We start from the raw sequence: 57,135 nt of genomic DNA on the forward strand, positions 1-57,135 counted from the left end.
GGCATCCCGGAATTGGGCAATGGAAACCATGTCATGACCAGAGCCGGTGCTGAGATGATCCCAGCTCAGCACGCGTAGTCGTCCGTCGGAGGACCAAGTGTCGCCGATGAAGGCAGTGCTGTCGAGGACACACCCGAATGTCGAGGTGTCTTCAAGGAGCTTCAAAAAGTCAGAGTAGAACGGATCGCCCTGCTCGTACACCTCTTGCCCGAAACGGCCATCCCAGATCTTCTCGAGGGCCCTCGACGCTGAATCGAGCCGCTCGCATTGAGCGACGGTCAACGGCCCAATGGCCAAGAGAACGACGCAGAGAATGGTCCGCATGGCTCAAAAAGTCGGACTAACTCACGCCCGCGTCTTTTCCAGATGCCGGTCACTTCACCACCAAACGTTCAACGGCCCGGAAGTCCGCACCGCTCACTTCCACGAAGTAGAGACCGCTCGGCAACGCCTCCGTTGAAAGCACGGTGCGTTGCTGCGCCAACGGCTGCAACAGCACTTCCTGCCCGAGCGCATTGAGCAACCGCACTTGCATGCCACTGCGCCAGCGCGCCCCCACGGCCACAAGCACTTGGTCGTTCGCGGGGTTCGGCATCAACTGGAAAGCCGTTTTACTCGCCTCCGTGGTTACATCACTACTGAAGTCGTTGATGTAGAAGTTGAGACCGCCACGGTAGTTGCCCACCACCGCATCCAGGCTGTCATCGCCGTTGAAGTCGTACAGGGCTATGCCACTGCGTTTGCCGGTGCGGATGTCCTGGAACATGCTGTCGAGCAATGTGAACGTACCGTTGAGGTTTCCGTCGATGTTGCCGTAGTGATGGATCCAGCCGCTCTCGCTGCCGATCACCATCTCGCGTTCACCTTGGTCGTTAAGGAAGACATGGGGCACTGAATAGCCCGTGACGTTCCACCACTCGGCCACCACAACCCCGCCGAGCGAATCGTTCGACAACGACCATACCGGTGAGGCGGCCGTGCCCGTGTTCTGGTAGTAGTTGATGTTGCCGTTGCGTTCACCGGCCAGCAGGTCATTCAGGCCATCGCCGTTCATGTCGTAGAGCACGGGCGTGGCGAACTGGCCCACATCGATGGTGACATTGCCGGCATCGGTGATGTTGGGTGCTAGCAATTGGAAGTCCGCCATCGGCCCGGTGCTGATGTTCTGGTAGCGGTGCATGCGTCCCTGCAGATCGCCGATGATCAGATCCTTGTCGCCATCGCCGTCCAGATCGCCGAAGGCAGGGTGCATGGCCACGCCGATGCCGCTGTTGCTGAGGCCCTCGTAGTCACGCGTCACTAGCGCGAACTCGGGCTGTGTGGCCGTGCCGATGTTCTCCAGCACGGCGAACATGCTGGGATAGTTGCCGCCTTGGGCGAAGTACCCGTAGTCGGCAACAACGATGTCCATCAGCCCATCGCCGTTGTGGTCGAACAGGACAGGGTAGGCGCCCTCACCGAAGTCCAGCATCTCATCCTGGAAGAGGTTGTTCTGCTGGTGGTCGAACACCGGTGCGGCATCGGTGCCCACGTTCTTGTAGTACCAAAGGCTGTTGAAGTTCTCGCAGAGGGAACCGGCATTGGGGCTCGCCAGCAGGTCACGCTTGCCGTCGTTGTTCACGTCCACGTAGTGCGCGCTGGGATAGATGTCCGAGTTGTACGTCACGTCATAGCTCGGGAAGAAATCATCCTGCGACCCCATGTGCCCTGCGAGGGGTGTGCCGTCGTTCCACAAAGCCACCAGATAGGGGAAGCTGATATCGCCAAGGATCAGGTCCTGTGCACCATTGTCGTCGAGGTCCAACAGAAGAAGCGTGCTGCCCGCGTGCGCCCGTGAGGCTTCAGCCCTTTCCAGCAGCGACATGTTGTAAAGGTCGAGCTTGAGCTGCTCAACATCGTTGCCGAATTGCGGGTTCGGGACGTTGTTGGTACAGGTATCGTCCAGGTTGATCGCGTTGGTGTTGAAGTTCTCACTGAAGTAGCCCCAGCACCGGTTGGCCACTTCGAACACAAGACTGTCGCACGATCCGTACAGCTCCTGGCTGAGGTTCTTGTGGTACTCCACGAACGCCCCGAAGATGGAGAAGGTCACCACGTCGAGGTCGCCGTCGCCGTCGATGTCGGCCATGTCGGGCAGGTCAACGGAAGTGATGTAAAGGTTCGCGTCCGTGGGAACGTAGTTGCTGCGCACAAGCGTGTCCACCAACTGGAATTCCGGGTTGCCTGGGGTGCTCACGTTCTTGAAGACGCGCATGCCGCCGAGCGAGTAGCTGATGATGTCGCCCTTGCCATCGCAGTTGTAGTCGCGGATCCGCGCCCAGTCGTGCAGTTCGTTGAAAGGGTAAACGTTGTCGTAGTCGGGGGTGTGAAGCAGATCAACGGTGTTCGGTGTTCCACCGTTCTCCAGGATCATCACCTTGTCGCCGCTCTTGTCGAAGATGAAGAGGTCGTCATCGCCGTCCAGGTCGATGTCCAGCTCACTGATCTGGCACCAGTTCAGGCCACCGGCCCATGGCATGTTGAAGCCGTTGCCGTTCTCGGTCACCACGGCCGAACCGTCGGGAACGAGTTGGAACTGTGCGCTGGCCGTGGTTGCTGTGAAAACGGCGAGCAGAGCAGGGAGTGGAAGTTGCTTCATGGTCATGCGGACGGGCGTAGGAGGATGATCGTTGCCCGGGAGCGTGGCCAAAGCTAGACCGGTCGCAGCTGGCAGGTCCTGCCGTTGATCAGCTGTTTTCCACTGGATGCCAAGGTCTTCAGCCGCACGGGTGCGTTTCTATATTTGCCGCCCATTTTCAGAAACCCCTATCGGTCATGCAGAACAGAGGAGCGCTTTGGATCTTCACCATCCTATTGGCGCTGGCGTGCCTGTGGCAGTTGAGTTTTTCGTGGTTCACCGGAGGCATTGAGAAGGCAGCGGTGGCTGAGTCATCGCCGTTCAACGGATCGTATTGGGATTCCGCGATGAAGGCCATGGTGGTGCGTCCGGCGGTGCTCGATACGGACTCGGTCGAGCTGGTCCTCCAAAACCGCTACATCGCCGACCACAGCAACGACAAGGTGCACCCGCTGGGCTTCACCTATGCCGATTGCAAGAAGTACGAGATGAGCCTCGGCCTCGACCTCCAAGGTGGTATGGCCGTGACGTTGGAAGTGAGCATCCCCGAGCTGGTGGTGGCCCTCAGCGACAACAGTGAGGACCCAGCGTTCCAAACGGCCATCGCCGAGGCCCGCAAGGCCATGGTGAACAGCGATGATGATTTCATCACCCTCTTCGATCGCGAATACCGCAAGGTGGCGCCCAATGGCCGACTCAGCGCCATCTTCAGCAACGGTGAGAACGCCAGCATTTTCGATCCCGATGCCGACAACGCGGGCATCATCGAGGCGCTGCGCAACCAGGCCAAGGCCGCGGTGGACAACACCGAGCGCATCATGCGCACCCGCATCGATAAGTTCGGTGTGAGCCAGCCCATTATCCAGAAGCAACAGCTCAGCGGTCGCATCCAGATCGAGCTGCCGGGTGTGAAGGACAAGAACCGTGTGCGCAGAGTGCTGCAGAGCACGGCCAACCTCGAGTTCTGGGAGACCTACGACAACATCGACGTGTTCCCCGCCCTGAAGGCCGCCAACGAACAACTGGCTGCCATGCTGAACCCGGATCTGGTGGCTGACAGCGCCAAAACGGACATCAGCGCGACGTTTGAAAAGACGCTCTCCACGGGCGCTTCGATCAGCGGTGCTGGTACTGGTGTGGAAAGCGGCCTGATCGGCTTTATCGAGAAGAACGGACCGGTGGACAAGACGACGTGGTTCGATTTCGACCGTGTGACCTTCCAAAGCGGCAGTAACAAGCTGGACATGGCCAACAGCGATGCGCAGTTGACCAACCTGAACGAGGTGCTGAAGGCCTACCCCGATGTCAAGTTGAAGATCGGTGGGTACACGGACAGCACCGGGAACGCAGAGGCCAACCTGAAGTTGAGCCAGGAACGCGCCGAAGCGGTGGTGGCAGAACTCGTGAAAAAAGGCGTGGCAGCTGACAGGTTGGAAGCCGAGGGTTATGGCTCCCAGCATCCTGTCGCCTCGAATGCCACCGAAGAGGGCCGTGCGAAGAACCGCCGCATGGCGTTGCGGGTGACGAGCTTGGGCGATAACGCTGAGGTGGCTGATGGCCTCGCGGACGATACGGCGAATGCTGAGGAAGACACACTGGACGCGGATGGCGAGCTGACCGACGAGGAAAAGCTGGAAGCACGCCAGGCCAACCCGTTGTTCTCCGTGATGCGTCCGAGCGTTGATGCTGCAGGCACGCAATTGATCCGGGGTTGCGGTGTGGGCACGGCCCGCATGGCGGATACGGCACAGGTGATGCGTTACCTGCGCACGGAAGCCGTGAAGAACAACCTGCCGAAGGACCTGATGCTCGCATGGAGCGCCAAGCCGTTCGAGGGCACGGACATCTTCCAACTGAACGCCCTGAAGAACACAGTGGACGGAAAGGCCCGCGTGGACGGCAGCGTGATCACCAACGCATGGCAGGATTACGACAATACCGGTGAGGTGATCGTTACCCTGCGCATGAACAGCGAGGGTGCCGAGGATTGGCGCCGGATGACCGGTGAGAACGTGAACAAGCAGGTTGCCATTGTACTGGATGGATTGGTTTACAGCGCTCCGAACGTGATCACGGAGATCGCAGGCGGCAGCAGTCAGATCACCATGGGTGGTGGGCGCGACCTGCAAGCCAGCATCAACGAGGCCAACGACCTGGCCACCATCCTGAAGGCCGGCGCACTGCCAGCCCCTGCGCGCATCATCGACGAAACGGTGGTGGGTGCCTCAATGGGCGAGGAGAACGTGACGATGGGCCTCTACAGCTTCATCATCGCCCTGGCCTTGGTGTTGGTGGTGATGATCCTCTACTACGCCCGCGGTGGTTGGGTCGCTGACATAGCACTGCTCTGCAACGTGTTCTTCTTGATCGGTGCCATGGCCAGTGTTCAAGCGGTCCTCACGCTGCCCGGTATCGCCGGTATCGTGCTCACCATCGGTATGGCGGTGGATGCGAACGTGCTGGTCTTCGAACGTGTACGTGAAGAGTTGAAGGCGGGCAAGATGCTGAAGAGCGCCGTGGACCTCGGTTACAAGGGAGCCCTCAGCGCGATCATCGACTCCAACGTCACCACGTTCGTCACAGGTGTCATCCTGTACATCTTCGGTAGCGGCCCCATCCGCGGTTTCGCCACCTCGCTGATGATCGGTATCCTGACCTCCTTGTTCTGCGCCATCTTCATCAGCCGCATGATCATCAGCTGGCGTTTGGACAAGAACAAGTCGATCAGCTTCTGGACCAACTGGAGCAAGAACGCCTTCTCCAACACCAGCATCGACTTCATGGGCAAGCGGAAGATGTTCTATGCCGTGAGCGCCGTGCTCGTGGGCATCAGCATCTTCAGTATGACCACACGCGGCTTCAACTGGGGCGTCGACTTCACCGGTGGGCGGGCTTACGTGGTGAAGTTCGATCAAGCTGTGGACGTTGACAGAGTGCGCGAGACCTTGGAGCCTGCCGTGAAAACGGAGGCCGGCCGCCAGTACAGTATGGCCGTGAAGACCTACGGTAGCGACAGCCGATTGAAGATCACCACGAACTACCTCATCGAAGATGCTGTCCTCGGTACGGATTCGTTGGTGGAGGCACAGCTCAAGGGTGGCTTGGACAAGGTGGGCACCGGGTTCGCCTGGCCACCGGAGGAATCGCGCAAGGTGGACGCCACCATCAGCGACGACATCGTGAAAGGCGCGATCACCGCCGTGCTCATTTCGCTCGTCTTCATGTTCGCGTACATCAGCATCCGGTTCCGCAACTGGCAGTACGGTGTGGGTGCGCTGCTGTCGCTGGCCCACGACACCGTGATCGTGCTCGGGCTCTACTCGTTGTTGTGGGGCGTCGTCGGTTTCTCATTGGAGATCGACGAAGCGTTCGTAGCCGTGGTGCTCACCGTTATCGGTTACTCCATCAACGATACCGTGGTCGTGTTCGACCGTATCCGCGAATACCTCACCGATCACAAGCGCGAGGACGTGGAGACCGTCTTCAACAAGGCCATGAACCTGACGCTGAGCCGTACCATCATGACGGGTCTGAACGTGATGTTCGTTCTCATCATCATCTTCGTGATGGGCAGTGTGTCCATCAAAGGCTTCGTGTTCGGCCTCTTCGCCGGTATCGTCTTCGGTACCTACTCGTCCATCTTCGTGGCCTCGGCCGTGGCTGTGGACTTCCTGAAGCGCCGCGAACAACGCCAATTGGCCGCAGCAGCGTAAGGCTGAACGATCGTTGTGGAGAGCCCCGGCGGAAGTCGGGGCTCTTTCGTTCCGGGCAAGGCCCAGGTGTTCGCACCTTTGTGCACCTCCGATGAACGCGCACCTTCCCCTTCTTTTCCTTGACATCAGTGGCGGGGAGCTGATCGTCATCCTGCTGCTCATCCTTTTGTTCTTCGGCAGCAAAGGCATCCCGGACATTGCACGTACCCTGGGCCGTACCATGCGCCAGCTGCGCGATGCCAGCAACCAGGTGCAGCGCGAGATCCAGAAGGAAGCCAACGTGGTGAAGCGTGGCTTTGATGAGCAGCGCGCCCAGTTCCGCATCGAGGAGCCGGAGCACCGGCGACCGGTTCCGGGGCAGCCAACGGAGGCGCCCACGGTTCCTCCGGAGGCGGAGCAGCCTTCCAAGTGACAAGGCTCAAGGACCAAGTTACAAGCTCCAAGCTGGTTGGTTCCCGTTGAGCGTGTGGGTTCTTGTGCCTTGTCGCTTGGTACTTGAACCTTGACACTTTCACCAACACCCCCTCTTTCCAACAGGATGTTCAGAAAGAAACAGGTCGGTTTTCCGGACATACCCCCCTTGTTCGGATACCTTCGCGGCCCAAATCCACTCCTTTTCTGATGAGTACCCCCCATTTACGCGCCAAGGCGATGTCCGAGGTCCTGAGCCGTACCCCCCAGCACATCGAACCGCCTGCTATGAAGATCAGCGAGTACTTCGGCACGAACGTGTTCAATGAGGACGCCATGCGCATGTTCCTCACCGAGGACGCCTATTACGCTGTGCGCCAAGCCATTCACCAAGGGCAGCGGATCGAGCGCAAACTGGCCGACCAGGTAGCCAGCGGCATGAAGGAGTGGGCCGCCAGCAAGGGCGCCACGCACTATACGCACTGGTTCCAGCCGCTCACAGGCCTCAGCGCGGAGAAACACGACGCCTTCTTCGAGCCGATCGGTGGCGGACGCAGCATCGAGCGCTTCGACGGCAGCATGCTCGTGCAGCAGGAGCCCGATGCCAGCAGCTTCCCCAACGGTGGGATCCGCAACACGTTCGAGGCTCGGGGCTACACCGCTTGGGACCCCAGCAGCCCGGCCTTCATCATGGGCCGTACCCTCTGCATTCCCACCATCTTCATCAGCTACACCGGTGAGGCGCTCGATTACAAGATGCCGCTGCTGCGCGCCATCCACGCCATCGACAAGGCGGCCACCACCGTGTGCCAGTACTTCGACAAGGACGTGACCAAGGTGGTAAGCACGCTCGGCTGGGAGCAGGAGTACTTCCTCATCGATGAGGCCCTGTACCACGCCCGTCCTGACATCATGATGACCGGCCGCGCGCTCTTCGGCCACACCCCGGCCAAGGGCCAGCAGTTGGAGGACCATTACTTCGGTGCCATCCCTGAGCGCGTGCAGGCCTTCATGCGCGACTTCGAAACGGAAAGCCTCAAACTGGGCATCCCGGTGAAGACCCGCCACAACGAGGTGGCCCCCAACCAGTTCGAGTGCGCTCCGGTCTTTGAGGAAATGAACCTGGCCGTGGACCACAACGTGCTGCTCATGGACGTGATGGAGCGCACCGCCCGCCGCCACCACTTCCGCGTGCTGCTGCACGAGAAGCCCTACGCCGGCGTGAACGGCAGCGGCAAGCACAACAATTGGAGCCTGGCCACCAACACCGGCCGGAACCTCCTGAAGCCGATGAAGACCCCGAAAGAGAACCTCCAGTTCCTCACCTTCTTCATCAACACCATCAAGGCCATCCACAGCAACGCCGATGTGCTGCGGGCCAGCATTGCCAGCGCGAACAACGACCACCGGTTGGGCGCCAACGAGGCACCGCCCGCCATCATCAGTGTGTTCATCGGCGACCACTTGGGCAAGCTGCTCGATGAACTGGAGAGCAACATCAAAGGGAAGATGACCGCCGAGGCCAAAACGGACCTCAAGCTCAATATCGGCCGCATCCCGCAGATCATGCTGGATAACACCGACCGCAACCGCACCAGCCCCTTCGCATTCACCGGCAACAAGTTCGAGTTCCGGGCCGTGGGCAGCAGCGCCAACTGCGCCGGGCCAATGACCGTTCTCAACACCATCGTGGCCAAACAGCTCCGGGAATTCGCCAAGGAAGTGGACGCGCTTATCGCAAAGGGTGCCAAAAAGGATGATGCGATCCTACAGGTCCTCCGCGAACTCATCGTCAGCAGCAAGAGCATCCGTTTCGAAGGCAACGGCTACGGTGACGAGTGGAAGAAGGAGGCTGCCAAGCGCGGGCTGAGCAACATCGCCGATACCCCCCGCGCGCTGGACGTATGGGCCCGCAAGGAGACCGTGAAGCTCTTCAACGACATGGAGGTGCTTAGCCCAGTGGAACTGGAAGCCCGCCACGAGATCGAGCTGCACAGCTACATGCTGAAGATCCAGATCGAGAGCCGTGTGGCCGGCGACCTGGCCCAGAACCATATCGTGCCCACGGCCATCGCCTACCAGAACCGCCTGATCGAGAACGTCCGGGGCCTGCGGGAGGTATTGGGTGCCGAAAAGGCCAAGAAGGCCAGCGCCACCCAGGTGAAGCTCATCGAAGAAATGAGCGAGCACATCACCGGCATCATCACCCTTACGGACGAGATGATCGAGGAGCGGAAGAAGGCCAACGTCATCGAGGAAAGCCGCGCCAAGGCCATTGCCTACTGCGACAAGGTGAAGCCCTATCTGGAGCAGATCCGCCACCACAGCGACAAGCTTGAGCTCATGGTGGACGACGAGCTCTGGCCGCTCCCGAAGCTCCGGGAGGTACTTTTCACCCGCTGACCTTCTTCGGTCCCCAACTCGCAAGAGTGGTCACCTTTCGATGCGCTGCCCATGAACGGGCAGCGCATCGGCTTCTGGGGACATCATGCCCCGGTGATGGACCGCTCCCAAGCACGAAAGCCGTTTATGCTACATTCGCCACCACCGGAAAAGACCCTTAAGCACCACACATGAGCACGAGGAAGATCCTGGCCAGCTTGTCCTTTGTCCTGCTTTGCGCAGGAAGCGCCTTCGGACAGGGCAAACTGGCGGAAGAAGCGGACGAGGCCTTCAGGAACGGTTACTACTTCAACGCCACCGAACTGTACAAGAAGGCGTTCGTTACCGAGAACAAGATGGCCGTGAAGAGCGAACTCATCTTCAAGGTGGGCGAGTGCTACCGGATGCTGGGGGACGCCCAGCAGGCCGAGGTTTGGTACGAAAAAGCCAACAAGGCCCAGTACCCGGATCCGATCACCTACTTCTACATCGGCGAGGCGCTGAAGGAGCAAGGCAAATACGCCGAAGCCATCACCAGCTACAACAAGTTCAAGGACAAGAAGCCTGGCGACATGCGCGCTGATGCAGGCATTGCCGCTTGCACCCAGGCACAGAAGTGGAAGGACGACCCCAGCCGCTACAGCGTGGACCCCGAGGTGTTGCTGAACACCCCGCAGATGGACTGGGCCACCAGCTACGCTGATAAGAAGAACGAGGACGTGGTGTTCTCCAGCAGCCGTCCGGCCGCCACGGGCACCGAAACGGAACAGATCCTGGGCGAGAGCTTCACGGACCTGTTCTTCAGCAGCCGTGACAAGCTGGGCAAGTGGAGCGAGCCGGTGAAACTGCCTATTGAGATCAACACCCCGGCTCACGAAGCCGCCCCGATCTTCAATGCTAAGCGCACGGCTATGTACTTCACCCGTTGCGAGTTCGACAAGAAGAAACAGTTCGGTTGCGACATCTGGATGGCCAAGAAGGTGGGCAGCAACTACGCAGCTCCTGTGAAGCTGCCATTGGCCCCTGAGCGCGCTAAGGACGATTCTGTGAGCGTAACGGTCGGCCACCCGGCCCTGAGCCCGGACGAGACCTTCATGGTGTTCGCGAGCAACATGGCGGGCACCCGCCGCCAGAAAGACCTCTACAAAGTGGCCTTGGACAAAGACGGCATGCCCACTGGCAAGCCCGCTCCCCTCGGTGGTGGCATCAACACCCCTAAGGATGAGGTATTCCCCTTCATCCGCCACGACGGCACGCTCTACTTCAGCAGCGACGGCCGCCAGGGCATGGGCGCCATGGACATCTACAAGGCTGCCAAAAGCGGCGACGGTTGGGCAGAGCCCGAGAACATGCGTTACCCGCTGAACAGCAGCATGGACGACGTGGCCATCCACTTCGACGGCACAGAGGAGCGCGGCTTCTTCACCAGTAACCGTCCGGGCGGCAAGGGTCAGATGGACATCTGGCGCTTCTACATGCCGAACCTGGAGTTCGCATTGCAGGGCACTGTTTACAATAAGAAGACACAAGCCCCAATGCCGGGTGTGACCATCGCAGTTGTTGGCACGGACGGTAGCAATTACACGGCGCTCACCGATGAGAACGGTGGTTTCAAGTTCATCGAGAACGGAAAGGACCGCTACATCAAGGAGAACACCACCTACAGCATCCAGGCCAGCATGGACAAGTTCCTGGTGGTGAAGGACCAGATCACAACGGTTGGCATCAATGAGAGCACAACGTTCGTGAAAGAGTACTTCCTGCAACCGACCGACGAGGTTATCCGACTCCCGGAAGTCCAATACGCAGTCGACAAATTTGAGATCCTACAGGCAGGCAAAGACTCGTTGGAGTTCCTGTACAACGTACTTACCGACAACCCGCAGATCGTGATCGAGCTTCAGGCGCACACCGACTCGCGCAATACTCGCACCTACAAAGGTGGCAACATGGAACTGAGCCAGCTTCGTGCGCAGGCTTGCGTGAACTATTTGGTGACCAAGGGTATTGATCCTGCGCGCATGGTTCCCAAAGGTTATGGGGCCACCATCCCCCGTGTAACGGACGCGGAGATCAAAGCGATGAAAACGACAGAGGAGAAGGAAGCTGCGCACCAGAAGAACCGCCGCACGGAGATGAAAGTGCTGCGCAACGACTTCGTGCCGAAGGAGAGCCAAGTGCCTCCGACCCCAACGCCACAGAACTAGCGTGAACCCTTCGAAAGAGCTTCCCGAACCCTCGGGAAGCTCTTTCTTTTTCCACCAACCATGAGCCAGAGCCGCTACGAGCAACGCGGGGTAAGCGCCACCAAGGACGATGTGCACAAGGCCATTGCCGCCTTGGACAAAGGGCTCTTCCCGAAGGCGTTCTGCAAAGTGGTCCCCGACGACCTCACGGGCAGTGCTGACCACTGCGTCGTGATGCACGCTGATGGCGCTGGCACCAAGAGCTCGCTGGCTTACGCCTACTGGAAAGAGACCGGCGACCTGAGCGTGTGGCACGGCATCGCGCAGGATGCCATCGTCATGAACTTGGACGACCTGCTCTGCGTTGGCGCAGTGGACAACATCCTTTTGAGCAGCACCATCGGCCGTAACAAGCGCCTGGTCCCGGGCGAGGTGATCAGTGCGATCATCGAAGGCACCGAGCTTTTCCTGGAAAAGATGCGCGCCCATGGCATCGGCATCCGCAGCACCGGCGGCGAAACCGCTGACGTTGGCGATCTGGTGCGCACCATCATTGTGGACAGCACGGTGACCTGTCGCATGCGCCGCGATGAGGCCATCGACAATGCCCGCATCCAGGCTGGCGACGTGATCGTTGGCTTGGCCAGCTCCGGTCAGGCCAGCTACGAGGACGCGTACAACGCGGGCATGGGCAGTAACGGGCTCACCAGCGCGCGCCACGATGTATTTGCAAAGGCTGTCGGCAGCACCTATCCGGAGACCTACGATCCCGGCACGCCCGAGAACCTGGTTTACAGCGGCCAAGCGCGTCTCACCGACCCGCTCCCAGGAACAACATTGGATTTCGGCAAAGCTGTCCTCTCGCCCACGCGCACCTATGCACCGGTTATCCGCGAGGCCTTGCAGCGCATGCGCAGCGATGTCCATGGCATGGTGCATTGCAGCGGCGGCGCCCAGACCAAGGTCCTCCACTTCATTGGCGACCTGCGCGTGGTGAAGGACAACCTCTTCGCCACACCACCGCTTTTTGCTGCCATCCAGCGCATGAGCGGCACGGATTGGAGCGAGATGTACCGCGTCTTCAACATGGGCCACCGCATGGAACTCTACGTGCCCGCCCAACGCGCCGAGGAGATCATCGGCATCAGCAGAGGCTTCGGCATCGATGCACAAGTCGTAGGCCGGGTTGAAGCCGCTCCGGCCAAAGAGGTCGTCATCAAGTCCGGCCATGGTGAATTCCGTTACCAATAACCGCGTCAGCGTTCATCATCCTCATCCGTATTCATCCGTGGACGTATTCCGATGAGCGAACTGTTGGAGAAACTGCGCGCCGTGTACGATCGGCGCATCGAGGTGGAGAAGAGCCTCAGCGATCCGTCGGTCATTGCGGACCAGAAGCGCTTTGCCGAGCTGAGCCGCACCTACAAGGAACTGGAGCCCATCACGCAAGCCTTCCACCGCTTCCAGAAACTGCACACGGACCTGAAGGGCGCGGAGGACATGCTGCGTACCGAGAGGGATGCCGACATGGTGGCCATGGCGCGCGCCGAACGCGACGAACTACGCACTCAGGTGGAAGGCATGGAGGAGGAAGTGCGCATGCTTTTGGTACCGAAGGACCCGAACGACGCGCGCAACTGTACGATGGAGATCCGCGGTGGCACCGGAGGCGACGAGGCCAGCATCTTCGCTGGTGACCTCTACCGGATGTACTCACGCTACTGCGAAGGCCGCGGCTGGACGGTGGAAGTCGCCGACTTCAGCGAAGGCACCGTGGGCGGCTACAAGGAGGTCGTCTTCAACGTGGTGGGCGAGGGTGCCTACGGTACGTTGAAGTTCGAGGCCGGGGTGCATCGTGTGCAGCGGGTGCCCGAGACCGAGGCCAGCGGCCGTGTGCATACGAGCGCTGCGACGGTTGCCGTGCTGCCCGAAGCCGACGAGTTCGACTTCGACATCAAGGAAAGCGATGTGAAGATGGAGACCGCACGGAGCGGCGGCGCCGGCGGCCAGAACGTGAACAAAGTGGAGACCAAGGTGCGCCTCACCCACATCCCCACTGGTACCGTGGTGATGTGCCAGACGGAGCGCAGCCAGCTCGGCAACCGCATGAAGGCCATGCAGATGCTGCGCACCAAGCTCTACGACGAAGCCTTGCAGAAGAAGCAACAGGCGGAGGCCAGTCACCGCAAGAGCCAGGTGAGCAGCGGCGACCGCAGCGCGAAGATCCGCACGTACAACTACCCGCAGAGCCGTGTCACCGATCACCGCATCGAATTCACGAGTCATGCGCTGCCCGCGATCATGAACGGTGCCATCGAAGAACTCATCGATGCTCTGCAACTGGCTGACCGCACCGAACGCCTCAAGGAAACCAGCAACGCATGACACGCGCAGAGCTCGTTGCGGTTATCAAGCGAAAGCGCAGCCTGCTTTGCGTGGGCTTGGATACCGAAGCACACTTGGTGCCGGAGCAGTTCCGGGGTTCTGTTGATCCGGTCGGTGTGTTCAACGAAGCCATGATCGAAGCAACGCACCACACGGCGGTGGCCTACAAGTTGAACCTCGCGTTCTATGAAGCCTTGGGCGTTCCAGGCTGGCAGAGCATGGAGCGCACCGTGGCTGCTATCCGGGCCAAAGGCGACTGCTTCATCATCGCCGATGCCAAGCGCGGCGACATCGGCAACACTGCGCGCAAGTACGCCGAAGCGTTCTTCGACAAGCTTGGCTTCGACGCCGTTACCATCGCTCCGTACATGGGCAAGGACAGCGTGACGCCTTTCCTGGGTCGCAGCGGAAAATGGGCCATTGTGCTGGGTGTAACCAGCAACGAAGGCGCATTGGATTTCCAGTTCCTGCCGGTGGATGTTGAACAACATCGTCTGTTCGAGCGCGTAATGGAAAGGGTGGGAGAGTGGGGCAGCCCGGATGACACCATGTTCGTGGTCGGGGCCACTCGAACGGATGTGCTGGCACAGGCAAGAGCCATTGCACCACACAACTTCTTCCTCGTTCCGGGCGTTGGCGCGCAAGGCGGCGACCTGAACGCCGTTCTCGACACCTGCATGATTTCCGATGGCGGGCTCCTGATCAACAGTTCCCGTGGTATCCTCTACGCCGGGAAGGGAGAGGATGCCGTCCCAGCGGCCAAGCGCGCCGCCGAAGAACTGCAGAAGCAGATGGAGGCTGCGATGCGGGCGAGGGGGTTGTGCTGAGACGTTCTTCCGGCTGGATCGCTTCGTCGTTCCTCCTCGCGATGACGGTTCGACAACCGTCATCGCGAGCCCTTCGCAGGGCGACGCGATCCAGCACTAGGAAGTGTGCGCTGTTCTGCACATCTTGTCGCTCATGCCCCTGACGAAATCCCCGTCGCTTGCTGAGCCGCCTCGGCTGCCGGATTTCCCGCATGGCGAGGACCTGCTCCAGTTCATTTGGGAGCAGCAGCTTTTCGCACGGCATGATCTCGCCACAGTAGAAGGAAACTCTGTGGAGGTGGTGAAGCCGGGGCGTTTGCAACCCAACTCCGGTCCTGACTTCCACGACGGGCGTATCCGGCTCGATGACCAGTTGTTCGCGGGGAACATCGAAGTGCATGTGCGTGCGAGCGAGTGGTTCCTGCACAGGCACCACGAAGATCCGGCCTACGACAACGTCATCCTGCACGTTGTTCACACCCACGACATGGATGTGCGCACGAGCAAGGGCGGCCGCGTGCCCACCTTGGTGCTCGGCGATCGCATAAGCAAATGGAGCTTGGCGGCATACGAGCGCTTGATGCACACCAAGGCGTGGGTGCCGTGCGCAGGTTCCATCGGTGCCGTCGATCCAGCGCGCATCGACTTCTGGTTGGAGCGGCTGCTCATTGAGCGCTTGGAGCGTAAGACGAAGGACGTCGAGCAGGTCATAGCGCGCTGTCGTGGAGATGAGGCCGAGGCTTTCCACCAGCATTTGGCCGCTGGCTTCGGCTTCAAGGTGAACGCCGAACCCTTCGCCCAGTTGGCGCGCGCGCTGCCGCTGAAGGTGCTGCTCAAGTACCGCGACAACGCTTTGCGCACCGAGGCACTTGTTCTCGGGACGGCGGGTCTTCTGCAAGTGGATTTCGTGGATGAGCATCCGCGGCGGATACAGGAAGAATTCACGGCGCTGGCGGTCCTCCATGGATTGAGGCCGCTTTCCCCGGCGATCTGGAAGTTCGGTCGATTGCGCCCGGCCAACTTCCCCACGGTGCGCCTAGTGCAATTCGCCCGGCTGTTCTCAAAGCTCGATGGCGTTTTCGGGCGTTTGTTGGAGCAGGAGCGTGCCGCGGATCTCATTCCTCTGCTCGAAGTGGAGGCCGACGGTTATTGGCATGACCACTGGCTACTGGACAAAACCGCCAAACCGGAGCCAAAGCGTTTGGGCAGCACGGCCGCGGAGCTGCTGGTCATCAACGTCATCGTGCCTTTCCTCTTTGCGGTGGGCCGCTTGCACGGCAAACCCGAACTGGCCGACCGCGCGCTTGGCCTGCTCGATCAGCTACCGCCCGAAGCCAACACCATCATTGAGGGCTGGGAAAGTCTCGGCATCCGTGCCCGCTCTGCCGCACGCACCCAACCCTTGCTCGAACTGAAGAACGAATACTGCGGGCAACGCCGTTGCCTACATTGCGTCATCGGCACGGAACTGCTCAAGCGACCTGCACCATGATCGACCGCATCAAGACCGTTACGGAACGCCAGGCGTTCGGCGTGTGCGCATGGTGGGGCGACAAGCTCAACATCAAACCCGAGCAAGTACGCCTCAGCTTCATCTATCTGGGCTGCATCACTGCTGGCCTGCACCTCGTCGTCTACCTGGTTATGGCTTTCGTGCTCCAGCACAAGGAGCGCATCAAGCGTCCCTTCAGCAAGCGGAGCACGGTGTGGGAGTTGTAGGCTGGTGTCCCTCCATTCCGTAGGCTTGCATTCCCTCCCGTTCCGCACAACGTGCCCGTTGCGCAGCCCGGTTGCACCGCGATGAACACGGACATCATCATCATTGGATCCGGGGCCGGGGGCTTGTCGGCCGCCATTTGTCTGGCCCGTGCGGGCAAGAAGGTCCTGGTGCTGGAGCAGCACGATGTCCCCGGCGGCTGGTGCCACAGTTTCCAATTGCACGGGCACCGCTTCAGTCCGGGTGTGCACTACATCGGCATGATGGGCGAGGGGGAAAGCACCCGCGAACTCTATGAAGGCCTGGGCGTAGCCAACGACATGGTGTTCTTCCGCATGAACCCCACGGCCTATGAGCATTGCTGGATCGGTGAACACCGCATCGATATGCCTGCGGGGATGGACAACCTGTTCGAGCACCTTGCCGCTCGTTTCCCGCACGAGCGCAAAGGGTTGAAGCGCTACCTCACCACGGTGCGCAACGTCAGCGACCAATTGCAGCTCATTCATCGCATGAGCGGTTTCTGGGACCACCTCACCATCCCGTTCCGCACGCGGCACTTGGGCAAGTACGGTCTGTTCAGCTTGAAGCGCGTCATCGACTGGCACATCAAAGATCCGCTGCTCAAGAGCGTGCTCAATGTGCAGTGCGGCGATCATGGGCTTCCGCCGAGCCTTGCGCCCTTCCCGGTGCACGCTGCTGTGATGCAGCACTACTTCGATGGTGGCTACTACCCGATAGGCGGTGGCGCCGGGATCGTGAAGGCCATGACCAACGCGATCAAGAGGCATGGCGGCGTGGTCCGCACCAGCGCGCGCGTAAAGCGCATCCTGCTGGAGGGCGAGGGCAAGCACCAAAGCGTGGTTGGCGTTGAACTCGCCGATGGTGAAAGGATATCTGCGCCGATAGTCATCAGTAACGCTGATCCGCATAAGACATATATGGGCATGGTGGGACGCGAACGATTGAATGCGGGCCTGCTCAAACAGCTGGACCGGTCGCGTTACTCGGTCACCAGCATCATGCTATTCGTGACCGTGGAAATGGACGTACGCGCCGCTGGTCTCGACTCCGGCAACATCTGGATGCTGCGCGACAACGTGGACATGGAGGTGCTTTTCCGCGACATGTCCCGCAATGACATTCTCACGGACGACGAGTTCCCTGCGGCTTTCATCAGCTGCCCCACACTGAAGGACCCGGCCAGCTTCAACGGCCGTCACCACACCATCGAGATGGTGACCTATCTCGACTACAAGGCCTTTGAACGCTTTGAGGGGATGGAGGAACGATCACTGGAGTACCTCGAATGGAAGGCCCGCATCCAGGAGAAGATGTTGAACGGATTGGAGCGCGTGCTGCCCGGTGTTCGCAAGCATGTGGTGCATGCCGATATCGGAACACCCATCACCAACGAGCACTATGTGCAGAGCACACGGGGCAGCGTGTACGGCACGGAGAAGACCCTGAAGCACGTTGGTCCTTTCGCCTTCAAGCCGAAGTCGCCGATCCGTGGCCTCTATCTCACCGGTGCCAGCACCCTTACGCACGGTGTCGCAGGTGCCTCCATTTCAGGGGTCATTACCGCAGCGCAAGTGCTGGGCTGCGCCAAGGACGATCTCTTGAAGTCCGACCCGACACAACGACTGCGCATCCATGATGCAGAGGATGCCACCACCTGGCCGGAGTTCGTGTTGGCGAAACGAGCGGATCGCGCTCGGCGGTCGGGGGCGCCAGCTGACGTGGGATAGCTCAGATGTGCCGCTTAGCCTTGCCGATTATGCAAGGCGCCCCATCTTCGCCGCATGCGCATTCTTGTCACCGGTAGCAACGGTTTGTTGGGGCAGAAGCTCGTGGCGGCGCTGAAGCACGACCCGGAAGTGCAGCTCATCGCCACTTCCCGGGGAGATGATCGCACACCCGTCCCTTCGGGCTATACGTACACTCCCTTGGATTGCACCGTTGCCGAGCAGGTGCTGACCGTGCTGCGCGATCACCGTCCCGACGCCATCATCCACACGGCTGCCATGACCAACGTGGATGCCTGCGAACTCGAACCCGCTGAGTGCCGCAGGCAAAACGTTCAATCCGTGGAGAACCTGTGCAACGCGGCCAAGACCATCGATTCGCACCTCATCCACCTCAGCACCGACTTCATCTTCGACGGTGAGGCCGGACCGTACAGCGAGGAAGATGAGCCCCGCCCGCTGAGCATCTACGGCCAGAGCAAGCTCGATGCGGAGCGTGCGGTGATGAACGCCGGGCTCCGACGTTGGGCTGTAGCCCGCACCATCATTGTTTACGGCATCGCCCCGGGCCTCAGTCGCAGCAATGTAGTGCTCTGGGCGAAGAGTGCTTTGGAGAAGGGGGAGCCCATCAAGGTGGTGCATGACCAATGGCGCATGCCAACATTGGCCGAGGACTTGGCTGACGGTTGCATCGCCATTGCGAAGGAGCGCGCCACGGGCATCTACAACCTATCGGGCCCCGATGGTATGTCCATCCTGGAACTCGTTCAGCGCGTGGGCAAGTTCTTCGGCTTGGACATCTCCGTGGTCCGCCCCGTTGACAGCGCCAGCCTGAACCAGCCGGCCAAGCGGCCACCTCGTACCGGGTTCGTGCTGGACAAGGCAGTGCGCGACTTGGGATACGCCCCGAGGGGATTTGAAGCAGGTTTGGCCGTGCTCAAGACCCAGTTGGCAGAGGTCAAAGGGCAGCCTTGAACGAGGACCGGTATTGTTTTCGCCTGCAACTGAGCTACATTTGGTCCAACCACAAGAATTTTCCACGGGTCGCACAATACCCACTTGTGGTGAACGTTAAAGCAACCGGACCGGCCTGTTCCACGTCAAAGGACCCGAACCGCCCGAGCCAACCTAAACCCACCGACGCATAGGCATAGACCTCTACCCTGAACTTCTGTTCCACTTAAAAAGGGAAGGTCATGCTTGTGAAGCGTCTTCAGCCCCAAAGGCTTGGGCATCTGTCCGATTCGGACCTGTTGAAACAGTACCTCGAAGGCCGTGAGGAGGCCTTTGCCACACTGCTGCACCGCCACAAGCGGAAGGTGTGGAGCCACATCTACCTCATGGTGCGCGACCGGGAGGTCACCGAGGACATCTTCCAAGAGACCTTCATCAAGGTGGTGAACGTGCTCAAAAGCGACCGCTACACCGACGAAGGGAAGTTCCTGCCTTGGGTGCTGCGAGTAGCGCACAACATGGTCATCGACCATTTCCGCCGGGGCAAGAAGATGCACCTGCTGCGGAGCGATGACGAGCATGACGTATTCGCCCGCATCAAGCAGACCGACCAGAACGTCGAGCAGCGCATGGTGAACGTGCAGATCGATGAGGACGTGCGCAAGCTCATCGACACCCTGCCGCCGGAACAGCGGGAAGTGGTGATCATGCGCACGTACATGAACATGAGCTTCAAGGAGATCGCCGACGTGACCCAGGTGAGCATCAACACCGCTTTGGGCCGTATGCGCTACGCACTCATCAACATGCGCAAGCTCATCGACAAGAACGCCATGATGCTGGAGCGGGCCTGATCGGCCATGGAATGACAGGTTCCGGGGCGGCCCATTGGGCCGCCCCGGTCATTTCGCGACCGGTCGAGGCCGATTTCGCTTGGGGGCACAATACACCGGAACCGAGGGGCGTTGTACACCCGAAATGCAAACCGCATGAACCACACTACCCTTCGTAAACGCCGTTCCACCCGTCCTCGCTTGAACCTCGAACTACAACCCGGACCGCGCCCTGAGACCCTGGCAGCCATACTCGGCTACAGCAAGGCACTGCGGGTGGTGGATGCCCCGCCCATCGGGAAGGTGGCCATCGTACTGAACTGAACCGGCTTATCGGACGGAAGCCCTGCTGCGAGCGGGGCTTTCGTCGTTAGGCTGCCCGTAGTTCCCGCATGGTGACCATCCGCTGTTGGGCGGGGTCCCATGCCTTCAGTCTGAAACAGCGGATGATGTCGGCGGGCCGTAGCGAGGTGCGTTTCGCTTTCACCAGTTCCGGTATGGCGGCGTGCGCCTCCGGCAGCCGGTAGAACGGGATGTGCGCATTGAGGTGATGCACATGGTGAAACCCGATGTTGCCGGTGAACCACTGCATCACCGGGCTCATCTCCATGAAACTGCTGCTGTCCATGGCGGCTTTCACGTAGCTCCAGCCGTCCTTGTCGGCGAACACCGACCCCGGGAAGTTGTGCTGGGCGTAGAACAGGTAGCTGCCCAAGGCGAACGTGACGAGGTAGGGCAGGAAGAACGCGAAGACGAGTCCCTGCCAACCGAAGAAGAACCACGTCGTCCACCCCAACGCAGCGTGGAAAACCAGCGTGAGCAGGCTGTCCCAGTGCTTGCCCCGATTGCTGATGAACGAGTTGAGGCACATGCCGATGATGAACACGAAGAGGTACCCGAAGGCGATGGCGAACGGGTGACGGATGAACAGGTAGGTGAAACGTTCGCTCTTGGTGAGCGTCTTGTACTTCTCCACAGTCACCACCGGGAAGGAGCCGATGCTGCTCGTGTAGAGCTTGCTGTTGTGTTTGTGATGGTGGTCGTGGCTGCGTTTCCAGATGCTGGGCGGGCTGAGCATCCAAACACCATAGAACCAGAAGAAGGCGTTGGCCAGCGGGCTGCGGTTGAGGATGCTTTTGTGCTGGTGGTCGTGGTAGAGGATGAAGACCCGTATGAGCGTTAGGCCCGCCAACACTCCGCTGATGGCCTTCAACCACCAGGTCGGCAGCAACAAAGCACCCAGATACCAAGCCACCAGAACGGCCACGGCCACACCCAAGTGCATCCAGCTCTTGCTGCGTAACTCATGGGCAAAGCGGCGTGTGGCCAGGATCAGGTCCTTGCCCTCAACCGGGGTTTTGTCCACTATGCGGCGGGCCGCTTGTGCTTCCATCGTCGGTGCGTCCACAGCCAAAGGTCGGGCTTATTGCGGATGTCGCGCTCCAAACGTCGGGTATGGAGCTGATTGATGTCATCCTCGGACATCGACCTCGGATCCGCGATGAGCAATTCGGCGCCCATCTCGTAGTAGCCACGCTCGGGCTGTTGTACGGAGATGTACACCACAGGGTAGCCCAGTTTCTTGGCGATGACCCCTGTTCCGGTGAACACCGGCGTGTCCTGGTTGAGGAAGGTGGTCCAGAGTGCTTTCTCGGGCGATGGCGTCTGGTCGGCGATGAAGGCCGTGGCCGTGAGCTGGTGCCTGTCCCGCACCATGCCTTTGAACGTATCGTGCATGGCATAGAGCCGGTTGCCCAAGCGGGTGCGCATGTGCACGATGAGCTTTTCGAAGTGCGGGTTCTGGAGCGGGTGGTAGATGACGATGAGCTGGTGCAGGCCCGGTTCCACGGCGAAGCGCGCACCGGCCAGCTCCCAGTTGCCGTAGTGGCCCATCACGATGATGACGCTCTGCTTCACCTCGACGAACGGTTTGAAGACATCCGCCCCGGGGAAGCTCACCCGCTTGCGGACCTCTTCCTTGGAGACGGTCAACGTCTTCAGTGTCTCCAAGGTGAGGTCGCAGAACCAGCGGTAGAAGCGCTTCATGGTGGCGCGCAGCTCGGCTTCGCTTTTCTCCGGGAAGCTGTTCCGGAGGTTCGTCATCACCACGTCCTTGCGGTAGCCGATGACGTGGAAGAGCAGGACGAAGACGAGGTCGCTGAGCAGGTACAGCAGCGGGAACGGCAGCAACGCGATGCCGTAGAGGAAGGGCAGGGCGATGTAGTAGCCGATGGCGCTCATGGATGGGGCGCGAAGATCAGTCGAAGAGCTCCTTCCTGCCGACCACGCTGCAGATGGGGCACTTGCGCGGGTCGTGCGCCTTGGCCGGGCAATGCTCGCGCCCGAAGTAGATGATGCGCAGGTGGAGGTCGGCCCAGTCCTTCTCGGGGAAGAGCTTCTTCAGGTCGGCCTCGGTGTGCTCCACGCTCTTGCCCGTGCTCAGCGTCCAGCGCCAAGCGAGCCGGTGGATGTGCGTGTCCACCGGGAAGGCCGGCACCCCGAAGGCCTGCACCATGACCACACTGGCGGTCTTGTGGCCCACCGACGGCAGTGCTTCAAGCGCGGTGATGGAGTTCGGCACCTTGCCGCCGTGCTTCTCCAGAATGATCTTGCTCAAACCGTGGATGCCCTTTGCCTTGGCGGGTGCCAACCCGCACGGTCGGATGATGTCCTCGATCTGCTGCACACTCAGCTTCACCATTTGCTGCGGCGTGCGCGCCTTTGCGAAGAGCAGCGGCGTGATCTCGTTCACCTTTTTGTCCGTGCACTGGGCGCTGAGCACCACGGCTACCAGCAGGGTGTACGGGTCTTCGTGGTCGAGCGGGATGGACGTGCGTGGGTAGAGCTCGGCGAGCTTGCGGGAGACGAAGGCGGCTTTTTCGGGGCGGGTCAAGGGTTTGCGAGCATGTGTTACAGCGAGCAGCGCTCAGGTCCAAGCCATCAACTTGTTCAATTGGGTGACACGGATCACTTCGCTGAAGAATCCTGTTGCCAGCCAACCACGGTAGCTCGAAGCGAGCGTGGGGTCCATTTTGTGGAACTCCACCAGTGCGGCGTCATAGCTCAATCCAACACGAAGAAAATGCTCGTGCAATATCGGATCCCTAGGGCTCTTCAAAAGGGTAAGGAGCACGTGGATCGGCTGGATCACCCTTTGAGAATGCAAAAAGGCACCGAACGCGCTGTCCTTTAAGAGCTCTTCGCCTTCGCGTGAAAGAACCAATGGGCCGGTGGTGACGATGGATGGACCAATTCGCGCATGCTCGCGAACGAAGGTTTGGTCAAGACCTTTTTGCGCGAGTAACTGGCCGCATTGCTCCTCGACCGATCGTGCAAGCCCGAGAACAAGATGCGCGATGCTGATTTTCGTGCCACCCGTCAGCAACGCTTCTTCCTTTGCATTCGCGAGCGCATCACGCGTCGATGGAGAGAAGTAGCGTTTCATCAGGTAAGCTACCACGCGAACTCATGCGCGTTCGATCCCCTCACGAACGTATGCGACTGCGTTGGGGTCTTCTCGCCTTCCACATGCACCAAGTTCTGCTGCTCGGCGAAGACATCGTGCAGCAGCGTGTTGGAAACGAGCAGGTCGTTCAGGGTGGCAACACCTTCCACCTGCAAGTAGCAGTACAACGTTTCCCCGTCGAGTTCTTTGCCCACCCACTTCCAGGCCATCTGCTTGTCCTCTTGGAAGAGTGAAAGGTGTTCCATGAAGTAGCGGTTCAACAGGCTGTCGGCCTTGGGGTGCTCCTTGTCCGACCCCAGCTTCAGCTCACCTCGACTTGCCAGCGCGTGTTCAATGTCGTGCGCGGTCATCTGCCACGTCAAGTCGAGCGTCTGCGTTTCCGGCTTGTGACGGATGGTGAGAATGGAGACGAAGAAATCGTGGGGCACCACAAAGGCTGAGGTGACGAGAGCGAGCAGCAGCAAACGCATTGGACAAAGATGGTCTCGGAGCGGGCTGTTCGGCACCGGCCTTCCGTGTTCGGCGATGATCAGCATCTTTGTTCAATGAGCACACCACTATTCCGTATCCCAACGATCATGGCGGCCAAGGCGGTCGCCCTTTCGCTTGTTGCCCAACCCGGAGCGCTTGATCCCACGTTCGCCACCGCTGGCAAGTACGTGCAGGACTTCGGCGCAAACGATAACCTGACATGCGTGAAGGTGCAGCCCGATGGGAAGATCCTTGCCGCCGGCACGGCCATCAACCCGAACTTCTCGGGCAAGTTGCTGGTGATGCGGTTGAACACTGATGGCACGCTCGACAACGGATTCGATGGCGACGGCACACTGATCGTCAACGCCTTCAACGAATCCTATGCGTATGACCTCTTTGTTCAGGCGGACGGCAAGATCGTGGTGGTGGGCGCGCGCTACGACCCGAACTTCTCCGCCTCCATGCTGGCCATGCGCCTGAACGTGGATGGCACCTTGGACACGTCGTTCGGAACGGGCGGCTACAGCGAGCCCAACGTGAGTGCAGCGGATGACTTCGCTTTTGCCGTGGCGCCCTTGGGCAATGGGCAGTTCCTAATGGCCGGCTCACGGATCGACGCCAACTTCAACAACCAACCTGTGGTGATCCGGCTGAACGCGGACGGTTCCGTGGACAACACCTTCGGCAGCAACGGTATTGCCGAGGTAACCGTTGACCAGATCGAGAACCAGTTCTGGAGCGTCGGTGTGCAGACGGACGGGCGCATCGTTGCCAGTGGCAGCTTTTCCGTCGACATCGGCGGGGGGCTCAGCGACCGCGACGTGCTGGTGGCCTGCTTTGACGCGAACGGTGTGCTTGATCCCACCTTCGGCGCGGGCGGCACGGTGGTGAAGGCCATCACCCCGAACGAGCAGGATGTGGCGTTCGGCCAGTCGCTCGATGCATCGGGCAACATCTTCCTGACCGGGTTCACCGAACAAGCGGACTTCACGTACGACGGCTTCCTGTTGGAAATGGACGATGCTGGTGCTGATGTGACCTCTTTCGGTACAGGAGGCACGGTCACCTTCAATCCACCGGTGGACCAGAACGTGTTCTATGATGTGGTACTGCAGCCCGATGGCAAGCCCCTGGTTTGCGGTACCTCCGGTGGTTTCATCTTCAGCCCTCGGGACCAGGTGCTGGCCCGTTACACCACCACAGGTGTGCTGGACAATACGTTCGGTACGAACGGATACGTGCTCAATAGCATCAACGGCGGATTCGACGAGGCCAATGCGCTGGTGTTGCAGAGCGATGGTGCGATCGTCGTCGCAGGGCGCGGCTACTCCGGCACGAACAACGACATCACGGTGTTCCGCCACATCAACGATATCAGCACGTCGGTCGCGGAAGCGGACGAGCCGTTCGCTGTGATGGTGCACCCCAATCCGGCCCGGAGGGGCATGTCCATCACCTTGGGGTCGGTGGAGGATGTGGTGCGCGTCCGGTTGTACGATGCACGCGGCGCGGAGCTGGTGCTCGATGCGCGAACGGTGAACGGTCCTGTGCGCATGCTCACGCTGCCCGCTGGTCTCGCGCCGGGGGCCTATGCGCTTCAGGTGGTCGGCGCCTCGGGCCGCCTCTCCGTCGCGCAGCTGGTGGTTCAGGACTGACCATCGTACGAGCGGCTGATCGTCCTGGCTGCGCATGGCGTGCAGGATGAAGATCGATCTCCTTGAGCAGCTCCACCATCCGCGGATCGCTCAAGTTCCGTTGATGAGCCGCTGGTAGAGCACGTCGGTAACGACGTTCTGCACATCCCGCGCCGGTGCGTATTACCAGCCAACGGGTCGTCCCCGGTGGTCGCCGATGGTCTTCCTGAGGGCCGTTTACATTCGCCCAATGCTGAACCAGCGCTCCCTTGTGGTGCTCGGCGCCTTCGTCGCCTGCACGCTTTCCGCCCAACAGGACCAACGCTACGGCCGCGACAAGTTCCGTCAGCTGGACCAGGAACTGCCCACGCCCAACGAGCAGCGCACCGCCAGCGGCGCCCCCGGCCATGCCTACTGGCAGATGAAGGCCGACTACAACATCAGCGTGGAGATCGACGAGACCACCGGGCCGATGCCGAAGCTCACCGGCAAGGAGACCATAACCTACCACAACCAGAGCCCCGACAAGCTGGACTATCTGTGGCTGCAACTGGACCAGAACATCTTCGAGCCGGGGAGCGATGCCAATCTGATCCGCACGGGAACCGTCGGCGATAGTGTGAGCCTAGACCAAGTGAGCAAGTGGGTGAAGCCCTTCGAAGGTGGCTACAAGATCACAGCGGTGACGGATGTGAACGGCGGCAAGCTGAAGCACACCATCAACAAGACCATGATGCGCATCGATCTGCCCAAGCCGTTGGCACCGGGCGGCACCTACGCGTTCAAGGTGGAATGGTGGAACTGGATCAACGACCGCATGAAGGTGGGCGGCCGCGGCGGCTATGAGCATTTCCCGGAGGAGGACAACTACATCTACACCATCGCCCAGTTCTACCCGCGTATGGCGGCCTACATGGACTACAGCGGATGGATGCACAAGCAGTTCCTCGGTGCCGGTGAATTCACCCTCGACTTCGGCGACTATACCCTGAACATCACCGTGCCGGGCGACCACATGGTGGCTTCCACAGGCGTGCTGCAGAATGAAAGTGCGGTGCTCACCGCCGAGCAACGTTCACGCTTGGCCAAGGCCCGCACCGCCACCGCACCGGTGATGATCGTTACGCCGGAGGAGGCATTGAAGAACGAAAGCAAGAGCGCGGATACGAAGAAGACCGTTGGCAAGAAGACCTGGACCTACAAGGCCACGAACGTGCGCGATGTCGCCTTCGCCAGCAGCCGCAAATTCATTTGGGACGGCATGAACCAACCCGTGGGCACGGCACCGAAGATCACGAACGTGCTCTGCATGAGCTTCTACCCAAAGGAAGGCAATCCGCTCTGGGAGCAATACAGCACCAAGGTGGTGGCACACACCATCAAGACGTACAGCAAGTTCACCTGCGATTACATCTATCCCGTGGCGCAGAGCATCCACACCGACAAGATCGGCATGGAGTACCCGATGATCTGCTTCAACGGCGGGCGCCCGGAGAAGGACGGCACCTACAGCGAACGGACGAAGTATGGCATGATCGGCGTGATCACGCACGAGGTGGGCCACAACTTCTTCCCGATGATCATCAACTCCGATGAGCGTCAGTGGACGTGGATGGACGAGGGCCTCAACACCTTCGTGCAATACCTCACCGAGCAGGAGTGGGACCGCGACTATCCCAGCTGGCGTGGCAAGCCCCGCAACATCGTCGATTACATGAAGGGCGACCCGAACGCCGCGCCGGACAAGGTGAAGGCGCGCATCGAGCCCATCATGACCAACAGCGAGAGCCTAACGCAGTTCGGCAACAATGCTTACGGCAAGCCGTGCACGGCGCTCAACATCCTGCGCGAGACCGTCATGGGCCGCGAACTCTTCGACCACGCCTTCAAGACCTACTGTGAGCGCTGGAAGTTCAAGCACCCCACGCCGGCCGACTTCTTCCGCACGATGGAGGATGCCAGCGGCGTGGACCTCGACTGGTTCTGGCGCGGCTGGTTCTACACCACCGATCATGTGGACATCAGCATCGAGAACCTGAAGTACAAGCGCATGGACCCGCGCGATCCCGTGCAGGCCGAGAAGCTGAAGCGCGAGGACAAGTCGCGCGAGGTGGTGGACATCAGCCGCGAGCGCAACAAGACCGACGTGACGCAAGTGGTGGTGGAGCGCGACCCCAGCACCAAGGACTTCTACAACAGCTTCGACCCGCTGACAGCTACCGAGCGCGAGCTGAAGGAGTTCGAGAAGTGGAAGAAGAACCTGAAGCCCGAAGAGCTCGCGCTGCTCGACCAGGACCTGCACATCTACGAAGTCTCGTTCAAGAACATCGGCGGGCTGGTGATGCCGGTGATCCTTGCATGGGAATACGTGGACGGCACCAAGGAAGTGGAGCGCATCCCCGCCGAACTCTGGAAGACCAGCGATGAAGTGACCAAGGTCTTCGTGAAACGCAAAGAGGTGAAGAGCGTCACCCTGGACCCCTTCCTCGAAACAGCCGACTGCGATCTGAACAACAACAGCTGGCCCCCGCGCATGGTGCCCACACGCTTCGACGTGTTCAAGGAGAACCAATGGAAGCAGCCGAACCCCATGCAAATGGAGCGCAACAAGATGACGGGAGGGGAAATGAAGGGGAAGTAGTGGTAGGGTGGAACTGATTGCCCGTTTTGCCGCTCATGGAGGTGGTTCAATGGGGAAGCACCGCCACGGATACTGTTGGTTCCGAACCGCCGGGGGCGTGGTGCCGGGTTTGCAATGATCAGTGCAAACGCGATCCGATGAAATCCTTGTTCACCCGTGCGGGCCTCGTTGCGACGCTTTGCACAGCCTTCACTGCCTGCCAGAAGTACGAAGACGGTCCCGCCTTCAGCCTCCGTTCACGCGAAGAGCGCGTGGCCAACGATTGGCGCGTTGAGCGTGCCACGGAAGGGGGGAACGATGTCACTTCGTCGTTCGATCAGTATGAACTGCGCTTGAGCCGTAGCCGCGATGCCACGTTGATCGCCTACTATTCCCTTGCCGGGATCGACCTCGATTTTTCAACTAGCGGCGAGTGGGAGTTCCAGAACCAGAGCGAGGACCTCCGCCTCGCCTTTGAGAACGACGCGGCGGACAATACCTACGAGATCCTCCGGTTAATGGACAAGGAAATATGGCTGCGCGAAAAGGGCGATGACCTGGAGTTGCACCTTGTGCCGATGTGAGCGCTCACCGCACCACCCACAGCTGCTTCGCCTCCAGCCTGAACCGCACTTCGCGCCCGACTTCCACCGGTTCACCATCGAGGTGCGCGATGACATCGGGTTGGGTAACTACCGCTGCGTTGGTGACCACCGACCGGATGTGGGGACTGCGTTGCGCACCACCTGTGTAGATGTCGTAGAAAGCGCGCACCAGGCCGATCAGCCCCGGCTTGTGCACCACCTGCAGCTCGGCCATGCCATCGTCGGGCGCTGAGCCGGGGCTGATGATGGCACCGTTGCCGAACTCACGCGTGTTCGCGAAGACCAGCATCAGCACGTGCTCCTGCTCTTGTGCCCCGTTCGCGGTGATGGTTATGGGCATGGGTTGCGCGCTGAGGATCTGCTGCAGGATGATGCGCATGTATCCCCAGAGCCCGCGGCCCTTGCTCTTGTCGAAGGCCCAGCTCACCCGCGCATCGAAACCGATACCGGCCGTGCCGATGAATGCTTGGTCGTTCAGGTAGCACACGTCCATGGGCGCCGCGGTGCCGGTGAGCGCGACTCGCAATGCGGCTTCCGGCTTCAGCGGGAGCTTGAGCGAACGCGCATAGCCGTTGCCACTGCCCATGGGCACCACACCGATGGGCGTGCGTGTACCGATGAGCCCGCGCGCCACCGCGTTCAAGGTCCCGTCGCCACCGGCGAAGACCACGCGGTCCTGCCCGCTCTGTGAAGCTTCGCGCGCCAGTTGGGTGCCGTGGCCGATGCCTTCAATACGCTTCACCGTTAGTTCAATGCCCAGCTCTTTGGCCATACGCTCGGCGGTAGCGATGATGCGCGGTGCATTGCCTTTACCCGAGCGCGGGTTGATGATGAGCGTGGCCTTCATTCCACCGTGAGCTTACGCGCCAGCAGGCGGTTGTTGAACTGTTGAACGGCCGCCATCAACTGGCGCTCCAACGAATCCTTGCGTGCGTCGCCGCTCGCCACAGCGCCGTCGTTCAGGTGGTGGTCGGTGAAGCGTTCGGCACCGTTGGCATCAATGGCGATGTACATCCCTGTGCTGGCCGTCACCATGCACGGCATGCGCTCGTTGCGCAGCGCACTGCTGCCGAAGCTGAAGAAGGCTTCGTTGTGCCCGATGATGTCCAGCACTGTTGGCACGATGTCGATGTGTTGTGCGACGCGCTCAGAAGCGACCGGCATGATGGCCGATGGCATGTGGAATACGAGCGGCACCCAGTAGTCCGTTGCTTCGCTGTAGTGCTGACCGTTGCGCTCAATATCGGCCGTGTGGTCGGCGGTGATGACGAAGAGCGTGTTGCCGAACCAAGGCTGCGCGCGGGCCGTGGCGAAGAACTGCCGTAGTGCATCATCGGTGTATTGCAACGTGCGGTGAATGGGCAGCGGACCGCCGTTGAAGCGCGCCGCGTCCTCGGGCTTCAACTCGTAAGGATGGTGCGAGGACAGCGTGAACACGCAGCTCAAGAACGGCTGCTGCTCCTTGGACAGGTCGCGGGCGAAGAACTGCAGGAAGGGTTGGTCCCAGATGCCCCAGTGGCCATCGTTGTCCTGTTGGTCGGGGTATTCGTTCTGGCCCACATAGCGCGCGAACCCGGCGCTCTTCGCGAAACCATCGAAGCCCATGGTGCCGTTGCGGCCGCCGTGGTAGAAGCTGGTGGCATAACCCTTCTTCGCGAGCACATTGGCGATGGAAGTGAACGGTGTCTGCGCATAGTTGCTGGTGATGAACGCTTCGTCCATCAGCTCCGGGATGCTCGCCGTGATGGCGGGTATGCCATCGATGCTGCGGCGGCCGTTGGCGTATGCCTTTGTGCAGGTCAGGCTCCGGTCCATCAGTGAATCTAGGAACGGCATGTAGCCTTCCTGGCCGCTGAGCTTCGCGCTGTAGGCCGCACTGAAGCTCTCGAGGATGATGAAGACCACGTTGGGTCGTTGAGCGGACAACGTGATGGTGGTCGGTGTGTTGATCCTATCAGCGTAGGTGTGCACCACCGGCCACAACTCGTCCGCTTCCGCTTGGCGCATGTACTTCTTCTCCTCGATGACCGGCTTGCCCAAGCTCATCATCATGGTGAAGGGCGTGTTGAGCACCACAGGGAAGTAGGCAGGCGGCGCATAGTTCCCGGCGTCGAGCACGCCCAGCGGCATCAATTGCAAACCACCGCGACTTCCGATGGCGAACACCGCAATGGCCACAGCCCGCCAAACGATGCTCTTCCACACTTGCGGACCGTCTTCTTTCGCAAAACGCCCGGTCCAGCGGTAGCCCACTTCCGCTAGCGCGATGCACGCCAGGAAGATCACCACCACGTACCAGTAGTCGCGCACGAATACCGGCGCGAGGTTGCCGATGTCGCCACCCGCGCTCATGATGCCGAAGAGGTCTGCGGTGCTGCGCTTCAGCGTGAAGTGGTAGTAGGCGAGGTCGGTGCTGTTGAAGAAGAAGCCGACGGCGTTCACCGCATGGAACACGCCTTTCTGCACCATGGCGAACCAACCCTTGGCATCGGGCTTCACCAGAAAGAGGAAGCACCAGAGGATGTTGAGCCATGCGATTGCGGACAAGTCGAACCGCACGCCGCCCGCGTAGGCCGATGCTGGCACATGGGGGAACGATGCCGCGTTGAGCGCCACGAACGCCAGCCGCAGCAGGGTGTAGATGAGCAGCACCGTGCCAATTCGGGCCAGGAGTACGGTGAGCGGGTTGCGGAACATGAGGCGCGAAGATGGGAAGGGTCGCATTGCGCATTGTTTGTTCGCCCCGCGCTGCTTTCCTTCGCTCCACTTCCCAACAGCCATGAAACGCTCCCTTTCCCTCCTCGCCCTCGCGGCATTCGGCATCCATGCCAGCGCGCAGAACCTCGTCACGCAGGCCCGTCCGGCCGGCAGCGAGTTCTGGGGCTACATGGACAACACGGGCAACATGATCATCCCGCCCAAGTTCAAGCACAACTTCCCGTTCAACGAGACCGGCTTCGCGGCGGTGAAGGACGGCGCCACGGAGAAAGCGGGCTTCATCAACCTGAAGGGCGAGATGCTGAAGACCGACCCCGCCGACTTCATGCTCATCAGCGGCATGGTGAAGGATGCCCAAGGCTTCAGCTGCGGCCTGTCGCCCGTGCGCATCGGCGAGCTGTGGGGCTTCATGAACTCCCAAGGCAAAATGGCCATCGCCGCCAAGTACGACAAGGTGGAAGCTTTCGAATCGTGCTTCGCCGTCGTGAAACTGGGCAAGCAGCAGTACATCCTCACCCCCGACGGCAAGGAGACCGCCATCAAGGACCCCAACATCGTTGACGTGAAAGGATTCGAGGGCGGATTATCCCCGTTCAAGCAGAAGGACAAGATGCACGGCTTCATGGACGGCGAGCAGAACATCGTCATCCCTGCGCAGTTCCTGAGCGTGGGCTACTTCGTGGGCGACCTGGCGTGGGCCAAGACCAAGGACAACAAAGTGGGCTTCATCAACAAGAAGGGCGAGTGGGTCATCACGCCGCAATTCGATGCCGCCCAGGAGTTCGACGCGGTGAGCGGCATGGCGCGCGTGAAGCAGGGCGACAACTGGATGTACGTGGCCAAGGACGGCACCATCATGCGCGTGGCCGATACCACAGTGTGGGGCGACTTCTCCGATGGCCTGGCCAAGGGCAAGAAGGGCGACCTCATCGGCTTCTTCGACAAGACCGGCAAGTGGGTCATCGAGCCGCAGTTCCAAGGCGTGCGCGAGTTCAAGAACGGCTACGCCGCCGCCAAGCAAGGCGACCTCTGGGGCTTCATCGACAAAACGGGCAAGTGGGTGATCGAACCCAAGTTCGAGGCGGTGAAGGATATGGAGAAGGTGAGGTAGGCCGCGGCTGACGCCGCTGGTGATGAATGCGGGCTTCAGGCCACGGGCCTCAGGCCTCAGGCTAGTTGGTGCGACGCTGCGGGTGGTGCGCGCACAAGGCTCACCATAAGCCGCTCGGCAAGTGGGCTCAGGAAGGCGTGGTAACGAGGTGCCACCTGAAGGAGGCCACTTACGGTGCGTCTCGCGCAGAGGAGCCTGAGGCCTGAGGCCCGTGGCCCGTGGCGATGTCCTCCGCCGAGGCCGCTACTGGTGAGGCTTGCACAGAGGAGCCTGTGGCCTGAGGCCCGCAGCCCTCACGGCTTCAACACGGCCATGAACCCGGAGAGCATCTTCTGCTCCCGTTCAAGGGCTTGCAGCAACCGTTCGGCCTTGTCCTTGGAACACCACGGGCGACGCTGCGCCGAGAGCGTCTGGGTTTCCAGTTCGTACGCAGAACCCAACGCGATCTCCATGTAGCGGAACTTCTCGCGTTCCGTGCGGCGCGAATTGCCTTCTGCGATGTTCGATGGTATGGAAATGCCGGCACGCATGGATTGTGCTTTGTACTCTGCCACCTGCTGCCACGGGAGTCCATCGTAGAGGTCATAGACCAGGTCCACGATCTCCATCCCCAGTTGCCACATCTCCAATTTCTTGAAGTCCTTCATCCCGGTTCCGCTTTACAACGAAGATGGTGAATACGGCTACAGGCCACGGGCCTCGGGCCACGGGCTAGTTGGTGGGGCTCCACTGGTCGTGCGAGCACGAGACGTACTGCGTTGTTGATCGCTTCAGGCCACGGGCCTCGGGCCGCAGGCTCGTTCGTGCGACTCGTCGAGCGGTGCGTGTACAGGCATGGTTGCGATCGCCGAGAAATGCCGCCACAGGCCTTAGGCTTGTTCAAAGGATGCTGCGTTGTTGATCGCTTCAGGCCTCAGGCCACAGGCTCGTTCGTGCGGCGCGACGGGTCGTGCGAGCACAGGGCGTGCTGCGAGGAGGAATGCGGGCTGCAGGCCACGGGCCTCAGGCCACAGGCTCGTTCGTGCAGCGCGACGGGTCGTGCGAGCACAGGTCTCGCAATAAGCCGCTCCACAAGCGGATGAACCAGGGCATGCTTGCCTGCAAGGCTTTCGGGAGGCCACATAGGGTGAGGCTTGCATAGAGCAGCCTGAGGCTTGAGGCCTGTGGCGATGTCCTTCGCCGAGGCCACCGACGGTGCGTCTCGCGCAGAGGAGCCTGTGGCCTGAGGCCCGTGGCCTGCAGCCCTCAGCGGCCGCTACTTTCGCCCCCATGCACAATGTGATGGAACAGCGTCAGCTCCGGTACGAGCGCGGCACGCACAAGGACGATTTCCTGCTGAAGACCTACCGCGCGCTGGTGAAGCCGCGCATGATCGAGGAGAAGATGCTGAGCCTGCTGCGCCAGGGCAAGATCAGCAAGTGGTTCAGCGGTATCGGCCAGGAAGCCATCAGCGTGGGGGTGGGGCTGGCAGCGCACGAGGACGAGTACATCCTGCCCATGCACCGCAACCTGGGCGTGTTCACCACCCGCAATATGCCGTTCAGCAAGCTCTTCGCGCAGTGGCAGGGCAAGGCCACCGGCTACAGCAAGGGCCGCGAGCGCAGCTTCCACTTCGGCAGCAAGGAGCACAAGGTGGTGGGCATGATCAGCCACCTCGGCCCGCAGATGGGCATCGCCGACGGCATTGCGCTGGCCCACAAACTGAAGAAGGAGAACCGCTGCACTTTCGTCTTCACCGGCGATGGCGCCACCAGCGAGGGCGACTTTCACGAGAGCGTGAACGTGGCCGCCGTGTGGGACCTGCCTGTCATCTTCATCATCGAGAACAACGGCTACGGACTGAGCACGCCCAGCAACGAGCAGTTCCGCATGAAGAACTTCGTTGACAAGGCCATCGGCTACGGCATCGAAGCGCAGATGGTGGCCGGCAACAACATCCTGGAGGTTTACAACCACCTCGCGCGCATTGCCGACAGCATCCGCGAGCGGCCGCGACCGGTCCTGGTGGAGTGCATCACCTTCCGCATGCGCGGCCACGAGGAAGCCAGCGGCACCAAGTACGTGCCCAAGGAACTCTTCGAGGAGTGGGGCAAGAAGGACCCCGTGATGAACTACGAGAACTGGCTGCTGCGCGAGGGCATCCTCACCGAGACCCAACGCGACGCCATCCGCGCGGAGTTCAAGCAGGAGATCGAAGACGGGTTGCAAGTGGCTTTTGCCGAACCGGAACCTGTGGCGAACGAGGCGGCGGAGGTGGTTGATGTTTATGCCCCAGCTGCTGTTGGCCTTCAGCCACTGGCCATTGGCCCTCGCGCAGACGGGGCCAACGGCCAGCAGCTAACAGCCATCGGCGCATCGTCCGAGAAGAGGTTCATCGACGCGATCAGCGACGGCATGGCGCAGAGCATGGAGCGGCATCCCGGTCTGGTGCTCATGGGGCAGGACATTGCGGAGTACGGCGGCGCGTTCAAGATCACGGAAGGATTCGTGGAGCGCTTCGGCAAGGACCGCGTGCGCAACACACCGCTGTGCGAGAGCGCCATCCTCGGTGCGGGGCTCGGCCTCAGCATAAAGGGCATGAAGGCGATGGTGGAGATGCAGTTCGCCGACTTCGTGAGCGAAGGCATGACGCAGATCTGCAACAACCTGGCGAAAATGCACTACCGCTGGGGGCAGAACGCCGACGTGGTGGTGCGCATGCCGACGGGCGCTGGCGTGGGCGCCGGGCCCTTCCACAGCCAGAGCAACGAGATGTGGTTCGTTAAGACGCCCGGACTGAAGGTGGTGTACCCCGCCACGGTGCACGACGCCAAGGGCCTGCTCATGGCCGCGTTCGACGACCCGAACCCGGTCATCTTCTTCGAGCACAAGGCGCTCTACCGCAGCATCACGGAGCACATCCCCGATGCGCCCTACGCCGTGCCCATCGGCAAGGCCCGTGTGGCGCGCGAGGGCAGCGCCATGAGCATCATCACCTACGGCATGGGCGTGCACTGGGCGCTGGAAGCCGCGACTGCCACCGGCATTGATGCCGACATCATCGACCTGCGCACCCTGTTGCCGCTCGATACCGAGACCATCTACAACAGCGTGCGCAAGACTGGCCGCGTGCTGGTGCTGCACGAGGACACGCTGACCGCAGGCCTCGGCGGCGAGATCAGCGCCCTCATCAACGAGCATTGCTTCCAATACCTCGATGCACCCGTGATGCGCCTGGCCAGCTGGGACACGCCCGTGCCCTTTGCCATCCCGCTGGAGCAAGGCTTCCTGCCGAAGGCAAGGGTTGGAGAGGCGATGAGGAAGGTGATGGTGTGGTAGATGCCGACGTCTGACAGCCTTTAACTTCGCATCATATCGCACGCCCATGACCTCCATTGAACTTCGCTCCAGCATCCACAAGCTGGTCGACTCCATCAAGAGCGAGGAAATGCTCAAGCGCATCCATGAGCTCTTGGCGTCGAGCGGTGAAAGCGGTGCGCAAGGTGTCTGGCAGATGCTTACTGATGCGCAGCGGGAACGTGTGCTTGCGGCCTACACCTCTTCCTTGGACCCGAACAACCTCTCCACGACGGACGAGGTGATGAAGCGGAGGAAGGCATAAGCCTCCGGTCCCTTTGGACAAGAGAGGCTGAGGACAGTTTCCGGTCGATAGTGACCTACTTGGAAACGGAGTGGGGCACGGCGGTGGCGGACGCATTTGTCGCTGAAGTTGAACAAACGGTATCACTGTTGGAGAATTTCCCGCACATGGGCGTGGTGGAAGTGAAGGACAAGGGTATTCGCAGCATTCCCGTGGCGCGACAGGTCCGACTGTTCCACCGCATCCAAGACGACACTATCATCGTGCTCGAGTTCATGGACACCCGCACCGAATGGTTCCAGAACATCAGGAAATGAGGGCCGATCGCTTCCAGCACCTCGATGCACCCGTGATGCGCCTGGCCAGCTGGGATACGCCCGTGCCCTTCGCCATCCCACTGGAGCAGGGCTTCCTGCCGAAGGCGAGGGTGGGAGAGGCGATGAGGAAGGTGATGGGGTGGCAGGGTGATAGTCCCTTGATCCCTTTTCGATACCCTCGAGGAGAATTCGCTAAGTGTTCTGGTTGAGCAGCTTCCTAAACTGCTTCTCCAAAGGATCGAGCACAGCCGGCAACTCTTGTCTATATCGGTTCTCCAAGTTGGCTAGCTGATTGAGCCAGTCAGGGCCTTCTTTGATTGCCTTTGGTTGGCGGCCAAGTTCTTCCATGCTCTTTCCTAAGGAATCCAACGTTCGGATGAGCCGCACTACAAGAGGTGTGACGTCTTCGTCGAAGCTGAGCCGATTGTGATCCCATTCGGTCTTAATGGTGTACACGTAACTGCTTCCCCAGTAAGGATGGTTGTCCAGCTCGCGAAGACGACCGAACCCACTCTCGAACTCTTCTTTGAATTTGACAAGTTGTCCTTGAACCGTTCTGATGGTATAAGTGACGACTTTGTGCTTCTCCGAGAACTGAACTGAAAAAGCGTGCATGGCCTTTTCATAGCGATGGGTGATCAACTGCCTGATCGCGAACCCCACGAGTCCGGAGACCAATGTCGCGACCGCCGCAGCAATCGAGATTGTCTCACCATGAAGCTGCAACCATTCAATCATGATTGGCAATTTTACTTCTACAAGTTTAGCTCCCGGCACTGGCTCGATGTACGCCGCCACGCACTTGCTCGCGTCAAGCCGCCTACCCCCAACCCGCTCACGACCCACGCCGCCGCATGTCTTCTGCGAGAGGCCCGCGGCCAAGGACTCGGTCCCTAACAGACATGATGCTTTCCCTCAGCCCAGCCAGAACATCGCGACAATGCCCACAATGCCGAACGCCCATCCCCGGTCAGTTTCATTCCCTCTCTTCATCACTATGAACAAGGCTGCGCCCATGAAGATGGCGCTGATGACCAAGGCAGCCACCGCCTTAGTGATGGCCAAGGTGTCAAGTTGGTCCAGTTGCGCAGTGGTGCCAAGATTTTGTGTGGCAATTTGATCCAGCCGATGCTGTGACCACCATCGAAGACCGATGAAAGAGAACAGAGCGAGTGAAAGGAGAAGAGGACCGCGCTTCATTCGATTTCAATCTTACGGACTCAGGTGTATTCCTCCACACTCCATTTCGTCGCAAGTGGTGGCTTGCCATCTGTGAGTGGCTACTACTCGTCTGGTTGGTCTTCATTTGTCCTGGCTCTTTGCCGGACGGCTTCAATGATCTCGGGATGCTTGAGCAGATAGGTGTGATCGCGCGCAAAGTGTTTGCGCATGGCCGAGCTGAGGTAGCGCTCCCATTCAGGTTGTTCACCCTTCAGAGCGGTTACAAGGGCCAAGGCGTAAGAGATGACCTGTTCCGGCAGGTAGCCAATGCGGCTGATGCTCCACCCTTGATGCGTGCTGTCCTGCCACTGCGCGAACGAGACCGCGGAGTTCCCTTGGAAGATGCCGTAGCCATGAACGATCACGGTAAGGTCTGTTAGCAGTTCATGCTGAGGGTCATCCGGCTCAAGTCGGCGTTCCCCGAGGATCTTGATGTGCGCAACCTCGTGCGCCAACGTTGCGATGAGCTGGTGAAGGTTGAGCAGTTGTTTGCTGTCCACCACGATGCGGTACTGTTCGGGTGCAACCTCTTGATAAGTACCAGCAGCACCGTGTGATCGGCCCTTGCGGTCTGCGCTGGACATGCGGATGCCGGGGCTCACCTCCGCGCTTGCGTCGTCGTAGATGATGAGTTCGATGCGCTTCCTGTCCGTCAACAAGGTTGAGCAAACATGTTGAAGCACGAACTCGGCATCGCTTTCATCCTTCTTGAAGTCGTGCGGGAAGTACTTGGTGTTCGGCGTGAGGGTGGGCAGGCCAAGTAGGCGTTCATAGCCGAAGGCTTGCAGCAGCGCGGGGACGGCATCCTCCAACCACTCCTGGTCTTCAGGCGTCACGCTGGGTTTCGGGCGGCTCCAGAGCATTCCGCGCTCAAGATCGCAGTTCGGCTGTACTGGTGCGACACCTCACCTCACGAGATACGATACACCCGCACCGGCTCGCGTCTCACGCCGCCGCTTGCCTTCGGCGAGTGGCCCTCGGTCTCTGGCCTCAGGCTTGCCTTATTTGATAGCCAGCACGTAGCGTTCGCCAACGCGGCGCACCACCTTCCGGCCTTCCATGATGTCGTGGTAGTCCTCCCGGCCTAGTCCGAGCAATTTGAGCAAGTTGCGCGCGATACGCTCCGGCACGGGATCAATGTGCGATTGGATGATCACGGGGCGGAAGAGGTCGGAGCGTGTCCACTTCTCATGGCCACCTTTGGTGTGCATGTACTTGCACCCCGCCAATTCGAGGAATGCCTGGAATTCGCGCAGCGGTACGTTGCTCAGTTTGCGCGAGGACATGGCTACAGCGCAAAAGCCACCTCGCGCTTCTCGCTGCGTACATCAAGCCGCCCGGCGATCTCACGATAGTCTTCGTTGTCTGCCAGCAGTTCGGCGTGCTCAGGCGCTCTGAGCCGCTTCTTCTTCTTGTTCATGGTCCATCCCAACCGCTCCAGTTCCTTGTAGATGGTGCCCTTGTTGTGCGTGTACTCCATGAACTCATCGAGCATGAGGTCCAACGAGGCCTTGGCTTGGCCCTCGGACTTGCCATAGCCGGTGATGTCCAAGGATGGTGCAAAGGCGTAGTGGATGCCGTCATCTTCCCAGACGAACACCACCAAACCAACCACCACGCGATCGCCACCCTTGACCGCATAAGACCGAACTATCCGCTTTTTGCTCATGACTTTCCCAGGATCATGCGCCCAATGTAGCATCGTTCCCTAGGCGCATCTGCTCGCCTCCCCGTCGCCGCTTGCTTTCGGCGAGTGGCCTTTCGTCCAGGGCCTTTGCCCGCCCATGAAACTGTACTGAAGTCGCATCAGCCGTTGAGCCGTCGCCACGGCGCCCATCGCGCCCATGGAAGCCCGGCCCACGCCTCCGACCCGAACGGATCGGATATTCGCGCCATGCGATCGATTGTACTGCTGGCCCTGCCATTGCTCCTTGTGCAATGCACAGCGCCGACGGAACCGGCCTTCGTGCCCAAGGAGGTCCGCCACAGCGCGGGGTTGGTGGTGGTGCAGGTCTCGCCGAATGCCTTCGTCCACACCAGCTACAAGCAGACGCAGGACTTCGGCAACGTGCCGTGCAACGGGCTGGTGGTGCGCAGCGGTGGCGAGGCGATCGTGTTCGACACGCCCACCAACGACAGCGTTGCGGCCGAGCTGATCGGCTACGTGCAGGACAGCCTGGGCTGCCGCATCAACGCAGTGATACCCACCCATTTCCACGACGACTGCCTCGGCGGGCTGAAGGCCTTCCACGCACACGGCATCCCTTCGTACGCCCACCAACGCACCATCGCCCTGGCCGCGGCCGATAGCGTGGAGGTGCCCCAGCGCGGCTTCACCGAGCCGCTCACGCTGAAGGTCGGCACGGACCACATCACCGCCACCTTCCACGGCGAAGGCCACACGAAGGACAACGTGGTGGGCTACTTCGCCAACGAGCAGGTGCTGTTCGGCGGCTGCCTGATCAAGGAGCTGGACGCGAGCAAGGGCTACCTGGGCGATGCGAACGTGGCGGACTGGTCGCTCACGGTGGAAGCGGTGAAGAAGGCCTACCCCGACGTGAAGGTGGTGGTGCCCGGTCATGGGCAATACGGTGATGGCAAGCTGCTGGATTACACCATCGGGTTGTTCAGAGCGGCGCCGTAGTGCTGAGCGCGGATGCCGAATGCCAGCGATCGTCACCACCCGTGCCACCTCGCTGTGTGGACCGTCTTGGACCATATTGGATGCGCTGTGTTGATCAGCCTGAGTGATGTAGTATTGACGATGTGGAGAATAGCGGAGAAAAACCGAAAGTGCTGAACGACCACCGCCGTGAGGTGATGCGGTTTTGGGAGAAGCGCCGGTGGTGGTTCAATGCGTTTTTGGTTCCACCGACCATCCTCGGTTATGTCCCGGGCGAGATCATTTCGGCCGGGGTCGGTGATCGACCCAACTTTGGATTGTTCGGGGTGCTTGTTGCGATCGGTATGGCGTGCGTTGCAGCCAACGCATGCTATTCGGTGGTCTACATTCCTGAGTTCGCGTTGATGGGCCGGAGGACATACCACTACTTCGCTCGCAACAGGGATCTGTTGTTCGTCGTTGGTGTTTCTTTCGGTGTGGTACTTGCCTATCAGATAGCGCGAGAGATATACTGGTTGCAGTACGATCCGAACTTGTTTGACTTTACCTAGCCCGCACCCGCTCGCGTTTTCGCCGCGTTGGTCTTCAGCGCAAGGCCCTCGGACCAAGACTTGTGTCCCACACCTCCAGCACATGCTAGCTTGAACCCGTGTTCGGCTTCCTCTCCAATGCCCTTCTAGGTGTTGCCCTGCTGGCGATTTCCGTGCTGCGCGCCCAGCCGCCAACGGAGCCCGGTCCCTTCCGCGCGCCGGAGCTGGTGGAACTGGTGATCCTGGACCCCACCATCAAGCTCGACATCCGCTACGCCATGAAGAACAACTTCTTGGGCAGGCCGGTGTACAAGCAGGCGCGCGCCTTCCTGCAACGTCCCGCCGCCGAGGCGCTGGTGCGCGTGCACCAAGCGTTGCGCGCGCAGGGCTACGGCCTTATGGTCTTCGACGGTTACCGACCGTGGAGCGTGACGAAGGTCTTTTGGGACAACACGCCCAAGGCCAAGAAGGACTACGTGGCCGACCCCGCAAAAGGCTCGCGCCACAACCGCGGCTGCGCCGTGGACCTCACGCTATACGACCTCCAGACCGGCAAGGCCGTGCTGATGCCCAGCGAGTACGACGAGATGACCGAGCGCTCGCACCCCGTCTATGCCTGCGCAACACCGGAGGCAACGCGCCTCCGCGACCTGCTCATTGCCGCCATGAACAAGGAAGGCTTCACTGTCTTCCAGACCGAGTGGTGGCACTTCGACCACCGCGACTGGAAGGAGTACGCGATACTGGATGTGGAGTTCGGGAGGATAGGAGGGAAGTGAGCCAGCATTTGGGTAGAAGACCTTACGCTTCGGCGACCTCACTCTTTCACCAGCCGTACGCTGAAGGGGCCGTAGGGGGAAGAACCCCGCAACACATATGGTCCGGCGGGCAGAGCCCCCAGCTCAACGATGGAACCGGACCCTTGCAGTCGCCCAGCGAGCACAACCGATCCCAAGGTGTTGATGACAGCATAGTCGGAGTTCGCACTCAAGTCCCCAACTATAATCATCTGGCCTTGCGTAGGATTGGGAACAACTGAAGGTTTAGATACCGCATGCGTGGAAGGTTCTCCGGTAATGAGGTCCTCTTCACCAAGTTCCACGAGCCACACATCACGAACGCCGATGAAATCCTGGACGTCGCCATCAGCGGATTGCACGTAGCCTGTCATCATGAAGTGGCCGTTAGGAAGAGCGACCACGGAACTGCCGCCATCCCAGTCGCTTCCGCCCATCGCTTTCTGCCACAAGAGGTTGCCGGAGGCATCCAATCGCACAACCCATGCATCGGACCAACCATGATTGCCGGTCACGTCACCATCGATGGAGCGCGTGTTCCCCGTGAAGATGAAACCGCCGTCATCGAGCTGATCGATATCCACCGGGGTGTCGAACAGCGAGCCGCCGAAACAGCGTTGCCATTGAAGGTCGGCCATCGAATCCACTTTCACGACCCAGGCGTCCTCGTTGCCGTGCAGGCCGCTTACGTCCCCATCGTTCGAGGAGGTCCGGGCGGCGATCACGCACCCCCCGTCCAACGTCAGGGCCAGGTCGAAAGGCGTTTCGGACCAACTACCCCCGAACGACTTTTCCCATTGGATCATCCCCGAGTTGTCCAGCGCCACCAGCCAAACATCGTTGCCGCCGGCGTTCATGGCCACGTCGCCATCGGCGGACAACGTTGAGGCCGTGAAGAGATACCCGCCGTTCTTCGTTGAGGTAATGGACCAGCCCACTTCGGCGAGACTTCCGCCGTAGCAATGCTGCCACTGAGGTGCGCCCGTGCTGTCCAGTTTTACCACCCAGGCGTCATCCGCACCGTGGTTGCCGCTTACGTCGCCGTCGTTGGAATCCGTCCGGCCGATGAGAATGCATCCACCATCCGCCGTGCCTTCAACACACCTGAAGAGATCGTTGCCCGTTCCGCCGAGGTTGACGCTCCACAACACGTTACCGCTGGTGTCCAGTTTTATCACGGCAGCCTGGTTGTATAGCACGGGATAAGGTGTTATGAACCCGGCAAGGAAGTAACCGCCGTCAGCGGCCTGCGCCAAGTCATAGGCATCATCCCAACTGATACCGCCCAGGGTTTGCTGCCACTGTAGGGTCCCAGCGCTGTCGATCTTGAAGATCCACATGTCGTGATCGCCGTTCTGGCCCGAAACGTCGCCATCGACAGATGTTGTGAACCCGGAAACGACAAACCCGTTGTCTGCTGTTCGCACAATGTCCCGCCCGATCTCATCGTGGGAGCCACCATAGGTCCCTTGCCAGGCAATGGATGGTGCGACTTGGCAGTAAATGGTCCTGTGCACCGCAAGTATTGAGCACCCCAGGACCAACACCCGGAGCATCGGACCAGATAAGCTGCGCATGGCGCAATGTACTTTCCAAGGAGGTATCGACAGATCAAGGTGGACAGCTTGTTTTCCTCTTGCGCCATGCACCCGCCACTTGCTCACTGCGGCCATGCACAAGGAAGGCTTCACCGTCTTCCAGACCGAGTGGTGGCACTTCGACCACCGCGACTGGAAGGAGTACGCGATACTGGATGTGGAGTTCGGGAGGATAGGGGGGAAGTAGCTGGTTCGCCAGCTCGTGTAGGCAACTCCGTTCGGGTACCGCGTCTATCTTCGACACAGCCGCCATGCGAACCCTCATTTTTTCCGTTCTGTTCATTTCCATGGCCTTGCCATCGAACGCCCAGAATTTTTTCTGGGACTTCGAGGGTCCGAACGGACTGGACGGATGGCACAACCATGACGGCACGCCCTTGCAGACAGTGCCGGGCGCTGCCAGTAACACGAGCTTGCGCGTGCAGACCAGGCCGCCTGTGGGCCTTTTGGATTCCAGTGCGTTCATCTACCACTTAGTGCCCTACGACCCGAATGTGTTCTATCATGTGACCCTCTGGCAAGAGACCCCAAGCCCGAGCGTCTTGGTACGGGCGTTCCTTGGATGGATCGACACGCTTGCGCCTCCTCCCAATGTGATTTTTGGATCGAGCCTGTCAGGGGATGGAACAACTTCGTGGGCTCCGATGGAGCATTTTCAGGAGAATTCGATCCCGGGTTCCGGCGCATTCTGCATTTGCCTATCTGCGTCATCACCCTCATTCGGCGAGATCTTCTTTGACAATATCTCCATCGAGATGGTACCGCAATCGTCCGTGATGATGCGGACCCCGTTGCTCTTCTTGGGCGGGGCGATCGTCGGTAGCAGTATGACAACCCATCTCAGCGACCAGGGCCTGGTATCACTCAATGAGCCTTACACGGCTTTGGGTTACCCACAGATCGGTGGTGGAGGAGGAGAGTGGTGCACCCCCATGGTATTGGATCCGGGCTCATTGAACCAAGGTGTGGATTGGGTCCGTGTGGAATTGCGATCCGTTGCCGATCCGTCGGTCGTTTTGGCCGCAAGACACCTCGTGCTCACCGAGGTGGGCACCACATGCGATTACAACGGACAGGGGATGATGTCCTGGAATGTGCCGGCCGGCACGTACCATGTGGCTGTGCGTCATCGTAACCACTTGGCCGCGATGACTGCCACGGCAATAGCACTGGGGCACTATTATCCTACCTCAACACTCGATTTCAGGTCCACTGGTTTCATGACATGGGGCCTCAATGCGCGTGCAACGAGTGGAGCTTACATGGTCCTCTGGCCAGGAAACACGAACGGCGATGGCGTCGTGAAATACACTGGGGCAGGCAACGACCGCGATCCGATCTTGCAGGCCATTGGAGGTGCAGTACCGACGAACACGGTTGTCGGAGTTTACAACCTGAATGACGTGAACATGGACGGTTCCATCAAGTACACCGGTCCCGATAACGACAGGGATCCGATCCTGCAAACCGTTGGCGGGACAGTGCCGACATCGATCCGCGCACAGCAATTGCCCTAAGGGCATAAGCCGGACCTTGGTCGAGGGGATCATCTGATCGATTGGAGCCTATCCCACCACGCACACCACCATCAACGCTGCGCCGAACACCCACGTAGCCGATCCCAACAAACCAGCACTGCGCGGCGCACCCACAAGTCGATAACCAGCAGCGAAGCCCGGCGCCCAAAGGCCTTTGGTGTTCTGGGCAACAACAGTGAGCACAAGCAGTGTGCTGATGAGGAGCGTAATGGCGGTGAACATGCGGGTTGGTTTTCCGGCGTGGCATCCGCAACCGTGCCAGTCGGCGCACAATGTCATCCTGTCCTTTGGTGCGAAGTAGTTTGGCGGCTCCTCATGCCCATCCCCCTCATCGTCGCCCTTGTCATCTACTTCCTCTGCGCGTACGGTGCACGCCGGATGACCGAGCGCGCGCAAGGCAACTTGCCCGATGAGCAGAAAGTGCTGTTGATGGATGCCTTCCGCGGCATGCGCACCAACGGCCTGGCCGTGGCGATGTTGATGCTGGCCGTCGTGATCGGGTTGCCGTTCTTGCTGCCGGATTCGCCGCGACTGGTCTTCAGTGTCGCCGGCATCCTGATGACCGCAGTGATGGTGGTGCGGCAGACGCAGGTGCGCAACAAGCTGCACGCGCTGAACATCGACGAAGCCTACGTGCGCGCTGTAGGCCGGGCGCAACTGCTCACGGGCATGGGCCTGGCCGTGGTGGTGGCCATGTTCGTCTGGACCTTCTCCTTCGGGGACTTCGCAGCCGCGCATTAGTGCCGTGTCGGCGCCCGGTGCGCACCGGGTACCTTTGGCGCCTCCGCGTACGGACCGCCGTAGCCGGGCACTCACCCACATGACCGACCCGCGTTACGTCGCCAGCGAGAGCTGGCAGAAGGAATTCGCTGTTGCCGTCCGCAAGAACGTGAACGCCTATTTCAAGGAGCGCGGCCTCAGCACCAAGGGCGATGGACGACTGGTGGTGAAGGTGATCGCGATGATGGTCATGTACGTGGCGCCGTTCGTGGTGCTGCTCACCGTGCCGATGTCAGCTTGGTGGGCGTTGCCGCTGGTGGTGCTCATGGGCATTGGGCTGGCGGGCATCGGCATGAGCGTGATGCACGACGCCGTGCACGGTTCGGCCAGTCGCCACCAATGGGTGAACGATCTGCTGGGCAGCACCATGAACCTGATCGGCAGCAGCGTGCTCACGTGGCGGATACAGCACAACGGCGCGCACCACACGCACACCAATGTGAACGAAGTGGACCAGGACATCGACTCGAACGTGCTCCTGCGCTTCAGCGATCAGGCGAAGCTGGGACCTGCGCACCGCACCCAGCATGTGCATGCCTTCTTCTTCTACGGGTTGCTCACCATCACCAAGGTGTTCAACGACTTCTTCATGCTGCGGAAGTTCACGCGGAACGGGGCCATTGCCAAGATGGGCCGCAACCCGCGCAAGGAGATGCTGCGCCTGGTGCTGCTGAAGGTGGCCTATGCAGCGGTGCACATTGCCTTGCCCATGCTCGTCACCGGCTTCACATGGTGGCAGGTAGTGCTGGGCTGGTTCATCATGCACTTCGTGAGCGGGTTCATCCTTGGCTGTGTGTTCCAACTGGCGCACGTGGTGGAAGGCGCGGAACAACCGGTTCCCGATGCGAACAACATCATCCACGCCGACTGGGCAGTGCACGAGGTGCTCACCACCGCCGACTTCGCGCCCAACAACCGCTGGGTGAACTGGTACGTGGGCGGCCTCAACTTCCAGATCGAGCACCACCTCTTCCCGCATGTGTGCCACGTGCACTACAGCGCCATTGCACCCATCGTGCGGCGCACGGTGGAAGAGTTCGGCCTGCCCTACAACGTGAAGCCCACCCTGCGCGCAGCCCTTGCATCGCACGCACGCCGCCTCCGGACATTGGGCCGACCGGCGGTGCAGGCCGAGGAGACGTCGCTCAAGGCGGCCTGAAGGGTCGCTGCTGCCGGGTGTATCTTCACACCATGGCCAACAAGAAACCCGCTCCCATACCGATGGTCTATCGGGTGCTGGCAGTTGTGCTCATTTTGCTGTTCCTGGGTTGGATGACCATGAGCGTGTGGCGTTAGGCTGCGTTGACCTTCATTGCCTCCATTGCCCGCCCATATCATCGACCCGGACGCTCGGCAACCATTCACACCATGGCGCGTCATGCCCATAGCGTTCCATCCCGACATGCCCATGCTTCCAGCACGCCTCCCACTTTCACTTATTGTGTGCGCCACGGTAGCACAGAGCACCGCCCAAACCTTTTCGTTCGATTTCGAAGGCGTGAACGGCTTTTCCGGCTGGGTGCAGAGCGATGGACAACCCATCGCCATCGGACCCGGTGCCAGCGGTTCAACATCCTTGTCCATCGCCGTGGACCAGCAGAACTGGGATCGCAGGGTGTATTATCCGATCCCGTTCGACCCCACCAAGGCGTACCGCTATTCGGCATGGTGCCAAACGGATCAGTTGAGCTCCACCGCATCGATGCGCCTGGCATGGGTCGATTTCAGCACGGGCCAGCGGATCTATACGGATACCTACTACCTCAACAATACATCCACCATATGGAAGCCGGGATCGATACCACCACACATGATCCCCACGACGGACTATTCGTCCAACCCCAACGCGCAGTTCTGCATTGTGCTGGAGGCCTATGCCGATCTTGACGGCGTGGCCTTGTTCGATGATGTGGTGGTGACGATGACCGACCCAGCCAACACATCCATCCTCTGGGTGCGTGCGATGCTCGGCGGCACCTACACCAATGGCTACATGCCCAGCAACCTTCGGCAACAAGGGCTGTTGCCCACCGTTGAGCCGTACTCTGGGCTGGGCTTTCCCCAGGCCGGAGGAGGTGGTGAAACGGCTTCCGTTGCATGGTGGGCCAATGCATCGCTGGACGGCCCCGTGGATTGGGTGCGTGTGGAATTGCGGTCGGCGCTCGATCCTTCGGTCGTTGTGGCGACAAGGCAGGGGCTGATCGCAAGCACTGGCAGCATCGTGCAGACGGACGGTGGCACAGCGCTCCAATTCAATGTACCCCCAGGGAACTACTACGTGGCGCTCCGGCACAGGAACCACTTGGGGTGCATGACAGCGGCTCCCTTGGCGGTACAGGGACCGGTAACCGTACCGTGGACGGCTTACGGGGGCGTCGACCTCTCGTCCGCATCTACGGCCACTTGGGGAACCAATGCCCGCAAACTGGGCGATACGATATACAACTACATGGTGCTCTGGCCGGGGAACACCAACGGTGATGGCATAGTGAAGTACACCGGCGCCGCTAACGACCGTGATCCGATCCTGCAGGCCATTGGAGGTACAGTGCCCACGAACACGCTGCCCGGTGTGTACAACATGCACGATGTGAACATGGACGGTACTGTGAAGTACACCGGATCTTTCAACGACAGGGATCCGATCCTTCAGACCATTGGGGGGACGATCCCGACGCTCACACGGGCAGAACAACTGCCGTGAGCCGTCATGAACGGCGAAGGGCCCAACGCTTGCGCGCCGGGCCCTTCATGTATGGCCTGTGCATCTGTAAGCCGGGTTCTGTTGCTGCCGACAAGTCGCCAGCACACCGTCATTTATCTGGGACCGCGTTCGCACGCGGCCTCTATCGACCTACCCACCGACGGCGGACGGGCCGCCCGCTGCGCTCCGACAAGTCGGAACGCTCGCCGGCCTATTTGGTCTTTCAGCGCGTGGGGTTTGCCAAGCCGCCGTGTTGCCACGGCGCTGGTGGGCTCTTACCCCGCCTTTTCACCCTTGTCCCGACAAGTCGGGACGGTTTTCTTTTCTGCGGCACTTTCCGTGGCGCCACCGTTAACGATGGCGCCCCTTCCCGTTAGGAAGCACGTTGCCCTTTGCTGCCCGGACTTTCCTCCCTCCGGACAAGCCGGAGAGCGACGGCACGATGCACAGGATGTCAATGGACGAGGCTCCAAAGGTGGCGAACACCGGGACCGGTTCGCCTAACGCCTTGTTAATGCCACGGCCCAAGCTGCTGTCCGCGCGACATTTGCCGTCCCAGAACAGACCATGAAACACATCATTCTCAGCCTCGCCCTGCCCATCGGCCTCACCACGGGTGCATTCGCCCAGAGCACAGGACACGATCATGCCGGGCACAACCATGCCGGGCACAGCCATGGCACCGAGCAGAAAGGACCGCAGTACTACGGCGCCAAGATCACCGCCGATGGCGCCATGACCAGCGCGGACTTCCTGAAGGCCGTGCAAGGCAAGGACAGTATGGAGGCCAAGCTGCAGTGCGAGATCATCACCAGCTGCACCAAGAAGGGCTGCTGGATGGACACCAAGATGGCAGACGGCAGCGTGATGAAAGTGCGCTTCCAGGACTATGGCTTCTTCGTGCCCACCCACGGGTTGGAAGGCAAGAAGGCCGTGCTGCAAGGCATGGTGCACCGCGAGGTGACGACCGTGGCCATGCTGCGCCACTATGCCGAGGACGCCGGGCAGAGCAAGGAGGAGATCGCCAAGATCACCGAGCCGAAGAGCGAGCTCATGTTCACCGCTGTGGGTGTCATCATCACCGATTGAGGAATCTGCTCAATAGCATCGCGCAACGGTCCCGCTTGGTCGGGACCGTTTGCGTTGCTGCCCTTTGCACGGGGGGGCACGCGCAGAACACGCACGAGCTGCGCTGGGGTCTGGATGCACCCCTGATCGGCGCAGGGGTCGTTGGGCATGCGGCGCTGATGGTGGGTTTCGACATCGGCACCCGGTATTCCGCGCAACCTCGTGATACGGTGGTCCTGGACCGGAGCACCGTCAACCGCTTCGACCGGATAGCCACGTTCCAGCACCACCCACAGGCGGCCAAAGCCAGCGATCGGTTGTTCCTTGCAGATGCCGTGGTGCCCTTGGTCGGCGCTGCCGTACAGCAGCAGGGAGACCAACCGCTGACGCCGGTGCTCATCGGGTTGGAATCGTTCCTATTGTGCAGCGCGCTGACCAATCTGGCCAAGTACACCACGTTGCGCAACAGGCCCTACCGTTACAACCCCGACGCGCCACCGCCGCCCAATGCCTGGAAGGATGGCCGCCACAGCTTCTGGAGCGGGCATACGGCCAACCTTGCCGCCATCACTTTCTCCGTTGCAAGCATGCTGCAACGCAGCGACCTGCATCGCGATGCGAAGACGGCCATTTGGGTTGGCGCGGCCATGCTACCAGCCCTAGTGGGCTACCTGCGTGTACGTGCAGGCCGACACTTCCCCACGGATGTCCTCGTCGGGTTCGGCTTAGGCACTGGAGTCGGTTTGCTCGTGCCCTACCTGCACCGCAAGGACGAGTGACATCCATTTGCTGGATCGCTTCGGGCCCAGAGCGGCCCTCGCGATGACGCTAGCGCGTGCCAATGATGTTGGTGGTGTGTGCCAACCTCGGCGCGTGCGTCATCGCGAGCGAGGCTTTGCGAGCGAAGCGATCCAGCGGCCGCGCCGACCGGATCGCTTCGGCTCAGCTGCTTCGTACCTCGCGGTAAAAGTCCAGCGATGACGGAGTGCGATCCATTCGGATAGGCGGTGAAGCGCCAACCTCGGCGCGTCCGTCATCGCGAACGGAGCGAAGCGATCCAGGAACGCCGGGTTCTTCTGCCGGCAGTAACACTCAGCCGTTGCTGTGCATGGCCACGGCGTTGCCTTCGGTGTCCATGAAGAAGGCCATGTGCCCGATCTCCGGTGTGATCTGCGTCTTCGGCATCAGCACCTTGCCACCGGCTTTCTCCACGCGGCCGAGCGCGTCGTTCAGGTCGGGGTTGGCGTTCAGGTAAATGACCGCGCCTTCTGCGCTGGGCGTGTGCTGCTCGCTCTTCACCAGCGCGCCGCCCACCTTGCCGTTCATGCCATCGCCGGGGAAGGAACGCATGACCATGCCGGGGAATTCCATGGCTTCCATCTTGATGTTGAAGACCGTCTCGTAGAACTTCTGTGCACGGTCGACGTCGCTAACGGCGATCTCGAACCAGTTGAGGGCGTTGGTGGTGTTGTCCATGGTAGTTGTTTTGGTTGTCCGGTTGGTCCGCGATGACGGTGTTTCCGTCAGCGCGCATTGCACAACGTACATACCATTCCGCTGGGTTGCCCGCGGTGGTGATGGAACGTTCGTTGTTTGCTAACGGAGCACCGAAATGAACTCTTTCCAAGGACCAACCTCGGTGCGGTACTGCTTGCACATCACGCGCGTGATCTGTGTCAGGTGACCGAGGTCGTGCGCAGCCCATGTGGCCAGCAGTTGCCGAAGCTCCACTTCGCCGAAGGTGGGATGTATGCCTAGGCTGCCGAGGTCGGCATCGGTGATGTCCAGCGCGCGGAACGCCAGCAAGTTGTGCTGCCGCAGCGCGGCGAACTCGTCAAGAAGGTCATCGAGGGTTTTGCCGGAGCTCTCTATGAACATGGCGGTACGGTCGAACTTGACGAAGGCCTTGTCGTGCGTTGACAAGCACCTGCGGATGCGGGCCATCCAGTCGGTGCGCTCGCCGTGCACCAGGTGGCCCACAACGTCGTAGGGCGTCCATGTGTCCCCGCCTTCATTGTGGTGTGTCCATTCTTCATCGAGGCCGGAGAGCAGCGCGTGCAGCACGTTCGGTGTGCGTTCGAGGATGGCAAGCATGCCGGCGATGGTGAAGTCTGAACTGGAAGGAATGGTCGTGCGGTCCATGCGGATGAAGGTAGGAGGGGTGAGACGCATCTTCGTCCCACCGTGCGCATCCTGCTCCTCGACAATTACGACAGCTTCACTTGGAACCTGCACCACCTGCTGGCGCCACATGCACAGGTGGATGTGGTGCTCAACGATGCTGTTTCGGTGGACGAAGCCGCGCGCTATGATCGCATTGTACTGAGCCCCGGTCCGGGACTTCCACAAGAAGCGGGCATCACCATGGAACTGCTGCAACGGTTGATGCCCACGCATCCGATCCTCGGTGTGTGCCTGGGCATGCAGGCTATCGTGGAGGCGTGCGGCGGAACGCTCTTCAACCAACCCAAGGTGATGCACGGTATTGCGGTGCCTTGCCTCCCGACCGATCCCGTCGATGCGCTGTTCCATGGCATTCCTGCACCGATCGAAGTGGGGCTCTACCACAGCTGGGCGGCCGATCCAACCACCCTACCGACCGACCTCCGCGTGACGGCGCTCAGTGAGCAAGGCATCATCATGGGCGTGCGCCATGCTCGCTACAACGTGTGCGGCGTGCAGTTCCACCCGGAGAGCGTGATGACGCCCACGGGAGAAAGGATGGTGGAGAACTGGTTGCTGAGCGCCTGATCTCACCGCCCCACCATCACGCGCTGCGCGTGCCGCCCGTTGCTCCAGAGCACCAGTGTGTACACTCCGGGTGCGGGTGCAACGTTCAGCGTTTGCATGCCCGGGCGTGCTTGCTCGCTGTGCACGATGTGGCCCGCGGCGTCGATGAGTTCAACGCGTGCATCGCTGGCCAGTGGGATGCCCGTGTGCACCACTATGCTGCCGTTGGTGGGGTTGGGGGCCACAACGAAGGCCATGGACGCTGCCGCGGTCGCAACGCCCGTGCTCAGGTAGTTGAACGGCGCTGAGGTTCCGCTGCACCCATCAGCATCCACCACCAGTACGGTGTGGTTGCCGTTCTGCGTGGGCGTGTAGGTCTGATCCGTGGCGTTGGCGATGAAGCTGCCTTCGTAGAACCACTGGTAAGCCACACCGGCCGTGGTGGTGAGGTCGCCGCCCACTTGCGAAATGACGGGTGTGATACCGAGCGTGGTGACGGGGAAAGAACCGCTGTAGCTGAAGTTGGCATCTTCCACCGTCACGGTAATGGTGGCCGTGCCCGGCACGTTGTCGTCAACTGTGCCGATGGTGACTGCGAAGGTCGTGGCGTTCACCTGTTGCACCGTGATGTCGCCGTTGCCCACTACCGCTTGATCGTTACTGCTGGCCGTAGGATTGCCCACCGCACCACCCTGGTTGTTCACGAGGACGTTCACGGCGGCCATGCCATCAACACGGCAGAAGGCCGCTGGCGCAGGCAGGGTGAAGGTGGCATCGTCATCGAGGTTGGTCACCGCGAACTGCTCCGGTCCCATGGCGCCGTAAAGCGGATCGGCGGTGAGAACGTTCATCGTTGCCACCACGCTCAGGTCGATGTGCCCGTCGTCGCTGGTATCGTCCACACCGGTGACGGTCACCGTCTGGGGCTGGTCCCAATTGGCCGTGGTGAAGGTCATCTGTGCCACGTCGATGGTCGCCTCGGTGGCATCGCTGCTGGCGAGATCCACTACCACGTTGCCGGTGGGTTGTGTGCCCAAACGGAGTTGCAGCGTTTGCGTGGTGCCGGTCTCTTCCGTCACGAGCGTTGCATTGCTGGTGGCCTGCACACCGGGGAAGGATGCACCAGCGTAAGCCCGCGCGTTGATGCCATGCGTATCGCCCTGGAAACCGTTCCCTTCCCACACCACCATGAAGCCGCCATCGCTGCGTTTCTCCACGGCAGGGTAAACCTGGCGGCCGGCGGTGGTGGTGTTCAGTACCACCACGCCGCTGTTCTGGGCGTTGTGGTCCTTGGCGTAGAAACCGCGCACCTGGTAATCGTCCGGGTCGTTCAGGCTGAGCCAGTTGCCCATCACAATGAAGAAGTCGCCGTTGTCGAACAACGTGCATTCGCTGGTGAAGTAGGCATACGAGCAGCTGAACACGCCAAGCTCGTCGATGATGGTATTGCCGCTTGCATCCAGGAGCCACGCTTGGTAAACGCTGGTGCCGTTCACGCCCCACTTGGTGCTGATGAGGATCTCGTCACTGGCGTTGGTGCTCACGTCGATGCAGTTGAGCGAGCTGTTCTGGTCATGCACGATGGTCTCATTGATCTGCGCCAGGAAGTCGCTGTCGAACGATTTGCGGTAGATGCGGTTGGGATAGTTACCCCGGCCGTAGATGGCCACCAGATCACCGTTGGATTTGAAGCGGATGTTCGGATGATCATAGTCGTTGTTCGCGTCTTCGGTAACCAGAACGGGCGAGCCGATGAACGAATTCGTGCCGAGGTCGTAGCCGTGCAAGTGCAGGTCGCTGAACCCGCTGCCGTACAGGAACGCCAACGTGTTGCCGTTCACATCGAAGTCCCATTCCCCGCCGCCTGTGAGCGGTATGATGGCGCCGAGCGCGTTGTTGGCCTCCACCACCACCATGTTCACGTTGTTCACGTCGTTCCAGCCGATGATGTACTTGCCGTTCTGCCAGTACATCACCTTCACCACTTGCGCAGTGTTCTGGTTCAGGCCCGTGGCCACCAGCAGTTCGCTGCTCAACGCCACATGCGCACTGTTGTAGCGGCGGAAGTACAGGCTTGCGGTGTTGTCGTCCTGCAGCCAGCTCTTCCACACCACCAGGTAGTCGTCGGCGGGGCCCACTGCTACTTGCGGCAGGTACTGTTCGCTGGGCACGTTCTGGTTCACGCGGAACTCGCCCGTGGCGGGAAGCAGTTGGGCGGTGGAGGCGATGGCGCAGAGCAGAGCGGGGGCGAGGAGGATGGCGTGGCGCATGGGCGGATTGTTGTCGCAATGATATCTGCCCGTTGAGCATGGCCGATCAACTGCGACCGGTCAGCCGTGATGCCGGCCGGGTTCGGACCGCAAGTCCGAGCAGTGCACGCCAATGGGGATGTCGAATGTTGATCCAGCTGCTCACACCTCCGCTGATCGTTGTAGGAGTTCGTTTTGCGTTCCGCTGTCCGTGTGCTTGTTGGACGTGGCATGCATAGGCACAAGGTCGCTGTCCTGAAGTTCCACGGCGGTGTGTTCAAGTTCACGGTAGAACTGGGCGTGAACTTGGTGTTGAGCCATCTTCACTACGAAGTGTGCGGTGTGCAGTTCCACCCGGAAAGCGTGCTCACGCCCTTGGGTGCGGCCATGGTGGCGAATTGGACGACAGGCCGCTCCTATGCAACCAGCGGCCCCGACGCGCCTCAGAACGCGCAGAAGTAGGTCAGAGCATCGGCCGCCTCCTTCGAACCCATCGAGGCCGACCGGCGGAGGTCGTTGCACCCCTCGAGCGGACGATAGGTCATGTGGTAGGCCAAACCGCGATTGAAATGCGCGTTGGCATTGTCAGGAGAAAGCGAGATCGCACGGTCGAAATGATCGAGCGCCTCATCGTACTCGCCGAAAAGCATGTGCAGGCTACCCTTCATGGTCCATGTATCGGGATCTCCGGGGGCCAGGGACAGTGCCCGCTCCACATCCGCGAAAGATCCGGCGTGGTCACCGAGCTGGGTGCGAACGAATGCCCGGTTGTACTGGGCTTCCAGGTAATCGGGGGAGAGACCCAACGCCTGGTCATAGTCCTCCCGAGCGCCCACGGGATCGCCATCGCGCTTGCGCACCAGGGCACGCTGGAAGAACACATGGGCCTTGTCGCGCGCAATGCCGAGGGCTTTGTCCAGATCGGTACGAGCCTGGTCGATGTTGCCCAAGTGCATGTGCACCAGCGCACGGTTGTAGTAGGCCAGGTCGAAATCGTCGTCGATGCGGAGCGCACTGTCCAGCACGGCGAGCGCATCCTGCCACAAGCCCAGTTTCATCATGGCCACGGCCTTCAGGTCCAATACGATGGCCAGTCGTGGCGCGGTGCGTTGTGCCCTGCGGAACCACTCCATGGCCTCCGGTGCATTGTCCATGCGCAAGGCCACGGACCCGCGCTTGAGCAGCAGCAGCACGTCGGACGGGTTGCGCGCGATCATGGAATCCAGGTCTGCTTGTGCACGGCCAGGTTCGCCGGCCTCAAGCCAGGCATCGGCCCGCCGTTCGCGCAACAGGTTGTCGTACGGGTGCAGGGCAATGGCCTTCGACCAATCTTCCTCGGCGCCCTTGACATCGTTGATGAGCATGCGTGCCTTGGCACGCCGGTCCAGGATCCATTCGCTGTACGGGTTCAGTTCCAGTGCCCGGTCCATATCGGCCAGCGCTTGCGTATGCTGGCCCAAACGGCCCAGCAGCGCCGCTCGCTTCATGTAGGCATCCGCGAACGCCGGGTCCTTTTGGATGGCGTTGGTGTAGTGCAGCAGGGCTTGCTCACTGTTGCCGGTCCGCAACGCATTGTCGCCTTGCTGTACCGATTGAACCGATTCCAGCCGGTTGTTCAGTTGGGCGTGTGCCGGCAGCACGGCCAGCAGCAGCACTGCTGTGATCCAGCGGAGCATGGTGTTCATACTTTGGTTGTCTGTTCCAACAAGGCGCGTTGGGCCACCGGGTCCATGCCGGTGACCGGCACGGCATGCATGCGCACCAAGTCGTTGCCCAGGAGGTCCATGGCTTCCCTCTCGAGGTCGCGGTAAAGGAGCGCCTTGCTCATGCCTTGCAGCAACAATTGGCTGGTGCGCACCAGTTTACCGTCGGTCCATTGGAGTTCCTCGTGGTCCGTGTCGAGGGTCGGAAAGAGCAGCAGGTGCTTTTCCATCAGGTGCGCAGCGAGTTTCTCAGCAGCTGCCACGGAGCGGGTTTGCAGGGTGACGTGGATCATGGTGACATCATTAGCGGTTCCAGGAGCGCCATAACGTTCCCGCCTCGTGCTCCAGTCCGAAGTAGGCTTTGCGTAAACGGGCCTCGAGGTCCACTTGCCTGATGCGCGCATCGATCAACGGCACTTCGCGCGCGTTGACGAGGAAGAGCGAACTCTCCCCGGCGACGAAACGTTGGTTCTCGCCGGAGAGCAGGCGCTCGTTGTTCAGCACCATATCGGAACCGAGGCGCACTTGTGCGGTGAGGACCTCGATGTTGTTGGCGCGTTCGCCGATGCGGTTGCGGATGCGCAATCGATCGCGCTCCAACCCCAAGCCCGCGTCCGTGAGCCGTAGCTTGGCCAGTGTGAGTTCACCGCGTTCCTTGCGCAGGAAGAGCGGCACTTGGAACCCCACGCCGAAACGATGGCCTTGTGCAAGCAGTGGGTAGGTGCCGTCATCGCTGAAGGATGCTCCGTTCCCGAGCCACTGGTACTGCAGGTCGAGCTCGGGTTTGAGGTACTCGCTCCTCAATCTCCGGTCGATCTCCAATTGATCGATCCGCGCGCTGGCCTGCGCCAGCAAGGGGTGGTGGGCCAGCGCATTGGTCATGGCCGTATCCGCCAATTGGAACGAGCCCGGCGATAGCAGGTCGGCGGGTTCGGGCACTACGTTGGGTTGGAGCTCAAGGGGCTGCTGTGCGGCGTTCCACAAGTGGTCGCTCAAACGCAGCCCGGCATTGCGGAACGCCAGCGCGGCCAGCTGTTGGCGCATCTGCCGGTCCTGCACTTGCAGGAAAGCCTCCAACGTGTCGATGGCGGGGCGATCGCCGCCTTGCCAGCTGCCGCGCACGGCGTTGAACCGGAGCTGTGCCAGTTCCAGCGCTTCAACGGCGATGCGTTCGGCGCGGTAGGCCGCCACCCAATCGGTGTGATCGCTGAGGGCTTGCAGCAGCAGGTCGTTGAGCAGTTGCTCTTGTTCGGCCTGCGTGCCGCGTAAATACGCCTGCGACTTTCGCAGCGTGGCGCGGCGCTGATCGATGAGCAG

54 protein-coding genes and 1 other RNA gene (2 of these 55 running past the window's edge) are annotated in these 57,135 nt (G+C 60.7%); 31 read left to right on the top strand and 24 right to left on the bottom strand.

The annotated features are described in order from the left end of the window. Positions 1 to 324, bottom strand: partial view of a hypothetical protein gene (locus IPJ76_13680; protein QQR85649.1) — the start only. It extends 432 nt beyond the left edge of the window; only the first 324 of its 756 coding nucleotides appear in the window; its start codon is at positions 322 to 324; the stop codon falls past the left edge of the window. 49 nt (positions 325 to 373) lie between these two features. After that, positions 374 to 2,644, bottom strand: coding sequence for a T9SS type A sorting domain-containing protein (locus IPJ76_13685; GenBank protein ID QQR85650.1), 2,271 nt, complete (start codon positions 2,642 to 2,644; stop codon positions 374 to 376). 170 nt (positions 2,645 to 2,814) lie between these two features. Here IPJ76_13685 and secD point away from each other — a divergent pair, with 170 nt between their 5' ends. The 12 genes from secD to IPJ76_13745 all read left to right on the top strand — a co-directional run bounded on the left by secD (position 2,815) and on the right by IPJ76_13745 (position 19,773). Further along, positions 2,815 to 6,330 carry a protein translocase subunit SecD gene (gene secD / locus IPJ76_13690; GenBank protein ID QQR85651.1) on the top strand — a complete coding sequence of 1,172 codons (3,516 nt, stop codon included), beginning with the start codon at positions 2,815 to 2,817 and terminating at the stop codon, positions 6,328 to 6,330. A 91-nt stretch (positions 6,331 to 6,421) separates the two neighbouring features. Further along, positions 6,422 to 6,742, top strand: a complete 321-nt coding sequence (locus IPJ76_13695; GenBank protein QQR85652.1) for a twin-arginine translocase TatA/TatE family subunit — start codon at positions 6,422 to 6,424, stop codon at positions 6,740 to 6,742. A 209-nt stretch (positions 6,743 to 6,951) separates the two neighbouring features. Next, positions 6,952 to 9,144 (top strand): glutamine synthetase III, encoded by a 2,193-nt coding sequence (locus IPJ76_13700; GenBank protein QQR85653.1) that lies wholly within the window; start codon positions 6,952 to 6,954, stop codon positions 9,142 to 9,144. A 170-nt stretch (positions 9,145 to 9,314) separates the two neighbouring features. Continuing rightward, complete coding sequence (locus IPJ76_13705) at positions 9,315 to 11,330, top strand: OmpA family protein (protein ID QQR85654.1); 2,016 nt, start codon at positions 9,315 to 9,317, stop codon at positions 11,328 to 11,330. 60 nt (positions 11,331 to 11,390) lie between these two features. Further along, positions 11,391 to 12,560 carry a phosphoribosylformylglycinamidine cyclo-ligase gene (locus IPJ76_13710; protein QQR85655.1) on the top strand — a complete coding sequence of 390 codons (1,170 nt, stop codon included), beginning with the start codon at positions 11,391 to 11,393 and terminating at the stop codon, positions 12,558 to 12,560. 60 nt (positions 12,561 to 12,620) lie between these two features. Then, on the top strand, positions 12,621 to 13,694 hold the full coding sequence (gene prfA, locus IPJ76_13715) for a peptide chain release factor 1 (protein QQR88469.1): 1,074 nt from the start codon (positions 12,621 to 12,623) through the stop codon (positions 13,692 to 13,694). After that, positions 13,691 to 14,521, top strand: a complete 831-nt coding sequence (gene pyrF / locus IPJ76_13720; protein ID QQR85656.1) for an orotidine-5'-phosphate decarboxylase — start codon at positions 13,691 to 13,693, stop codon at positions 14,519 to 14,521. Before prfA ends, pyrF begins: the two co-directional genes overlap by 4 nt. Positions 14,522 to 14,654: 133 nt before the next feature. Next, positions 14,655 to 15,992: a DUF2851 family protein gene (locus IPJ76_13725; GenBank protein ID QQR85657.1), complete on the top strand. Its 1,338-nt coding sequence runs from the start codon at positions 14,655 to 14,657 to the stop codon at positions 15,990 to 15,992. Beyond that, positions 15,989 to 16,219, top strand: coding sequence for a PspC domain-containing protein (locus IPJ76_13730; GenBank protein QQR85658.1), 231 nt, complete (start codon positions 15,989 to 15,991; stop codon positions 16,217 to 16,219). The genes IPJ76_13725 and IPJ76_13730 overlap by 4 nt, the downstream gene beginning before the upstream one ends. Before the next feature lie 81 nt (positions 16,220 to 16,300). Then, entirely contained in the window at positions 16,301 to 17,968 is a 1,668-nt protein-coding gene (locus IPJ76_13735; GenBank protein QQR88470.1) for an NAD(P)/FAD-dependent oxidoreductase, read from the top strand. A gap of 54 nt (positions 17,969 to 18,022) precedes the next feature. After that, a complete protein-coding gene (locus IPJ76_13740) occupies positions 18,023 to 18,940 on the top strand; it encodes an SDR family oxidoreductase (GenBank protein ID QQR85659.1) in 918 nt (305 codons plus the stop codon). A 221-nt stretch (positions 18,941 to 19,161) separates the two neighbouring features. Continuing rightward, the gene (locus IPJ76_13745) at positions 19,162 to 19,773 is read left to right on the top strand and encodes a sigma-70 family RNA polymerase sigma factor (GenBank protein QQR85660.1); all 612 of its coding nucleotides are present in this window, start codon (positions 19,162 to 19,164) and stop codon (positions 19,771 to 19,773) included. 349 nt (positions 19,774 to 20,122) lie between these two features. Here the strand turns inward: IPJ76_13745 and IPJ76_13750 are convergent, their stop codons facing one another. From IPJ76_13750 to IPJ76_13770, 5 genes are read right to left on the bottom strand one after another with little or no spacing between them, the layout of a single operon-like run. Continuing rightward, complete coding sequence (locus tag IPJ76_13750) at positions 20,123 to 21,145, bottom strand: fatty acid desaturase (protein ID QQR85661.1); 1,023 nt, start codon at positions 21,143 to 21,145, stop codon at positions 20,123 to 20,125. Further along, positions 21,118 to 21,993 (bottom strand): lysophospholipid acyltransferase family protein, encoded by an 876-nt coding sequence (locus tag IPJ76_13755; GenBank protein QQR85662.1) that lies wholly within the window; start codon positions 21,991 to 21,993, stop codon positions 21,118 to 21,120. Before IPJ76_13755 ends, IPJ76_13750 begins: the two co-directional genes overlap by 28 nt. 16 nt (positions 21,994 to 22,009) lie before the next feature. Next, positions 22,010 to 22,645, bottom strand: a complete 636-nt coding sequence (nth, locus tag IPJ76_13760; protein QQR85663.1) for an endonuclease III — start codon at positions 22,643 to 22,645, stop codon at positions 22,010 to 22,012. A gap of 33 nt (positions 22,646 to 22,678) precedes the next feature. Further along, positions 22,679 to 23,197 carry a hypothetical protein gene (locus IPJ76_13765; GenBank protein QQR85664.1) on the bottom strand — a complete coding sequence of 173 codons (519 nt, stop codon included), beginning with the start codon at positions 23,195 to 23,197 and terminating at the stop codon, positions 22,679 to 22,681. Positions 23,198 to 23,205: 8 nt separating this feature from the next. Further along, entirely contained in the window at positions 23,206 to 23,688 is a 483-nt protein-coding gene (locus IPJ76_13770) for a hypothetical protein (protein ID QQR85665.1), read from the bottom strand. A gap of 75 nt (positions 23,689 to 23,763) precedes the next feature. Between IPJ76_13770 and IPJ76_13775 the strand changes: the two genes are divergently transcribed. The 3 genes from IPJ76_13775 to IPJ76_13785 all read left to right on the top strand — a co-directional run bounded on the left by IPJ76_13775 (position 23,764) and on the right by IPJ76_13785 (position 28,530). Then, complete coding sequence (locus tag IPJ76_13775) at positions 23,764 to 25,347, top strand: hypothetical protein (GenBank protein QQR85666.1); 1,584 nt, start codon at positions 23,764 to 23,766, stop codon at positions 25,345 to 25,347. Between the two features lie 229 nt (positions 25,348 to 25,576). Next, entirely contained in the window at positions 25,577 to 27,967 is a 2,391-nt protein-coding gene (locus tag IPJ76_13780; protein ID QQR85667.1) for a M1 family metallopeptidase, read from the top strand. A gap of 137 nt (positions 27,968 to 28,104) precedes the next feature. Continuing rightward, complete coding sequence (locus tag IPJ76_13785) at positions 28,105 to 28,530, top strand: hypothetical protein (GenBank protein ID QQR85668.1); 426 nt, start codon at positions 28,105 to 28,107, stop codon at positions 28,528 to 28,530. Between the two features lie 4 nt (positions 28,531 to 28,534). Here the strand turns inward: IPJ76_13785 and IPJ76_13790 are convergent, their stop codons facing one another. Both IPJ76_13790 and IPJ76_13795 read right to left on the bottom strand, forming a co-directional pair. After that, complete coding sequence (locus tag IPJ76_13790; protein ID QQR85669.1) at positions 28,535 to 29,398, bottom strand: diacylglycerol kinase family lipid kinase; 864 nt, start codon at positions 29,396 to 29,398, stop codon at positions 28,535 to 28,537. Beyond that, positions 29,395 to 31,248 carry an LTA synthase family protein gene (locus IPJ76_13795; GenBank protein ID QQR85670.1) on the bottom strand — a complete coding sequence of 618 codons (1,854 nt, stop codon included), beginning with the start codon at positions 31,246 to 31,248 and terminating at the stop codon, positions 29,395 to 29,397. The genes IPJ76_13790 and IPJ76_13795 overlap by 4 nt, the downstream gene beginning before the upstream one ends. Before the next feature lie 82 nt (positions 31,249 to 31,330). On the opposite strand from IPJ76_13795, the gene IPJ76_13800 reads away from it, so the two are divergent. After that, positions 31,331 to 32,380, top strand: coding sequence for a WG repeat-containing protein (locus tag IPJ76_13800; protein ID QQR85671.1), 1,050 nt, complete (start codon positions 31,331 to 31,333; stop codon positions 32,378 to 32,380). 293 nt (positions 32,381 to 32,673) lie between these two features. Here the strand turns inward: IPJ76_13800 and IPJ76_13805 are convergent, their stop codons facing one another. Beyond that, positions 32,674 to 33,027 (bottom strand): four helix bundle protein, encoded by a 354-nt coding sequence (locus IPJ76_13805; GenBank protein ID QQR85672.1) that lies wholly within the window; start codon positions 33,025 to 33,027, stop codon positions 32,674 to 32,676. A gap of 634 nt (positions 33,028 to 33,661) precedes the next feature. Here IPJ76_13805 and IPJ76_13810 point away from each other — a divergent pair. From IPJ76_13810 to IPJ76_13820, 3 genes are read left to right on the top strand one after another with little or no spacing between them, the layout of a single operon-like run. Next, complete coding sequence (locus tag IPJ76_13810; protein QQR88471.1) at positions 33,662 to 35,698, top strand: dehydrogenase E1 component subunit alpha/beta; 2,037 nt, start codon at positions 33,662 to 33,664, stop codon at positions 35,696 to 35,698. Between the two features lie 46 nt (positions 35,699 to 35,744). Continuing rightward, positions 35,745 to 35,981 (top strand): hypothetical protein, encoded by a 237-nt coding sequence (locus IPJ76_13815; protein ID QQR85673.1) that lies wholly within the window; start codon positions 35,745 to 35,747, stop codon positions 35,979 to 35,981. A 50-nt stretch (positions 35,982 to 36,031) separates the two neighbouring features. After that, entirely contained in the window at positions 36,032 to 36,277 is a 246-nt protein-coding gene (locus tag IPJ76_13820; protein QQR85674.1) for a type II toxin-antitoxin system RelE/ParE family toxin, read from the top strand. Positions 36,278 to 36,469: 192 nt separating this feature from the next. On the opposite strand, the gene IPJ76_13825 is transcribed toward IPJ76_13820, so the two are convergent. The 5 genes from IPJ76_13825 to IPJ76_13845 form a co-directional block, all read right to left on the bottom strand. Then, complete coding sequence (locus IPJ76_13825) at positions 36,470 to 37,075, bottom strand: hypothetical protein (protein ID QQR85675.1); 606 nt, start codon at positions 37,073 to 37,075, stop codon at positions 36,470 to 36,472. Positions 37,076 to 37,192: 117 nt separating this feature from the next. Next, positions 37,193 to 37,477, bottom strand: coding sequence for a hypothetical protein (locus tag IPJ76_13830; protein ID QQR85676.1), 285 nt, complete (start codon positions 37,475 to 37,477; stop codon positions 37,193 to 37,195). A gap of 83 nt (positions 37,478 to 37,560) precedes the next feature. Continuing rightward, positions 37,561 to 38,361 carry a hypothetical protein gene (locus IPJ76_13835; GenBank protein ID QQR85677.1) on the bottom strand — a complete coding sequence of 267 codons (801 nt, stop codon included), beginning with the start codon at positions 38,359 to 38,361 and terminating at the stop codon, positions 37,561 to 37,563. A 138-nt stretch (positions 38,362 to 38,499) separates the two neighbouring features. Continuing rightward, positions 38,500 to 38,784: a type II toxin-antitoxin system HicA family toxin gene (locus IPJ76_13840; protein QQR85678.1), complete on the bottom strand. Its 285-nt coding sequence runs from the start codon at positions 38,782 to 38,784 to the stop codon at positions 38,500 to 38,502. 2 nt (positions 38,785 to 38,786) lie between these two features. Further along, the gene (locus IPJ76_13845; protein QQR85679.1) at positions 38,787 to 39,167 is read right to left on the bottom strand and encodes a hypothetical protein; all 381 of its coding nucleotides are present in this window, start codon (positions 39,165 to 39,167) and stop codon (positions 38,787 to 38,789) included. A gap of 225 nt (positions 39,168 to 39,392) precedes the next feature. Between IPJ76_13845 and bla the strand changes: the two genes are divergently transcribed. The 3 genes from bla to IPJ76_13860 all read left to right on the top strand — a co-directional run bounded on the left by bla (position 39,393) and on the right by IPJ76_13860 (position 41,430). Beyond that, positions 39,393 to 40,142: a subclass B1 metallo-beta-lactamase gene (gene bla / locus IPJ76_13850; protein QQR85680.1), complete on the top strand. Its 750-nt coding sequence runs from the start codon at positions 39,393 to 39,395 to the stop codon at positions 40,140 to 40,142. A 122-nt stretch (positions 40,143 to 40,264) separates the two neighbouring features. Further along, complete coding sequence (locus IPJ76_13855) at positions 40,265 to 40,672, top strand: hypothetical protein (GenBank protein ID QQR85681.1); 408 nt, start codon at positions 40,265 to 40,267, stop codon at positions 40,670 to 40,672. A gap of 98 nt (positions 40,673 to 40,770) precedes the next feature. After that, positions 40,771 to 41,430 (top strand): M15 family metallopeptidase, encoded by a 660-nt coding sequence (locus IPJ76_13860; GenBank protein QQR85682.1) that lies wholly within the window; start codon positions 40,771 to 40,773, stop codon positions 41,428 to 41,430. A gap of 38 nt (positions 41,431 to 41,468) precedes the next feature. On the opposite strand, the gene IPJ76_13865 is transcribed toward IPJ76_13860, so the two are convergent. Next, positions 41,469 to 43,025 carry a T9SS type A sorting domain-containing protein gene (locus IPJ76_13865; GenBank protein QQR88516.1) on the bottom strand — a complete coding sequence of 519 codons (1,557 nt, stop codon included), beginning with the start codon at positions 43,023 to 43,025 and terminating at the stop codon, positions 41,469 to 41,471. Between IPJ76_13865 and IPJ76_13870 the strand changes: the two genes are divergently transcribed. Next, the gene (locus IPJ76_13870; protein QQR85683.1) at positions 42,952 to 43,233 is read left to right on the top strand and encodes a hypothetical protein; all 282 of its coding nucleotides are present in this window, start codon (positions 42,952 to 42,954) and stop codon (positions 43,231 to 43,233) included. The genes IPJ76_13865 and IPJ76_13870 overlap by 74 nt on opposite strands. A gap of 64 nt (positions 43,234 to 43,297) precedes the next feature. After that, positions 43,298 to 44,563 (top strand): hypothetical protein, encoded by a 1,266-nt coding sequence (locus IPJ76_13875; protein ID QQR85684.1) that lies wholly within the window; start codon positions 43,298 to 43,300, stop codon positions 44,561 to 44,563. A gap of 48 nt (positions 44,564 to 44,611) precedes the next feature. Here the strand turns inward: IPJ76_13875 and IPJ76_13880 are convergent, their stop codons facing one another. Then, entirely contained in the window at positions 44,612 to 44,806 is a 195-nt protein-coding gene (locus IPJ76_13880) for a preprotein translocase subunit SecG (protein QQR85685.1), read from the bottom strand. A 93-nt stretch (positions 44,807 to 44,899) separates the two neighbouring features. Here IPJ76_13880 and IPJ76_13885 point away from each other — a divergent pair, with 93 nt between their 5' ends. The 3 genes from IPJ76_13885 to IPJ76_13895 all read left to right on the top strand — a co-directional run bounded on the left by IPJ76_13885 (position 44,900) and on the right by IPJ76_13895 (position 48,068). Then, positions 44,900 to 45,325 carry a hypothetical protein gene (locus IPJ76_13885; protein ID QQR85686.1) on the top strand — a complete coding sequence of 142 codons (426 nt, stop codon included), beginning with the start codon at positions 44,900 to 44,902 and terminating at the stop codon, positions 45,323 to 45,325. Between the two features lie 79 nt (positions 45,326 to 45,404). Next, positions 45,405 to 46,523, top strand: a complete 1,119-nt coding sequence (locus IPJ76_13890; GenBank protein ID QQR85687.1) for an acyl-CoA desaturase — start codon at positions 45,405 to 45,407, stop codon at positions 46,521 to 46,523. Between the two features lie 219 nt (positions 46,524 to 46,742). Continuing rightward, positions 46,743 to 48,068 (top strand): hypothetical protein, encoded by a 1,326-nt coding sequence (locus IPJ76_13895; protein ID QQR85688.1) that lies wholly within the window; start codon positions 46,743 to 46,745, stop codon positions 48,066 to 48,068. Between the two features lie 51 nt (positions 48,069 to 48,119). Here IPJ76_13895 and rnpB read toward each other — a convergent pair. Next, positions 48,120 to 48,519, bottom strand: an RNA gene (rnpB, locus tag IPJ76_13900) — RNase P RNA component class A. Between the two features lie 116 nt (positions 48,520 to 48,635). On the opposite strand from rnpB, the gene IPJ76_13905 reads away from it, so the two are divergent. Both IPJ76_13905 and IPJ76_13910 read left to right on the top strand, forming a co-directional pair. Beyond that, positions 48,636 to 49,157 carry a DUF4920 domain-containing protein gene (locus tag IPJ76_13905; protein QQR85689.1) on the top strand — a complete coding sequence of 174 codons (522 nt, stop codon included), beginning with the start codon at positions 48,636 to 48,638 and terminating at the stop codon, positions 49,155 to 49,157. Next, the gene (locus IPJ76_13910) at positions 49,154 to 49,915 is read left to right on the top strand and encodes a phosphatase PAP2 family protein (protein ID QQR85690.1); all 762 of its coding nucleotides are present in this window, start codon (positions 49,154 to 49,156) and stop codon (positions 49,913 to 49,915) included. Before IPJ76_13905 ends, IPJ76_13910 begins: the two co-directional genes overlap by 4 nt. 313 nt (positions 49,916 to 50,228) lie before the next feature. Here IPJ76_13910 and IPJ76_13915 read toward each other — a convergent pair whose 3' ends face one another. Then, the gene (locus tag IPJ76_13915) at positions 50,229 to 50,612 is read right to left on the bottom strand and encodes a VOC family protein (GenBank protein QQR85691.1); all 384 of its coding nucleotides are present in this window, start codon (positions 50,610 to 50,612) and stop codon (positions 50,229 to 50,231) included. A 120-nt stretch (positions 50,613 to 50,732) separates the two neighbouring features. Continuing rightward, the gene (locus IPJ76_13920) at positions 50,733 to 51,278 is read right to left on the bottom strand and encodes a DinB family protein (GenBank protein ID QQR85692.1); all 546 of its coding nucleotides are present in this window, start codon (positions 51,276 to 51,278) and stop codon (positions 50,733 to 50,735) included. Between the two features lie 42 nt (positions 51,279 to 51,320). Between IPJ76_13920 and IPJ76_13925 the strand changes: the two genes are divergently transcribed. After that, the gene (locus tag IPJ76_13925; GenBank protein QQR85693.1) at positions 51,321 to 51,887 is read left to right on the top strand and encodes an aminodeoxychorismate/anthranilate synthase component II; all 567 of its coding nucleotides are present in this window, start codon (positions 51,321 to 51,323) and stop codon (positions 51,885 to 51,887) included. 2 nt (positions 51,888 to 51,889) lie between these two features. On the opposite strand, the gene IPJ76_13930 is transcribed toward IPJ76_13925, so the two are convergent. Next, a complete protein-coding gene (locus IPJ76_13930; GenBank protein ID QQR85694.1) occupies positions 51,890 to 54,136 on the bottom strand; it encodes a T9SS type A sorting domain-containing protein in 2,247 nt (748 codons plus the stop codon). 210 nt (positions 54,137 to 54,346) lie between these two features. Between IPJ76_13930 and IPJ76_13935 the strand changes: the two genes are divergently transcribed. Beyond that, positions 54,347 to 54,577 carry a hypothetical protein gene (locus IPJ76_13935; GenBank protein ID QQR85695.1) on the top strand — a complete coding sequence of 77 codons (231 nt, stop codon included), beginning with the start codon at positions 54,347 to 54,349 and terminating at the stop codon, positions 54,575 to 54,577. On the opposite strand, the gene IPJ76_13940 is transcribed toward IPJ76_13935, so the two are convergent. The 3 genes in view from IPJ76_13940 to IPJ76_13950 are tightly spaced (at most 10 nt apart) and all read right to left on the bottom strand, a layout consistent with a single transcriptional unit that may run on beyond the window. Next, positions 54,559 to 55,791: a tetratricopeptide repeat protein gene (locus IPJ76_13940; protein ID QQR85696.1), complete on the bottom strand. Its 1,233-nt coding sequence runs from the start codon at positions 55,789 to 55,791 to the stop codon at positions 54,559 to 54,561. The two genes, IPJ76_13935 and IPJ76_13940, sit on opposite strands and share 19 nt — an antisense overlap. Before the next feature lie 5 nt (positions 55,792 to 55,796). Then, entirely contained in the window at positions 55,797 to 56,111 is a 315-nt protein-coding gene (locus tag IPJ76_13945) for a hypothetical protein (protein QQR85697.1), read from the bottom strand. A gap of 10 nt (positions 56,112 to 56,121) precedes the next feature. Next, positions 56,122 to 57,135, bottom strand: partial view of a TolC family protein gene (locus IPJ76_13950; protein QQR85698.1) — the 3' portion only. Its footprint extends 399 nt past the window's final position; 1,014 of the gene's 1,413 nt are visible here — the last part of the coding sequence; its start codon lies off the right edge, out of view — the gene reads right to left on this strand; the stop codon is at positions 56,122 to 56,124.

It is taken from the genome of Flavobacteriales bacterium, assembly GCA_016699575.1.
GTDB lineage: Bacteria > Bacteroidota > Bacteroidia > Flavobacteriales_F > PHOS-HE28 > PHOS-HE28.

Bases quoted from the DNA above. Each gene is read 5' to 3' on its own strand.
- IPJ76_13685 (QQR85650.1), bottom strand. From the start codon at position 2,644: ATGACCATGAAGCAACTTCCACTCCCTGCTCTGCTCGCCGTTTTCACA.
- secD (QQR85651.1), top strand. From the start codon at position 2,815: ATGCAGAACAGAGGAGCGCTTTGGATCTTCACCATCCTATTGGCGCTG.
- IPJ76_13695 (QQR85652.1), top strand. From the start codon at position 6,422: ATGAACGCGCACCTTCCCCTTCTTTTCCTTGACATCAGTGGCGGGGAG.
- IPJ76_13700 (QQR85653.1), top strand. From the start codon at position 6,952: ATGAGTACCCCCCATTTACGCGCCAAGGCGATGTCCGAGGTCCTGAGC.
- IPJ76_13705 (QQR85654.1), top strand. From the start codon at position 9,315: ATGAGCACGAGGAAGATCCTGGCCAGCTTGTCCTTTGTCCTGCTTTGC.
- IPJ76_13710 (QQR85655.1), top strand. From the start codon at position 11,391: ATGAGCCAGAGCCGCTACGAGCAACGCGGGGTAAGCGCCACCAAGGAC.
- pyrF (QQR85656.1), top strand. From the start codon at position 13,691: ATGACACGCGCAGAGCTCGTTGCGGTTATCAAGCGAAAGCGCAGCCTG.
- IPJ76_13725 (QQR85657.1), top strand. From the start codon at position 14,655: ATGCCCCTGACGAAATCCCCGTCGCTTGCTGAGCCGCCTCGGCTGCCG.
- IPJ76_13730 (QQR85658.1), top strand. From the start codon at position 15,989: ATGATCGACCGCATCAAGACCGTTACGGAACGCCAGGCGTTCGGCGTG.
- IPJ76_13735 (QQR88470.1), top strand. From the start codon at position 16,301: ATGAACACGGACATCATCATCATTGGATCCGGGGCCGGGGGCTTGTCG.
- IPJ76_13740 (QQR85659.1), top strand. From the start codon at position 18,023: ATGCGCATTCTTGTCACCGGTAGCAACGGTTTGTTGGGGCAGAAGCTC.
- IPJ76_13745 (QQR85660.1), top strand. From the start codon at position 19,162: ATGCTTGTGAAGCGTCTTCAGCCCCAAAGGCTTGGGCATCTGTCCGAT.
- IPJ76_13750 (QQR85661.1), bottom strand. From the start codon at position 21,145: ATGGAAGCACAAGCGGCCCGCCGCATAGTGGACAAAACCCCGGTTGAG.
- IPJ76_13755 (QQR85662.1), bottom strand. From the start codon at position 21,993: ATGAGCGCCATCGGCTACTACATCGCCCTGCCCTTCCTCTACGGCATC.
- IPJ76_13765 (QQR85664.1), bottom strand. From the start codon at position 23,197: ATGAAACGCTACTTCTCTCCATCGACGCGTGATGCGCTCGCGAATGCA.
- IPJ76_13770 (QQR85665.1), bottom strand. From the start codon at position 23,688: ATGCGTTTGCTGCTGCTCGCTCTCGTCACCTCAGCCTTTGTGGTGCCC.
- IPJ76_13775 (QQR85666.1), top strand. From the start codon at position 23,764: ATGAGCACACCACTATTCCGTATCCCAACGATCATGGCGGCCAAGGCG.
- IPJ76_13780 (QQR85667.1), top strand. From the start codon at position 25,577: ATGCTGAACCAGCGCTCCCTTGTGGTGCTCGGCGCCTTCGTCGCCTGC.
- IPJ76_13785 (QQR85668.1), top strand. From the start codon at position 28,105: ATGAAATCCTTGTTCACCCGTGCGGGCCTCGTTGCGACGCTTTGCACA.
- IPJ76_13790 (QQR85669.1), bottom strand. From the start codon at position 29,398: ATGAAGGCCACGCTCATCATCAACCCGCGCTCGGGTAAAGGCAATGCA.
- IPJ76_13795 (QQR85670.1), bottom strand. From the start codon at position 31,248: ATGTTCCGCAACCCGCTCACCGTACTCCTGGCCCGAATTGGCACGGTG.
- IPJ76_13800 (QQR85671.1), top strand. From the start codon at position 31,331: ATGAAACGCTCCCTTTCCCTCCTCGCCCTCGCGGCATTCGGCATCCAT.
- IPJ76_13805 (QQR85672.1), bottom strand. From the start codon at position 33,027: ATGAAGGACTTCAAGAAATTGGAGATGTGGCAACTGGGGATGGAGATC.
- IPJ76_13810 (QQR88471.1), top strand. From the start codon at position 33,662: ATGGAACAGCGTCAGCTCCGGTACGAGCGCGGCACGCACAAGGACGAT.
- IPJ76_13815 (QQR85673.1), top strand. From the start codon at position 35,745: ATGACCTCCATTGAACTTCGCTCCAGCATCCACAAGCTGGTCGACTCC.
- IPJ76_13830 (QQR85676.1), bottom strand. From the start codon at position 37,477: ATGAAGCGCGGTCCTCTTCTCCTTTCACTCGCTCTGTTCTCTTTCATC.
- IPJ76_13835 (QQR85677.1), bottom strand. From the start codon at position 38,361: ATGCTCTGGAGCCGCCCGAAACCCAGCGTGACGCCTGAAGACCAGGAG.
- IPJ76_13840 (QQR85678.1), bottom strand. From the start codon at position 38,784: ATGTCCTCGCGCAAACTGAGCAACGTACCGCTGCGCGAATTCCAGGCA.
- IPJ76_13845 (QQR85679.1), bottom strand. From the start codon at position 39,167: ATGAGCAAAAAGCGGATAGTTCGGTCTTATGCGGTCAAGGGTGGCGAT.
- bla (QQR85680.1), top strand. From the start codon at position 39,393: ATGCGATCGATTGTACTGCTGGCCCTGCCATTGCTCCTTGTGCAATGC.
- IPJ76_13870 (QQR85683.1), top strand. From the start codon at position 42,952: ATGGTCCTGTGCACCGCAAGTATTGAGCACCCCAGGACCAACACCCGG.
- IPJ76_13865 (QQR88516.1), bottom strand. From the start codon at position 43,025: ATGCGCAGCTTATCTGGTCCGATGCTCCGGGTGTTGGTCCTGGGGTGC.
- IPJ76_13875 (QQR85684.1), top strand. From the start codon at position 43,298: ATGCGAACCCTCATTTTTTCCGTTCTGTTCATTTCCATGGCCTTGCCA.
- IPJ76_13880 (QQR85685.1), bottom strand. From the start codon at position 44,806: ATGTTCACCGCCATTACGCTCCTCATCAGCACACTGCTTGTGCTCACT.
- IPJ76_13885 (QQR85686.1), top strand. From the start codon at position 44,900: ATGCCCATCCCCCTCATCGTCGCCCTTGTCATCTACTTCCTCTGCGCG.
- IPJ76_13890 (QQR85687.1), top strand. From the start codon at position 45,405: ATGACCGACCCGCGTTACGTCGCCAGCGAGAGCTGGCAGAAGGAATTC.
- IPJ76_13895 (QQR85688.1), top strand. From the start codon at position 46,743: ATGCCCATAGCGTTCCATCCCGACATGCCCATGCTTCCAGCACGCCTC.
- IPJ76_13905 (QQR85689.1), top strand. From the start codon at position 48,636: ATGAAACACATCATTCTCAGCCTCGCCCTGCCCATCGGCCTCACCACG.
- IPJ76_13915 (QQR85691.1), bottom strand. From the start codon at position 50,612: ATGGACAACACCACCAACGCCCTCAACTGGTTCGAGATCGCCGTTAGC.
- IPJ76_13920 (QQR85692.1), bottom strand. From the start codon at position 51,278: ATGGACCGCACGACCATTCCTTCCAGTTCAGACTTCACCATCGCCGGC.
- IPJ76_13930 (QQR85694.1), bottom strand. From the start codon at position 54,136: ATGCGCCACGCCATCCTCCTCGCCCCCGCTCTGCTCTGCGCCATCGCC.
- IPJ76_13935 (QQR85695.1), top strand. From the start codon at position 54,347: ATGCATAGGCACAAGGTCGCTGTCCTGAAGTTCCACGGCGGTGTGTTC.
- IPJ76_13940 (QQR85696.1), bottom strand. From the start codon at position 55,791: ATGCTCCGCTGGATCACAGCAGTGCTGCTGCTGGCCGTGCTGCCGGCA.
- IPJ76_13945 (QQR85697.1), bottom strand. From the start codon at position 56,111: ATGATCCACGTCACCCTGCAAACCCGCTCCGTGGCAGCTGCTGAGAAA.